The sequence below is a fragment of the Variovorax sp. GW821-FHT09D04 genome, assembly GCF_059416405.1.
The window spans coordinates 54,081-110,369 of record NZ_JBWKPA010000003.1 but is presented as its reverse complement, the minus strand read 5'-3'; the positions used below and the strand labels follow the sequence as shown (position 1 = coordinate 110,369).

Below are 56,289 nucleotides of genomic sequence, written 5' to 3'. Positions count from 1 at the left end.
GGAAGAAGCGCGGGAACGAGTAGCCGTCGATGTACGCCGTTTCGTCGATCTCGCGCGGAATGCCGCTCATGAAGCCTTCCAGAATCCACACCGCCAGCGGCACGTTGAACAGCAGGTGCGCCAGCGCCACGCCCAGGTGCGTGTCCATGAGGCCGACGGTGCTGTACAGCTGGAAGAACGGCAACAGGAACACCGCGGGCGGCGTCATGCGGTTCGTCAGCAGCCAGAAGAACACGTGCTTGTCGCCGAGGAACGAATAGCGCGAGAACGCGTAGGCCGCCGGCAGCGCCACGGTGAGCGAGATCACCGTGTTGATCGCCACGTAGATCAGGCTGTTGATGTAGCCCGAGTACCACGACTCGTCGGTGAAGATGCGCGCGTAGTTGGCCCAGGTGAGCTGCTGCGGGAAGAACGAGAAGCTCGACAGGATTTCCTCGTTCGTCTTGAAGCTCATGTTGACCATCCAGTAGATGGGCAGCAGCGCGAACAGGATGTACAGCAGCAGGAAGATGCTGCGCTTGTGGAATCGCTTTTCGTTCATTGTTCTTTCTCCACTTCTTGCGTACCCACGCGCTGCATCCAGTTGTAGAGCACGAAGCAGAACAACAGAATGATCAGGAAATAGATCAGCGAGAACGCAGCCGCCGGCCCGAGGTCGAACTGCCCCACGGCCTTCTGCGTGAGGTACTGGCTCAGGAAGGTCGTCGCGTTGCCCGGCCCGCCGCCCGTCAGCACGAAGGGCTCGGTGTAGATCATGAAGCTGTCCATGAAGCGCAGCAGCACCGCGATCATCAGCACGCCGCGCATCTTGGGCAGCTGGATGTAGCGGAACACCGCGAACTTGCTGGCGCCGTCGATGCGCGCGGCCTGGTAGTAGGCGTCAGGAATCGAGCGCAGGCCCGCATAGCAGAGCAAGGCCACCAGCGGCGTCCAGTGCCACACATCCATCACCAGCACCGTGAGCCACGCGTCGGTCGCGCTGCCCGTGTAGTTGTATTCGATGCCCATGACCTGCAGCGCGTGGCCCAGCAGGCCAATGTCGGCGCGGCCGTAGATCTGCCAGATGGTGCCCACCACGTTCCATGGAATGAGCAGCGACAACGCCACCACCACCAGCACCGCCGACGACTTCCAGCCCGTGGCCGGCATCGACAGCGCGAGTGCGATGCCCAGCGGAATCTCCACCAGCAGCACCGACAGCGAGAAGCCCAGCTGGCGCCACAGCGCCTGGTGCAGCTCGTCGTCACGCATCACGGCGGCGAACCATTCGGTGCCGACGAACACGCGCCGGTCGGGCGAAATGATGTCCTGCACCGAGTAGTTGACCACCGTCATCAGCGGCACGATGGCCGAGAAGGCCACGCAGATCAGCACCGGCAGCACGAGCCACCACGCCTTCTGGTTGATCGGCTTGTTCGTCGGGTTCATGCGACCAGTTCCTCGTCCTTGTAGTAGCAGGTGTGGGTGTCGAGCACCCGCAGCCACACCGTGTCGCCCACCGAGGGCGGCTGTTCGTCCGAATGCATGCGCACCTTGACCACGCCGCCGTCGACCTCGGCGCTGAGCATCGCGTGCGTGCCGACGTCCTGCACCTGCTTCACCACCGCCGGCACGGCGCCGGCGGCACCCGCGTTCGACAGTCGCAGGTACTCGGGCCGGATGCCGATCTTGAGCGCGCCGGGCGGCAGCTCGCGCGTGGGCACCAGCGGCGTGCCCGCCACCTCGAGCGCACCGTTGGCGCTGTGGGCCGACAAAAAGTTCATGCCCGGCGAGCCGATGAAATGGCCGACGAAGGTGTGGGCCGGCCGCTCGAACAGCGCCTCGGCGCTGCCCACCTGCACGGCCTTGCCGCGCGTCATGACCACCACCTCTTCGGCGAAGGTCAGCGCCTCGACCTGGTCGTGCGTCACGTAGATCAGCGTGAGCTTGAGCTCGCGGTGGATCTGCTTGAGCTTGCGGCGCAGCTGCCACTTCAGGTGCGGGTCGATCACGGTGAGCGGTTCGTCGAACAGCACCGCCGACACGTCGCTGCGCACCAGGCCGCGGCCCAGCGAGATCTTCTGCTTGGCATCGGCCGCGAGGCCCGCGGCGCGCTGGTTGAGCTGGCCGCTCATGTCGAGCATTTCGGCGATCTCGCCGACGCGCTTCTTGATCTGGTCTTCGGGCACCTTGCGGTTGCGCAGCGGGAACGCCAGGTTCTCGGCGACGGTCATGGTGTCGTAGATCACCGGGAACTGGAACACCTGCGCGATGTTGCGTTCCTGCGGCGTGGCGCGCGTCATGTCGCGGCCGTCGAAGCTCACGCTGCCCTGCGACGGCACGAGCAGGCCCGAGATGATGTTGAGCATGGTCGTCTTGCCGCAGCCCGAGGGGCCGAGCAAGGCGTACGCGCCGCCGTCGCGAAAGCTCATCTTCAGCGGGAGCAGCGCGTAGTCGCTGTCCTGCGTGGGGTTGGCGCGGTAGGCGTGGGCCAGGTCGAGATCGATGCGTGCCATCTCAAGCTCCTTTGCGCCAAGCCGGCGCCAGTGCCAGCTTTTCGCTGGCATCGAACACATAGGCCTGCGATGCGCTGAAGTACAGCGTGATCGAAGCGCCCAGCTCGAAGCGGTGCACACCGGTGAGCTGCGCCACCAGTTCGCCCACCGCCGTGTCGACGTGCACGAAGGTGTCGGAGCCCGAAATTTCGGCCAGCTCCACCTTGCCGGGCAAGGCGATGTCGCCCTCCCCCGCGTTCACGTTCAAGGCACTCGCGCGCAGGCCAACCGTGACCGTGCCCGACACGCTTTCCGGCAGGGCCAGCGTCAGCGCGGGCCCGCCCGCGAGCTGCACGCGGCCGGCCGCGGCCGTGCCCGCCAGCAGGTTCATCGGCGGATCGCTGAAGGCGCGCGCCACGCGCAGCGACTGCGGCGCATGGAACACCTCGGCGGTCGGGCCGTACTGCAGCAGCTCGCCGGCGTCCATCACGGCCGTGTAGCCGCCCAGCAGCAGCGCTTCGCCGGGCTCGGTGGTGGCGTAGATGACGGTCGAGTCGCCGGTGGCGAAGAGCTGCGTGAGTTCTTCGCGCAGGCCTTCGCGCAGCTTGTAGTCGAGGTTGACCAGCGGCTCGTCGAGCAGCATGAGCGGTGCGTTCTTGGCGAGCGCGCGCGCCAGCGCCACGCGCTGCTGCTGGCCGCCCGACAGCTCCTGCGGGTAGCGGTCGAGGAACATGCCGATGTGCAGCTTGTCGGCCAGCGCCTTCACCCGCGCGTCGATGTTCGACTCGCCGCGCAGCTTCAGCGGCGAGGCGATGTTGTCGGCCACCTTGAGCGAGGGGTAGTTGATGAACTGCTGGTAGACCATCGCGACATTGCGCTCGCGCACCGGCGTGCCGGTGACGTCCTTGCCGTCCACCAGCACACGCCCGGTGCTGGGCGTGTCGAGCCCGGCCATGAGGCGCATCAGGCTGGTCTTGCCGGCCTGCGTGGCGCCGAGCAGCACGGTCACCGCGCCGCTTTTCGGCGCAATGCTCTGCTCGTAGAGCCAGGTTTGCGCGCCGACCTTCTTGGTGACGCGCTCCAGAGTCAGCTGCATCAGCTCACCTCCACTTCCACGGTGTCGTTGTTGTTCTTTGCGTTGGCCTGCAGCCAGATGGCCACTTGCTCGCGCTCGGCCGGCGTGTAGTGCAGGCCGAGCTTGGTGCGGCGCCAGAGCACATCGTCCGAGCTCACGGCCCATTCGCGCGCCTGCAGGAAGCGCAGCTCGCGCTCGTGCAGGCCGGGAGCCACCTCGGCGCCCATGTCGGCCAGCGATTGCGCCTCGCCGACCAGTTCGGCCACGCGCGCGCCGTAGCCGCGCGCCAGCCGCAGCGCGACCTGGGCGTCGAGCCAGGGGTACTTCGCCTGCACGGCGGCCACGAAGCGGGCGAAGTCGTCGTCGGGGCGCTTGGGCGCGCCGATCCAGGCCGACAGGTCGCCGCCGGCCAGGAAGGCACCGTCGGTCCAGGCCGGGCGCTGGGCATTCGACTGGCCGAGCATCTTGCCGACCTCGTCGGCCGCGTCCTCGGCCAGCTTGCGGAAGGTGGTGATCTTGCCGCCCCACACCGACAGCAGCGGCGCGGCGGTGGTGTTCGACTCGAGCAGGTAGTCGCGCGTGACGGCCGAGGGGTCGCCCGAGGCGTCGTCCAGCAGCGGGCGCACGCCCGAGTAGGTCCAGACCACGTCGGCCGGCACGATGGCCTTGTCGAAGTAGCGGCTGGCCTGGGTGCACAGGTAGTCGATTTCTTCCTGCGCGATGCGCGCGGCGCCGGGGTCGTCGCCGCTGATCTCGATGTCGGTGGTGCCGATCAGCGTGAACGCGCCCTGGTACGGAATGGCGAAGATGATCCGCTTGTCGGGGTTCTGGAAGATGTAGGCGTGGTCGTGGTCGAACAGGCGCGGCACGATGATGTGGCTGCCCTTCACGAGCCGCAGGCTCTTGGTGGCCAGCGCCTCGCCGCGCGCCGACTGGGCCACGCCGCGCAGGAAGGATTCGGCCCACGGGCCGGCCGCGTTCACCACGGCGCGCGCGCGCACGGTGCGGTGCGCGCCATCGGGGCCTTCGAGCGTGGCGACCCAGCCGTCGGCGCCGCGCTGCGCATGGATGCAGCGCGTGCGCGTGAGCACTTCGGCGCCCTTCGAGCGCGCATCGATGGCGTTGAGCACCACCAGCCGCGCGTCGTCGACCCAGCCGTCGGAGTAGACGAAGCCGCGCTTGTACTGCGCCTTGAGCGGTGCGCCGGCCGGGTGCTGGCGCAGGTCGATGCCGCGCGACGGCGGCAGCACCTCGCGCTTGGCGAGGTGGTCGTACATGAACAGGCCGATGCGGATCATCCAGGCCGGGCGCATCGAGGGGTCGTGCGGCATCACGAAGCGCAGCGGCCACATGATGTGCGGCGCGCTCTTGAGCAGCACCTCGCGCTCCTGCAGCGCCTTGCGCACCAGCGAGAACTCGTAGTACTCCAGGTAGCGCAGCCCGCCGTGGATCAGCTTGGTGGAAGACGACGACGTGTGCGAGGCCAGGTCGTCCTTCTCGCACAGGACCACGCGCCAGCCCCGGCCGGCGAGGTCGCGCGCAATGCCGCAGCCATTGATGCCACCGCCGACGATCAGCACATCGCAATCGGTGGCGGGTTCGGCCGCTGGAGAGGAGAAATCGGTCACAGGCTGGAGGTCCGTAGGTTCGTGACTTTTGTCAGCAAAGGCCGAGATTGTATTTTCGCGTTTTTTCATTTGGATTCCTTTTGGCGCGATTTTCCTCCGAGTTTTCCCTTACTCGGCTTCGTTTTCTTTCGTTTTAAAGTGACGCGGCCTGTACCCTCGACCCCAGTCTTTCCGCTTTCCACGACGCCTCTGTGAACTCCAACCCGCGCCAGATCAACCTCCTCGACACCGTGCGCGCGCGCGGTTCGGTCACCGTCGAACAGCTCGCCGACATGCTGGGCGTCACGCTGCAGACCGTGCGGCGCGACGTGCAGCGGCTGGCCGACGCGGGCTTGCTCACGCGTTTCCACGGCGGCGTGCGCGTGCCCAGCTCGACCACCGAGAACATCGGCTACCAGCAGCGCGAAACGCTCAATGCCGACGGCAAAGCGCGCATTGCGCGCCGCGTGGCCGAGCTGGTGCCCAACGACTGCTCGCTCATCCTGAACATCGGCACCACCACCGAGGCCATCGCCAAGGCGCTGATGCGCCACACGGGCCTGCGCGTGATCACCAACAACCTGAACGTGGCGACCATCCTGAGCGGCAACACGGCCTGCGAGGTGATCGTGGCCGGCGGCTCGGTGCGCCCGCGCGACCGCGCCGTGGTGGGCGAAGCCACCATCGACTTCATCCGCCAGTTCAAGGTCGACATCGCACTCATCGGCGTGTCGAGCATCGAGGCCGACGGCTCGCTGCGCGACTTCGACCTGCGCGAAGTGAAGGTCGCGCAGACCATCATTGCCCAGGCGCGCGAGGTGTGGCTGGCGGCCGACGCGAGCAAGTTCAACCGGCCGGCCATGATCCAGCTGGGCACGCTCTCGCAGATCGACCGCCTGTTCACCGACGCCGCGCCGCCGTCGCCCTTCCCCGACCTGCTGCACGCCGCGCAGGTGCGCCTCGAGATCGCGCGCGACAACTGAACCCCATCAGACTCATCGAATGACCACCTACCTGCTTGCCCTGGACCAGGGCACCTCCAGCTCGCGCAGCATCGTGTTCGACCGCGAAGGCCGCATCGTCGCCATCGCCCAGAAGGAACTCACGCAGATCTACCCGCAGCCGGGCTGGGTCGAGCACGACCCGATGGAAATCTGGCGCAGCCAGCTGGCGACCGCGCGCGAGGTGCTGGCCAAGGCGAAGCTGCAGCCCGCCGACATCCACGCCATCGGCATCACCAACCAGCGCGAGACCACCGTGCTGTGGAACCGCACCACCGGCCAGCCGGTGCACCACGCCATCGTCTGGCAGGACCGCCGCGCCGAGCCGCTGTGCGCGCAGCTGCGCGAACAGGGCCTCAGCGACACCATCCGCGAGAAGACCGGGCTGGTGATCGACGCATATTTCTCGGGCACCAAGCTGCGCTGGCTGCTCGACAACGTGCCCGGCGCACGCGCCCAGGCCGAGCGCGGCGAACTGGCCTTCGGCACCGTCGACAGCTGGCTCATGTGGCAGCTCACCGGCGGCAAGGTGCACGTGACCGACGTGAGCAACGCCTCGCGCACCATGCTCTTCAACGTGCACACGAACGACTGGGACGCCGACCTGCTGAAGGCGCTGGACATCCCCGCCGCGCTGATGCCGAAGGTGCAGCCCTCGAGCTCGCACTTTGCCGACACCGACGCCGCGCTGCTGGGCCACGCGCTGCCCATCGGCGGCGTGGCCGGCGACCAGCAGAGCGCCCTCTTCGGCCAGGCCTGCTTCGAGGCCGGCATGGCCAAGAACACCTACGGCACCGGCTGCTTTTTGCTGATGCACACGGGCGGCGCGTTCCAGCCCTCGCACAACGGCCTGCTCGTGACCAGCGCCGCGCAGGTCGACGCGACCCCGCAGTACGCGATGGAAGGCAGCGTGTTCGTCGGCGGCGCCGTGGTGCAGTGGCTGCGCGACGGCCTCAAGGCCATCAAGGGCAGCGCCGAGGTGCAGTCGCTCGCCGAGAGCGTGCCCGACGCCGGCGGCGTGATGATGGTGCCGGCCTTCACCGGCCTGGGCGCGCCCTACTGGGACGCGGACGCGCGCGGCACGATCACCGGGCTCACGCGCGGCACCACGGTCGCGCACATCGCGCGCGCCGCGCTGGAAAGCATCGCGTACCAAAGCGCCGCGCTGCTGCAAGCCATGAGCCGCGACGCCGTGGCCGCGGGCGGCAAGCCCGTGGCCGAGCTGCGCGTGGATGGCGGCGCGAGCGTGAACGACCTGCTGATGCAGTTCCAGGCCGACCTGCTGGGCATTCCCGTGGTGCGACCCGAGGTGGTCGAGACCACCGCGCTGGGCGCGGCCTACCTCGCGGGGCTGTCGACCGGCGTCTACACCGACGCGCGCCAGCTCTCGAAGCTGTGGAAGGTGGAGCGCCGCTTCATGCCGACCATGGGCCGTGCGCAGGCCGAGGAATCGATGGCGCGCTGGGAGCGCGCCGTGCGCCAGGCCACCGCGACCTGAGCGCCCTCGGTTTCACCAGCCCCAGAGGGAGCGCTTCAGCACCCAGCCGGTGGTGCCGCCTTCGTGGCGCACCTTCACCCAGTCGCCGCGGCGCTCGAGGGTGCGCAGCACGTCGCCGTACACGGCCTTCTTCACGACCGGGCTGCGCGCGCCGGGTGCGCGGCGCAACTGCGCAGTCTTCGCCTTCACGACGTGGTGCGGCGTCTTGCTCGTCATCGAACGGAAGACCCAGGCCTTGTCGTTCTCGAAGTCGGTGACCCGCAGCCAGTCGCCCTTGCGGCCGATCACGCGCAGCGGATAGCCCCGGCTCACCGTCCAGTGCGCCTCGGCGCGCTGGCTGGGGGCGGTGCGCATGTTCAGGGTCTTGACCGCGACACTGACCATCTGCGGCTGCGCGGCAAAGGCGGACGGCAGCACCATCCACGAGAAGAAGAATGCGAGCAGGAGCGCGGGCAGTCGGCGGCTGAATCGGGCCATGGGGCGAGGGTTCCTTTCGAGAAGACACAAGAAGTCCGGCAAATGCCGGCCGAAGCCCCCTCTGGGACGCTGAGCGCCGATAAGTTCCGCGGGGATATCCCTGAGGCGCGCTCCAAAGACCCCGCGAGGGTCGGGACACTGGACGCGTGGGCGCAGGGTGCGGGGCAGAATTCGCCCGCCCTCGACTCCCCGCGCCGCGCTTGACACATCCCGCCATCGACGCCCCGCGTCCTCCCTCCAGCGCCCTGCTGGCCTGCGGCGTGGTCGGCGCGACGCTGCTGGCGCTGATCGCCCTGGGCCACGACGGCCGCCGCATTGCCCAGCTCGCGGTGCTCGCCGCGCCGCCCGTGCTCTGGCTGCTGTGGCCGCTGCACAGCGCGCGCCTGCGGCGCTGGCGCACGGCGCTCGTGTGGCTCTGGGTGATGGGCTTCGGCCTGGACGCCGTGGTCCGCGCCTACCTGCTCGACACCTACCAGGCCGCGCCCGACAGCGCCATGGTGCTGGGCGCCGCGGCCAACACCAACGCGCGGGAAAGCGCCGAGTACCTGCGCATGCACTGGCGCTCCGCCGTCGTCTGGTCGGCCGCACTCGTGGCGGCGGGCCTGCTGGCGGGCCTGTTCGCGCGACGCGGTGCCACGGCGCCGCATGCGCGTCGGCCTTTCTGGGTGCGCTCGCTGCTGCTGCTCATCCTGCTGGTCGCCTGCGTGGCCTACGCGAGCAAACCCTGGCGCCGGCTGCACCCGGTCGTCTTCTGGACCCAGTGGTCGCAGTCGCTGCAGGACCAGCGCGCCGCCTGGGCCGACCAGGAAAAAACCCGCGATGCGCAGATGGCCCAGGCCCGACAGATCGCACCGGTGATCACGCGCGAGGGGCCGTCCACGGTCGTGCTCGTCATCACCGACAGCATCAACCGCGACAACATGGGCCTGTACGGCTACGGCCGCCCGACCACGCCGCGCCTGCAGGCGCACAAGGCGCAGGAAGGCGATCGCATGGCCGTGCTGCGCAATGCGTGGTCGGTGGACGCGAGCACCCTGCCCGCGCTGCGCAACATGTTCCATTTCGGCCAGCCCGCGAATGGAAACGACGGAAACAACGGGAATGGCGACAGCCCGCCCCACCTGCTGGCCCTGGCGCGCGCCGCCGGCTACAAGGTCTGGTGGATCAGCAACCACGACGACCTCGCCATCGAGCAGCAGCACGCGCGCTACGCCGACGTGGTCGACATGGTGAACCGCACGCCGGGCCGCGCCAGCGCCTCGCTCGACGGCGAGATCCTCGACTGCGTGCAGGAGGCCTTCGCCGACACCAGCACCGAGCGCAAGCTCATCGTGGTCCACCTGATGGGCGCGCACCCGCACTACAGCCTGCGCTTTCCCGAGAACGCCAACCCCTTCGACGACAGCGTCGACGCGGTCGAAAACGGCCTCGTGAAGGACGGCCGCTCGGCCTGGGTGCGCCACTTCCGCCAGGAGTACGACGCGGCCCTGCTGTACCACGACTTCGTGGTGTCGGAACTGCTGCAGCAGACCCGCAGCACCGGCAAGCCGGACGACTACCGCGCCTGGATGTACCTGTCGGACCACGGCCAGGAAGTCGGCCACGGCAGCAACCGCGCAGGCCACAGCCCCGCCACCGCCTCGGGCTACCGCATCCCGGCCGTCGTCTGGCGCAACCGCGAACCGCTGCCCACCGGCGCCGCCACGCAGCAGCCCTTTCGCGCGGACTGGGCCGGCTGGAGCCTGATGGACCTGCTGGGCATCCGCTGGAGCGGGCAGAAGGCCGAACGCAATGTGCTGGGCGACAGCTACCGGTGGCAGGCGCCGGAGATTCCGGTGGTGGTGGAGTCGTTTTCGCGCTGAAGCGCCAAAGCTGCCGACGGCCTGCGATGCAGCGCGCTCAAACGGCGTTGCCGTACATCACATCGGAGCGCAACACGTACTTGGTTCCGGATTCGATGGCGGCGCCTTCATGCCACGTGTCGTGGATGAACAGCAGGGCCGCTCCGGCTTCCGGCTTGACGCGGAACTCGCGGAAGTCGGTGTCGCCCCCCGTGAAGCCGTCGTTCAGGTAGACGAGCAGCGTGAGCTGGCTCGTCAGCCCGTCTTCATGCCACGGCCCGTCCTTGTGCATCTTGAAGCGCTGGCCGGGCGAGTATTTGTAGAAGCGCAGCTCCTTCGGCAGGCCCTTGGGCACCTGCCCGGCGACCTCGGGCAACGCGACCTGCCCCAACCGAGCCCACAGCAGCTCGACCCACTCCGGCGATGGCAGCATCGCGCGTTCGTTGTTGCGAATGGTCGGCATGGCCTTCGGTCCGTCGACGGTGCGAACGCCGGCCGAGGCGAAACCTTCGCACTCGGCCAGGGAGATCAGTTGCTCGCATTCTTCGGGCTCAAGAAAGCCCTCGATGGAAAAGGCCCGTGGCGAATGGGCCGTCACCCGCATAGGCACAGGCGCAGCGATCCGTTCACTCAGTGCGCCGGCACCAGGAAGTCCTGGCTGATCCGCCCGCCCAGCTCGTTCACCCGGTCGAGGAACTGCGTGAGGTAGGCGTGCAGGCCCGTCGCCAGGATCTCGTCGACGCGCGCGTACTGCAGGTCGGCCAGCAGCTTGCCGGCGCGGCGTTGGGTTTCGGCGCTCTGCTCGTTCTGCACCTTCGCGAGGTTGTTGACCACCTCGACCAGGCTGGCGTGCAGCGAGCGCGGCATGTCTGCGCGAAGAATGAGCAGCTCGGCCACGCGCTCGGGCTTGATCACGTCGCGGTACACCTTGCGGTACACCTCGAAGGCCGAGACGCTGCGCAGGATCGCGCTCCAGTGATAGAAGTCGTACTCCTGGTCTTCCTCGGTGGCGGCGCCGAAGAACTCGCTGTTGAGCGCGTGGAACTTCACGTCGACCAGGCGTGCCGTGTTGTCGGCGCGCTCCAAAAAGGTGCCCAGGCGCGAGAAGTAGAACGCCTCATCCTGGAGCATGGTGCCCAGCGTGACGCCGCGCGACAGGTGCGAGCGGAATTTGACCCACTCGAAGAACTGGCCCGGGTCGCGCTCGAAGTCGCCGGCGCGCAGCATTCGGTTCACTTCGAGCCAGGTGGTGTTCTGCGTCTCCCAGGCCTCGGTAGTGAGCGCGCCGCGCACGGCACGCGCGTTCTCGCGCGCGGCCTTCAGGCAGGAGACGATCGACGACGGATTGCTCTCGTCCTTGACCATGAACTCCATGACTTCGTTGGGCGTGATCTGGTCGTACTTCTTGCTGTACCAGGGCAGCAATTCGCTGATCGAGAGCACGCCCTGCCAGCCGTACTTGGCAACCTCGGCCGACTGCGGCAGCAGAGAGGTCTGGTAGTTGACGTCGAGCATGCGCGCCGTGTTCTCGGCACGCTCGGTGTAGCGCGACATCCAGTAGAGGTGGTCTGCGGTGCGGGACAGCATCGTGGGTGCTCCTACTGCGATTGGCTTTGCGACTGCGTGGCCGCCTTCGGCTTGGCCGTGCGGTCCGCTTCGAGAATCCAGGTGTCCTTGGTGCCGCCGCCCTGCGACGAGTTGACCACCAGCGACCCTTCCTTGAGCGCCACGCGCGTGAGGCCGCCGGGCACCATCTGCACCTCGCTGCCCGAGAGCACGAAGGGACGCAGGTCGATGTGGCGTGGCGCGATGCCGGCGTCGACAAAGGTCGGCGAGGTCGACAGGCTCAGCGTGGGCTGGGCGATGTAGCCGTCGGGCTTGGCGATGACGGCCTTCTTGAAGTCTTCGATCTCGGCCTGCGTGGCGGCCGGTCCGATGAGCATGCCGTAGCCGCCGGCGCCGTGCACCTCCTTGACGACCAGGTCCTTCATGTTGTCGAGCGTGTACTGCAGCTCGTCTTTATTCCGGCACATGTAGGTGGGCACGTTCTTCAGGATCGGCTTCTCGCCGAGGTAGAACTCGACCATCTTCGGCACGTAGGGGTAGATCGACTTGTCGTCGGCCACGCCGGTGCCCACGGCATTGCAGATCACGACGTTGCCCTGACGGTAGGCGCGCATGAGGCCCGCGCAGCCGAGGGTGGAGGTCGGGCGGAACACCTCGGGGTCGAGGAAGTCGTCGTCGACGCGGCGGTAGATCACGTCGACCCGCACCGGACCGCGCGTGGTGCGCATGTAGACGAAGTCGTCCTTCACGAACAGGTCTTGTCCCTCGACCAGTTCCACGCCCATCTGCTGGGCCAGGAAGGCGTGCTCGAAGTAGGCGCTGTTGTACATGCCGGGCGTGAGCACCACCACCGTAGGCTCGGCCGTGGCCGGCGGCGCGCTGGCGCGCAGGGTTTCGAGCAGAAGGTCGGGGTAATGGGCGACCGGCGCGATGCGGTTCTGATTGAACAGCTCCGGGAAGAGCCGCATCATCATCTTGCGGTTCTCGAGCATGTAGCTCACGCCGCTGGGCACGCGCAGGTTGTCTTCGAGCACGTAGTACTCGCCGTTGCCCTGGGCATCGGGGGCGCGCACGATGTCGATGCCCGAGATGTTCGAGTAGACGTTGTGCGGCACGTTCACGCCCATCATCTCGGGGCGGAACTGGGCGTTGTTCAGGATCTGCTCGGCCGGGATGATGCCGGCCTTGATGATTTCCTGGTCGTGGTACACGTCGTACAGGAAGCGGTTGAGCGCCGTGACACGCTGCACCAGCCCCTTTTCCATGCTCTCCCACTCGTGGGAGGGAATGATCCGGGGCAGCAGGTCGAACGGGATCAGCCGCTCGGTGCCGGAGCCGTCCTCGTCCTTGGCGCCGTACACCGCGAAGGTGATGCCGACCCGGCGGAAAATCATTTCCGCCTCTTCACGCCGCGATCGCATCACCTCACCGGGTTGCTTCGCAAGCCATTGGTCGTAGCGCTTGTAGTGCTGTCGGATTGCAGCGCCCGCATAGGGGAGCTGCTCATACATCTCGTCGAATTTGTGCATGGAACGACCAATCTCCTTGAGCCATAGCTTAGCAAGTTCGAGGCCAGTAGAAGCCCTAGGTTTGGGCCCGATGCGAGGGCATTTCGCGTTTCGGACCTTCATGGCATGCGGTGGCGCCAGTAGCGCAGGTCGTGCGCGCGTTCACACTTCAGCTCGGCCGGCCGTGGGCTCGCCCAGTGGGCGGCGCCGCAGCGCGGGCTGTCGACCACCCGCACGCCGCGTTCGACATAGCGCGCCACCACCTCGGGCGCGGGGTGGCCGAAGCGGCTGCGGTAGCCGGCCTGCACGAGCGCAATGCGCGGGCGCACGGCATCCAGGAAAACCTCGCTCGACGAGGTCTTGCTGCCGTGGTGCGGGACCAGCAGCACATCGGCCGACAGCCCCGGCGTGCGCGACACCAGCGCGGCCTCCTGCAGCCGTTCGATATCGCCCGCCAATAGAACCGTGGCGCGGCCGTTGCCGATGCGCAGCACGCACGACACGGCATTGGGCCGCGTGAAGCCGAGGTAGTCGCTGTCGAAGGGAAACAGCACCTCGAAAGCGACACCGTCCCAGGTCCAGCGCTGCCCGGCCTCGCAGCGGCGCGCGGGGCGCAGCGCCTGCAGCGGGTGCCCGGCCTCGATGGAACTCAGCAGCGCCGCCTTCGGCTGCATGGCGAGCACGGCGGGGGCGCCGCCGGTGTGGTCGATGTCGCGGTGGCTCAGCAGCAGCAGGTCGAGCCGTTCGCCGCGTGCGCGCAGCAGCGGCACGAGCACGCGGTGGCCCGCGTCGCTGTCGAGCCCGTAGCGCGGCCCGGCGTCGTACAGCAGGCTGTGCGTGGCGGTGCGCACGAGCACCGCGTTGCCCTGCCCGATGTCGGCGGCGAGGAGGTCGAACTCGCCCACGGCGGGCCGCGTCGGCTGCCACAGCAGCACCGGCAACAGCAGCGGCAGCCCGAGCGCGCGCACCGACCACGGCAGGCGCATCGCCAACAGCACGCCGCCTGCCACGCCGCTTGCGGCCAGCCACGCTGGTGGCGCGGCCATCGACAGCGTGGCGAACGGCAGGCCGGCGAGCGCCTGCAGCAACAGCGCGAACAGCTTCAAGGCGCCAGCCGCCACGTCCCACAGCGGCGGCACCGCCACGCCGAGCATCGCCAGCGGCGTGATCACCAGCGTCACCCACGGGATCGCGAGCGCGTTGGCCACCAGCCCGACCGCCGACACCTGCTGGAACAGCAGCAGGCTCAGCGGCGTGAGCGCCAGCGTGATCGTCCATTGCTCACGAAAGAAGCGGCCCAGGCGCGTGAGCGCGCCCACCCGCCCTTCGCCCGGCACGGCCGTGGCGGAGGCGAACAGCACAGCCACCGCGACGAAGCTGAGCCAGAAGCCGGCCTGCAGCAGCGCCCACGGATCGGCGGCCACCACGACCGCCGCCGTCAGCAGCCAGACGTGCGGCCATGGCCAGCGCCGGCCGGTCAGGCGCAGCAGCGCCACGGCCGCGAGCATCCAGACCGTGCGCTGCGAAGGCACGCCCCAGCCGCTGAAGAGCGCGTAGAGCGCCGCCAGCAGCACGCCGCCCGCGAGCGCGGCCTGCTGCGCGGGCAGCCGCAGCATGAGCCGGCTGCTGCGCCGCCAGAGCGCGCCCACGACATGCGCCGCGAACCATGCGAACAAGGTGATGTGCAGGCCGGAGATCGACATCAGGTGCGCCACGCCGGTGGCGCGGAACACGTCCCAGTCGGCACGGTCGATGGCGCCCTGGTCGCCGGTGACGAGCGCGGCGATCACGCCGGCCTGCCGCCGGTCGTCCACGCGCGCGAAGACCGCATCGCGCACGGCCTCGCGCGCCCGCTCGATCGGGTGCCGCCACGTCGTGCCCAGCAGGCGCGGCGCGGGATCGCGCGCCCCGGCCCGCACATGGCCCTGGGCATGCACGCCCTGCTCCCACGCCCACAGCTCGCTGTCGAAGCCATGTGGGTTGAGGTTGCCGTGCGGCGCGCGCAGGCGCACGGTCAGTTGCCAGCGCTGGCCGGCGTGCACCTCGCCCACGGTGCGTGCGACGGACGCACGCCGCTCGGCGGGTTGCTCCCACATCCCGCCGTAGTCGCCGTACCAGGCGAGTGCGATGCGCGGCGGCACCATCGGTGGCGCCTCATCGGAGGCATCGGCCCACTGCGCCGTCTCCACATCGAAACGGAAGCGCGTTCCGATCTCGCCGGGTTGTGGCATCTGCGAGACCACGCCCGTGAGCCGCAGGTCGCGCCCTTCCAGTTGCGGGTCCAGCGCCCCGCTCGCATAGGCCGTCGCGCGCCATCCGGCGAGCCCCGCGCCGGCCATCGCGCCGCAGGCCAGCGACAGCATCAGCACGAGCAGCCGAGGCCCACGCCACCGCCACAGCAGCCATCCGCCACCGAGCCCCGCCAGCAGCAACGCGACGTAGACACCCGCCGCCCACAACAGCGGCTGACGCAGTTGCACCGCCGCGCCGAGCAGCGTACCGCCCAGCACAACGAAGGCCCCCGACCCACCCGCGACAGCCTCGGACGCACGCCGCGACTGCCCTCCCGACACCTCGGAATCCATGATGCAAACCCTCCCCCAACCCACGCTCGATGGCGCGTTAATTGCTTGGCAACTGGGCTAGTATGCGTCTCACCAGAGACATCTTTTCGATGCAACCTCGCTGCACTGCACGCCCCTACGCATGTCCATCCACGCCGCACTCCACCACGTCACCCACTACACATACGACCGCCTGGTGCAGTTGGGCCCGCAAGTCGTGCGACTGCGCCCCGCGCCCCATTGCCGCAGCAATGTGATCTCGTATTCGCTGCGGGTCGAGCCGGCCGAGCACTTCGTCAACTGGATGCAGGACCCGTTCGCCAACTACCAGGCGCGGCTCGTGTTCCCCGAGAAGACGCGCGAGTTCAAGGTCACGGTCGACCTCGTGGTCGAGATGGCGGTCTACAACCCCTTCGACTTCTTTCTCGAGCCGCAGGCCGAGAACTTCCCCTTCAAGTACACGGCCTCGCAGGCCGAAGAGCTGGCGCCCTACCTCGTGGCCGACCCGGTCACGCCGCTGCTGGAGGCCTACCTCGACAAGGTCGACCGCAAGGAACAGCGCACCATCGACTTCCTGGTCGGTATCAACCAGCAGGTGCAGAAGGACGTCAGCTACCTCATCCGCATGGAGCCCGGCGTGCAGACGCCGGAAGAAACGCTGAGCAACGGCAGCGGCTCGTGCCGCGACTCGGGCTGGCTGCTGGTGCAACTGCTGCGCCACTGCGGCCTGGCCGCGCGCTTCGTGTCGGGCTACCTGATCCAGCTCACGCCCGACGTGAAAGCCCTCGACGGCCCCAGCGGCACCACGGTCGACTTCACCGACCTGCACGCCTGGTGCGAGGTGTTCCTGCCGGGCGCCGGCTGGATCGGCCTCGATGCCACCTCGGGCCTGCTGGCCGGCGAAGGCCACATTCCACTCGCCTGCACGCCCACGCCGTCGAGCGCCGCGCCCATCGAAGGCGGCGTCGACGAATCCGAGGTCGAGTTCAGCCACGAGATGAAGGTCACGCGCATCTACGAATCGCCGCGCGTCACCAAGCCCTACACCGAAGAACAGTGGGCCGAAGTGCTCGCGCTCGGCGACGCGGTCGATGCGCGCCTCGTCGCCGGCGACGTGCGTCTGACCATGGGCGGCGAGCCCACCTACGTCGCCACCAGCGACCGCGACGCGCCCGAATGGAACACCGACGCGCTCGGCCCCACCAAGCGCGGCTACGCCACCGAGCTCGTGCACAAGCTGCGCGCCGAGTACGGCCAGGGCGGCTTCCTGCATTTCGGCCAGGGCAAGTGGTACCCGGGCGAACAACTGCCGCGCTGGGCGCTGTCGATCTTCTGGCGCGCCGACGGCCAGACGCTGTGGCACGACCCCGAGCTATTCGCCGACGAACGCTTTCCCACGCACTACACGAGCGAGGACGCGCGCCGCTTCACCACCGTGCTGGCGCACAAGCTGGGCCTCACCGAGCGCTACATCCAGCCCGGCTACGAGGACACCTACTACTACCTGTGGCGCGAACGCCGCCTGCCGGTGAACGTCGACCCCTTCGACTCCAAGCTCGACGACGAACTCGAACGCGTGCGCCTGCGCCGCGTGTTCACGCAGAAGCTCGACGCGGTGATCGGCTACATGCTGCCCATCGAACCCGGCAACGCCAACAGCGACGCGCCCGCGCTCGCCGGCCCCGGCTGGAAGACCGGCCCCTGGTTCCTGCGCGACGACCGCCTGTTCCTGATCCCGGGCGATTCGCCCATGGGCTACCGCCTGCCGCTCGACTCGCAGCCGTGGGCCAGCAAGGGCGACTACCCCTACCTCATCGAGCGCGATCCGACCGCGCCGCGCGCCGCCTTGCCCAGCGCGTCCGACTACCGCGCGCGCTATGCCACCGCCACCCCGGTGGCCGGCGCCGACCTGGGCGAGGTGCCCTACACCTTCGGCACGCCGCCCGTGATGGCCGCGTCGCTGCGCATGCAGAGCCCCGGCGATGCGGCGAAGGGCGATGCAGCTGCTTCTGCCGATGCCGCCACGCCCGCCACGCGCCAGCCGCTGCGCGGCGAATCGGCCCACTGGGTCACGCGCACCGCGCTGTGCGTCGAGGTGCGCGACCCGCGCCGCGCCAACGGCCCGGCGGCCGAGAAAAAGGGCAACGCCTCAGGCGTGCTCTACGTCTTCATGCCGCCGCTGGCACGCCTGGAGGACTACCTCGACCTCGTCGCCGCCGTCGAAGCCACCGCGCAGCAGCTCGGCGTGCGCATCGTGATGGAAGGCTATCCGCCGCCACGCGATCCGCGCCTGAAGATGCTGGCCGTGACGCCCGACCCGGGCGTGATCGAAGTCAACATCCACCCGGCCCACAACTGGAAGGAACTGGTCGACCACACCGAGTTCCTCTACAACGCCGCGTTCGAGACGCGCCTGTCGGCCGAGAAGTTCATGACCGACGGTCGCCACACCGGCACCGGCGGCGGCAACCACTTCGTGATGGGCGGCGCCACGCCGGCCGACAGCCCGTTCCTGCGCCGGCCCGAGCTGCTGGCCAGCCTGCTGCTGTACTGGCACAACCACCCATCGCTGAGCTACCTGTTCTCGGGCATGTTCATCGGCCCGACGAGCCAGGCGCCGCGCGTGGACGAGGCGCGCAACGACCAGGTCTACGAGCTCGAAATCGCGTTGAAGGAGATCGCCAAGAACCGCGAGATCTACGGCCAGAACATGCCCGCGTGGCTGGTCGACCGCACGCTGCGCAACATCCTGATCGACGTGTCGGGCAACACACACCGCAGCGAGTTCTGCATCGACAAGCTCTACTCGCCCGACTCCAGCACCGGCCGCCTTGGCCTGCTGGAACTGCGCGCCTTCGAGATGCCGCCGCATGCGCGCATGAGCATCGCGCAGCAGCTGCTGATCCGCGCGCTGGTCGCCCGCTTCTGGGACGCGCCCTACCAGGCGCCCGTCACGCGCTGGGGCACCGAGCTGCACGACCGCTTCCTGCTGCCGACTTTCGTCAAGATGGACTTCGACGACGTTATCAGCGAGATGCGCCAGGCCGGCTTTGCCTTCGATGCCGACTGGTTCGCGCCGCACTTCGAGTTCCGCTTCCCGCTCGTGGGCCAGATGCAGTCGATGGGTGTGGAGCTGTCGCTGCGCAACGCGCTCGAACCGTGGCACGTGATGGGCGAAGAAGGCTCGGCCGGCGGCACGGTGCGCTATGTCGACTCGTCGCTGGAGCGCATCGAGGTGCGCGTGACCGGCCTGAACGAAAGCCGCCACGTCGTCACCGTCAACGGCAAGGTGCTGCCGCTGCAGCCCACCGGCGTCACCGGCGAGTTCGTGGCCGGCGTGCGCTACAAGGCCTGGAACCCGCCCTCGGCGCTGCACCCCAGCATCCCGGCCCACGCACCGCTGACCTTCGACCTCGTCGACACCTGGATGAAGCGCTCGCTGGGCGGCTGCCAGTACTTCGTCGCCCACCCGGGCGGCCGCAACTACGACACCTTCCCGGTCAACGCCTACGAGGCCGAGAGCCGCCGCCACTCGCGCTTCACGCGCACCGGCCACACGCCGGGCCTGCTGCGCACGCCGCCGGCCACCATCGAGCTGCCGGGCAGCCGGGAGTTTCCGTTCACGCTGGACCTGCGGCGCTGACCGGTCCGAGGACTCAGGGGGAACCCTGTCGCACCGCCGGATCGGCCCCGGTGACGGTGATGTGACAATCTCCCCCCTGTGGAACCCCTGAACGAATCCCTGTTCGACGCCCAGGCCCCGGAGCATCCGGCGGCGCTGGCGTCTTCGCTCGCGCCGGCGGCCCTGCCTGGGCATTTCGACGAATTGCGGGGACAGGCGACGCCCGCGGCGCCCTCGCGGCCGGTGTCGGGCGCAGCCCCGGCGCCCGCTGCGGCCCCGCTGCTGTACGACGCCGCCGAGGAACGACCGACCCCGTCGCAATCGCAGTCCCAGTCGCAGTCGTCCTCACAATCACAAGCACAGGAACCCTCCCCCACCAGCGACCAGCCTCCGCTCACCCCCGCCTGGAACGCCTTCTTCGAACAGCTCGGCCCCGGCGGTATCAACGACCTGCCGCGGCGCGCGGTCAGCCTGGAGCGGCAGATCCGCGACAACGGCGTCACCTACAACGTGTACGCCGACGCCAACGGCCCGCAACGGCCGTGGTCGCTCGACCTGTTCCCGCTGATCGTCTCGCCCGAGAGCTGGGCCCAGATCGAGGCCGGCGTGCAGCAGCGCGTGCGCGTGCTCGACCGCGTGATGGCCGACGCCTACGGCCCGCAGCAGCTGCTGGCCGAAGGCCTGCTGCCGCCGGCGCTGGTCCGCGGTCACCCGGGCTACCTGCGCGCGCTGCACGGCGTGAAGCCGGCGGGCGACACCTGGCTGCACATCGCCGCCTTCGACCTCGCGCGCGGCCCCGACGGCAACTGGTGGGTGGTCTCGCAGCGCACGCAGGCGCCTTCGGGCCTGGGCTACCTGCTGGAGAACCGGCTCGCGATCACGCGGCAGTTTCCGCAGGCCTTCGAGGCGCTGCAGGTGCAGCGGCTGGCCGCCACCTACAGCGCGATGATGGAAGGCCTGCAGCGCATGTGCCCCTCGGGCTCGCCGCCGCACATCGCGCTGCTCACGCCGGGCCCGTACAACGAGACCTACTTCGAGCACGCCTACCTGGCGCGCTACCTCGGCCTGACGCTGGTCGAGGGCAGCGACCTCACGGTGCGCGACCAGCGCCTGTACCTCAAGACGCTGCAGGGCCTGCGCCCAGTGCACGGCCTCATCAAGCGGCTCGACGACCAGTTCCTCGACCCGCTGGAGCTGCGCCCCGACTCCACGCTCGGCGTGCCCGGCCTGCTGCAGGCGATCCGCGCGGGCAACCTGCTGGTGGCCAACATGCCGGGCTCGGCGTTCCTCGAATCGCCGGCGCTGCTGGGCTTTTTGCCGGGGCTGGCGCTGCGGCTCATCGGTGAAAAACTCAAGCTGCCGGCGCTGCCGACCTGGTGGTGCGGCGAGCGCGCCGCGCTCGAGGCGGTGCTGCCGCAGCTCGGCGAAAGCGCCATCAAGCCGACCTACCCCGGCTTCCAGGGCCGCTCCAGCTTCGATGCCGTGTTCGGCAGCCAGCTCGGCCGCCGCGAAATCGACGAATGGGCCGGCCGCATCGTGCGCGAGGGCGACGTCCACACGGTGCAGGGCTACCTGCCGCTGTCGCAGATGCCGACCTGGGCCAGCGACCTCGGCCCCGGCCACATCGCACCACGCGCGCTGATGCTGCGCGTGTTCGCGGTGAGCGACGGCCCGCAGTCGTGGCGCGTGCTGCCCGGCGGCCTGGCGCGCCTGGCGGGCCCCGATGCGCAGATCGCCTCGATGCAGCGCGGCGGCAGCAGTGCCGACGTCTGGGTGCAGACGCACGGCGAGGTCGACCGCACCACGCTGCTGCAGCCGCACGCCACGCCGGCCTCGCTCGCGCGGCACCGTGCGCCGGTCACCAGCCGCGCGGCCGAGAACATGTTCTGGCTCGGCCGCTACACCGAGCGCGCCGAAAACGCGGTGCGCCTGGCGCGCCTCACGCTCAACCTGCTGGGCAGCGAAGACCAGTCGTCGCGCCCGTTGCTCGAATGGCTGCACCGCATGGCGGTGCGCAATGCGCTGGTGCCGGCCGAAGCGCCGAGCGCGCCGCAGTCACGCCGCGTGTTCGAACGCGCGTTGATCGCCGAGCTGGGCGACGTCGACAACGGTGGCAGCGTCGGCTACAGCCTGCGCAGCATCCGGCAGGCCGCGGCGGCCGTGCGCGAACGGCTGTCGCAGGACAACTGGAACCAGATCGTGCGCGCCGAAAGCGACTTCCTGCGGCGCGCGGCCGAGCAGGCCGGCGAAGGCAGCTTTGCCGCCAGCGCCGCCCTGCGCGCACTCGAATCCGCCAGCACTGCGCTGGCCGCCATGACCGGCGCGCAGACCGACCGCATGACGCGCGACGACGCCTGGCGGCTGCTGTCGATCGGCCGCCACATCGAGCGGCTGGGCTTTCTCTCGAGCGCGCTCGAGGCCGGCTTTGCCAACGGCGCCGTGCACGAGGTGAGCGGCTTCGAGGCGATGGTGGCGCTGTTCGACAGCACCATCACCTTCCATGCGCGTTACCAGCAGCGCCGCGACGTCGCCACGCTGGTCGACCTGCTGGTGCTCGACGCCGAGAACCCGCGTTCGCTGGCCTGGGTCACGCAGACGCTGCGCGGTCGCATCGCAAGGCTCGCAGGCAGCGCACCAGGCAAGCTCACCGCCCTGTCGTACGAGCTGCCCGACCCCGCCACCTGGACGCTCGAACACCTGTGCGCGGCCGGCCCCGGCGCCGACTACCCCGCGCTGGTCGAACTGCTCGCCACCTGCGAGACCGCGGCGTACCACGTGTCGGACGCCATCGGCACGCGCTACTTCACGCTCACGTCGGAATCGCTGCGCTCAGTGGGCGCCTGATTCCACAGATACACACAACGATATTTCGAAGGAGGCATTTCCATGTCCGGCATCGCCCTCAACCGCCGTCTCACACTGACCGCCGCCAGCCTCCTGGTCGGCCTCGCGCTCGCCGGCTGCGGCAAGCAGGAATCCGCCGCGCCCGCGGCCGCTTCGGCACCGCCGCCCGCCGCCGCGCCGCGCGTGCTGGTCGTGGGCACCGACGCGGCCTACACGCCCTTCGAATCGCAGAACGAAAAGGGCGAAGTCGTGGGCTTCGACATCGACGTGGTGAAGGCCGTCGCGCAGAAGGCCGGCATCGAGGTGAAGTTCGTCAACACGCCGTGGGAAGGCATCTTCAACACGCTCGAACTGGGCGACCGCGACCTGCTGGTGTCGGCCATCACGATCACGCCCGAGCGTCGCCAGACGATGGACTTCTCGCAGCCCTACTTCGAGGCCCGCCAGCTCATCGCCGTGAAGAGCGACTCGACGGTCGCGAAGTTCGACGACATCAAGAAGCTCAAGGTCGGCGTGCAGAACGGCACCACCGGCGACGAGGTGGTGGGCAAGCTGCTGGGCAAGTCGAGCACCGACATCAAGCGCTTCGAGTCGACGCCGCTGGCGCTCAAGGAACTCGAAGCCGGCGGCGTGCAGGCCGTGGTGGCCGACAACGGCGTGGTGGCCCACTACCTGGCGAACAACCCGGGCGGCGGCTTCAAGACCGTGAGCGACGCCGGCTTCTCGACCGAGCAGTACGGCATCGCCGTGAAGAAGGGCAACGCCGAGCTGCTGGCGAAGATCGACAAGGGCCTGGCCGACATCAAGGCCGACGGCACCTACGCCAAGATCTACGCCTCGCACTTCGGCGCCGAGTCCAAGTAGACAGCGAGCCGCGCGATGCTGCTGCACGTCACCCACGAAACGCGCTACGCGTACGCGCCGGCGGTCGAGACGGCGCAGCACCTGGCGCACCTGCGCCCGCTGGCCACCGCCTCGCAGGAACTCGTGAGCCACCAGCTCACGATCGACCCCGCGCCCGCGCAGCGCAACGAAGTGCCCGACCTGTACGGCAACACGCGCGCCTTCTTCGCGCTCGAAAGCACGCACGACCACCTCATCGTGACGGCCGAGAGCGTCGTGAAAACGTCGGAGCCCGTGCTCTCGCCCGCCGTGGCGCGCGAGCTGCCCTGGGAGGCCGTGCGCGAGCGCTTCCGCTTTCGCAAGGACGCGCCCTTCGACCCCGCCTCGGAGTTCGTGTTTCCCTCGCCGTACGTGCCGCGTCACGACGACTTCGTCGCCTACGCGCGCGCCAGCTTCGTGCCCGAGCGTCCCACCTTCGACGTGGCGATGGACCTCACCGAGCGCATGTACCGCGACTTCGCCTACGACGCCGACAGCACCGAGATCAACACCCCCGCCGTCGAAGCCCTGGCGCAGCGCAAGGGCGTGTGCCAGGACTTCGCCCACATCCTCATCGCGTGCTTTCGCGCCATGGGCCTGCCGGCGCGCTACGTGAGCGGCTACCTGCTCACGCAGCCCCCACCGGGCCAGCCGCGCCTGGTCGGCGCCGACGCCTCGCATGCATGGGTGTCGGTGTACCTGCCCGGCGAGGGCGAAGGCCCCGAGAGCGTGGGCGACTGGGCCGACTTCGACCCCACCAACGGCCGCCAGCCCGGCGAGGACTACGTCACGCTCGCCATCGGGCGCGACTACTCCGACGTCTCGCCGATGCGCGGCGTGCTGCATGGCGGCGCGCGCCACACGCTGCATGTCGGCGTGACCGTGCAACCCGTGGGGGAAGTGGTGCAGCTGCCGGCGTCGGCGGCGCAAACACAGACACAATCACCCCCGTCATCGTCATCACCATCCTCAGATCAGGAGTCTCCATGAGCGTTTACGACAAGCTTTCCAGCCTCGGCATTTCCCTGCCCCCGGTGTCCGCCCCCGCCGCCGCCTACGTGCCCTTCGTGCAGACCGGCAACCTCGTGTTCCTGTCGGGCCACATCGCCAAGAAGGACGGCAAGGTCTGGGTCGGCCAGCTCGGCGCCAACATCGGCACCGACGAAGGCAAGCAGGCCGCACGCGCCATCGCCATCGACCTGCTCGGCACGCTGCACGCGGCCGTGGGCGACCTGAACAAGGTCAAGCGCATCGTCAAGGTGATGAGCCTCGTGAACTCGGTCGGCACCTTCACCGAACAGCACCTGGTGACCAACGGCGCCAGCGAGTTCTTCGCCGAAGTGTTCGGCCCCGAAAAGGGCGCGCATGCACGCAGCGCCTTCGGCGTGGCGCAGATCCCGATGGGTGCTTGCGTCGAGATCGAGCTGATCGCCGAGATCGGCTGATCTTCTTCAGGGCGGCTCGGCCTCTGAAGGCGTGAAGAAACCGTAGCGAGCGGCCCGAGGTCGCATCGAGGACCGGAACCGTACACCCGTACGGTGAGGACCGCAGATGCGAGATCGGGACGCGCAGTAGGTTTATTCGCGCCTTCAGTGAATGAGCCGCCCTCCGTTGCCAATCATCGAAAGCGTCACGGGGTGCGGACGCACACCCGGATCGTCGCCACTCGACACCGGAATCCCCTCGATCTCACGCCGCAGCATCAGCTTCATGGCGTCCTGCATCGAGCGGCGTGGTGAAGCGGCCAGCGCCGTGCGCGCCGCCTCCACCGTCACCATCGCCACCACGTACCCTTCCAGCGAGAAGTAGCTGAACTCGTCGCGGCCCATGTGGCTGCGCATGTCCTGCTGGTAGCGCTGCACCAGCGGCGACGTCGCCAGCCGCGGGTTGGGCATGACTTGCGAGATCACCGTGCCGCGCGCCGCCGGCCCCACGCTCTTGGCGAGCACCTCGCCGTTGACGATCGAGAGCATGTACGGCGTCGGCCTCGCAACACCACTCTCTGCCGCCAGCCCCGACAGCAGCTTCACCCCGCACGGCGTCACGCACAGCGCGAACAGCGCATCGGGCTTGGCCGCGCGCACGCTGGCGGCCAGCGCGGCGCCGTCCATCTGCGCCAGCGCCACGCCCTGCTGCCCCACGAGCTCGATGCCGGCGCCGCGCAGCGCGGTCTCGAGCGCCGCAAACGCGTCGCGCCCCAGCCCGTCGTCCTGCCAGACCGCGAACACGCGCCGCTGCCGCACCGACACCGCCTGCGCGACCAGCTGGCGCACCTCGTCGGCGTAGCTCGCGCGCAGGTGGTAGATGAGCGCGCGCTGCACGCCGTGCAGCGCCGACGCGCCAGTCATCGCGCCGATCAGCGGCGTGCCCGCATCGCGCATCGTCGGGTAGGCCGCGTCGATGTGCGAGGTGCCGGCCGACAGGCCCAGCGCATCGACCTTGTCCTGCACCACCAGCTGCCGGATGTTCTGCGTGTGGCGCTCCACCGAGTAGCCGTCGTCCAGCGCGCGCCACACCAGCTTGTGGCGTCCGAGCAGGCCCTCGCGCTGCACGCGCGCCAGGTAGGCGTCGATGCCGTCCTTCACGTTGCGCCCGGCCTCGCCGAGTGGCCCGCTCAGCGGCAGCGACTGCCCCACCACGATCTCGTCGGCGCGGCCCGGCAGGCCGAGAAGCATGAGGAGCAGAGGCGCAAGCCAGCGGTAGACCATCGTCGTGTCGTCCTTGCCGGCGTCGCCGGCCGTGGGGCAGCCTGAAGCAGGCGGACCCCGATCTTGGCGGCGCACCGTATGCGGCGGCCATCGGACATTTCCGGCCGGCGCTACGGGGAACCCTGCTGCTCGCAAACCCTCGGGCGCGGGGTGCGTGGCGCGGCCCCCGACCTATCATGCAGCGCGCCACCGCCCACCCCATGACCGATCCCGCACCCGAGCGCCAGCCGGACATTCCCTTCGACGCCATCGTCGAACAGATGGTCGCGGGCATCTACGTGATCCAGGACGACCGCTTCGTGTACTGCAACGCAACCTGGGCCGGCATCGTGGGCTACACCGTGGAAGAAGCGATCGGCATGTCGCTCGACCGCCTCGTGCCGCCCGACTTCCTGGAGGTGGTGCGCTCGCGCGTGCGCGCCCGGCTGGCGGGGCAGCCACCGAGCATGCACTTCATCACGCGCGGCCTGCACCGCGACGGCCGCGTGCGCTTCATCGAGGTCCATGGCTCGCGCATCACCTACCGGGGACAACCGGCCGTGATGGGCGTGGGCGTCGACGTGACCGACCGCCTGCGCAACGAAGAAGAACGCCAGCGCTCGCGCGAACAGCTGCAGGCCCTGGCCGCCTACACCGCCAACAAGCTCGAAGAGCAACGGCTGGCGCTGTCGCGCGATGTGCACGACGTGCTCGGCGGCATGCTGACCTCGATCAAGATGGACGTCACGCGCATCCAGCGCCGCGCCGACAACCCCGAGGTGCAGGCACTCACGCAGGACCTGATCGCGCTCACGCAGCAGACCATCGACACGGTCAAGCAGATGTCCGAAGCACTGCGCCCCAGCGCACTCGACCATCTCGACCTGTCGGTGGCGCTCGCGAACGAGCTGCAGGCTTTCACGCGCCGCTCCGGCGTGCCCCATGCGCTGGACACCGACGCACCCGCACTGCGCCTCGCCCCCAAGCACGCCACGGCGGTCTACCGCATCTTCCAGGAAGGCCTGACCAACATCTCGCGCCACTCCAAAGCACAACGCGTCGACGTGCGGCTGCGCGTGGACCGCGAGCGCCTGCAGCTCGCGCTGCACGACGACGGCTGCGGCTTCGACGTCGATGCCCCCGAGGGCAGCGCGCTGGGCCTGTTGAGCATGCGCGAGCGCGCGCGCGAGATCGGCGGCGAGCTGCACATCCGCTCGGCACCCGGTGCGGGCACGCGGCTCGCATTGAGCGTGCCGCTGCACCAGGAGAACGGCCCCGCATGATCGACATCCTGATGGTCGACGACCACACGATCTTCCGCTCGGGCCTGCAGCGGCTGCTGCTCGACGAGACCGACCTGCGCACCACCGCCGAGGCCGGCAACGGCGCCGAGGCGCTCGAGCTGGTGCGCCAGCGCCGCTTCGACGTGGTGCTGCTGGACATCAACATGGAAGGCCGCAACGGCCTGGAGGTGCTGGCCTCGATCCGCGCGCTGCAGCCCGCGCTGCCGGTGCTCATGCTGTCGATGTACGCCGAGGAACAGTACGCGCTGGTCGCCATCCAGGCCGGCGCGCGCGGCTACATCGCGAAAGACGCGGAGCCCGCCGAGCTGGTGCGCGCGATCCGCTGCGTGGCGGCCGGCGGCCAGTACCTGAGCGCGCGCGCCGCCTCGCAGGTCAGCGGCCAGCTCGAAGGCCGCGACGACCGCCCCGCGCACCAGCGGCTCACGGTGCGCGAGCACCAGATCATGCTCATGATGCTCAAGGGCCTGTCGCTCACCGCCATCGGCGACGAGATGCTCATCAGCGTGAAGACCGTGAGCACGCACCGCAGCAACATCCTCGACAAGCTGGGCGTGGCCAGCACGGCGGAGCTGGTGCTCTATGCCGTGCGCCACGGGATCATCCAGTAGATCGATCGCTTCGGAAACTCAGCGTGTGCCGTTGCGCAGCGGGTCGACGGACTCGGGCAGCGCGTTGAAGTCGATCTGCTGGAACAGGAACTCGCGCTGCTGCGGCGACAGCAGCGAATAGCGCGGCCAGAAGAACAGGTAGTCGTCGGCCGACATGCGCGGCTGGTTGTCGAAGACCATGCGCTTGCTGCACAGCAGGCACACGAAGTTGGTCCAGTTGTTCCAGGTCGTCTGGCCATCGAACATGCGGCTCGGTGCGCCGTAGCGGGCAAAGCTCGCCGCGTGGCCGATGAACTTGTCCGACAGCGCCTTGCGGCTGCCTGCGTTCGCGGAGCTCCAGGCAAAGCGCATGAAGTTCGGCTCGTCGGTCACGAAGTTGCCGAACAGCGCCGCCACGTCGATGCCGTGGAACGCGCCGAAGGTGTCCTTCCAGGGCTGCGGCGTGTCGTCCCAGTTGTAGTTGTAGCGGTAGATGTCGCCGTTCTGCAGGCGCAGCACGCGGATCACGTTGTCGATCACGTTGTCCAGCGCGTAGCTGATCACTTCGTGCGTCTGCGTGTAGATCGGCCGGAACTCGGGCTTGATCAGCTGGTTGAAGGTGACGCTGCCGGGCGCCGCGTAGTTGGTCAGGTTCCACAGCTCCTGCTGCGAGGGCTGGCCCATGCCGAACAGGAAGGCGAAGTACGAGCCCTCGTCGTGCGTGGAGCCGATCATCAGCGGCATCTTGTTGTAGTTGCCCGCGAGCAGCCCGGGCAGCCCGCTCGCGCGGATCACGGTGCCGTCGGTGAAGTGGCCCGGCACCACGGGGCTGGGCGTGAACTTCATGATCTGCGCCGCGCTCGCACCGCGCAGCAAGGCGGCGATGTCGGACTGGCTCATCGTCACGCGCTGCGCCGCGGCCTGCAGCGTGGTCGAGGCGCGGCCGGTGTCGACCAGCAGGTTGTCGATGAGCGAATCGGCCGCCAGCGTGCCCACCACCGGCGGGTACGCATTGGGCACGCCCGACATGCACAGCGCGCGGTGGAACTTGCCGTCGGCCAGCGGCGACTGCAGCAGGCCCCAGGTGTTGATGCAGCCGGCCGACTGGCCCGCCACCGTCACCTGCCCCGGGTTGGCGCCGAAGGCGCGCGCGTTGGCCTTCACCCAGTCGAGCGCGCGCACGAGGTCCAGCGTGGTGAAGTTGCCCGAATCGTCCAGCGCGTTGCCGGTCTTCATGGCCGGGTGGTTCAGCCAGCCCAGCATGCCCATGCGGTACTGCACGGTGACCACCACCATGTTGGCCTTCTGCGCCAGGTAGGCGCCGTCGTAGGCCGGCTCGCGCGCCGAGCCCTTGGTGTTGCTGCCGCCGTGGATCCAGAAGAACACCGGCAGGTTCTCGGCGCTGGAGTTCGGCCGCCACACGTTCAGGTACAGGCAGTCTTCGGTGCCCACGGGCTGGCCGAAGGTGGCCGGGTCGGGCTCGCCGAAGGGGTTGCCGACCTGCGCGCACATGCCGGCCAGCGTGGTCGCGGCGCGCGCGCCGCTCCACGGCTGCGGCGGCTGCGGGGCGCGCCAGCGCAGGTTGCCGACGGGCGGCTGCGCGAAGGGAATGCCCAGGAAGGCGTGCGTGTTGTTGGCCGCGACCTTGCCGTAGATCTGGCCGGCGTCCAGCGTGCGCGTGAGGCTCTGGTTGTAGGCGGCCAGCGCGGGCGCCGCGAGCATCGCGAGCGCCCACAGGACCGTGGTGCGAAGCAGCAGGCGAACGAGGCCTGCGAAAGAACGGGAGCGGTGCATGGTGGTTGTCTCCTCGAGGTGGATGCGGCGGGCTCTGACGGCCTCGGTCATGCATCGATTCTCGTGAGCACCCTGCCCCGCCCGCCTCGGTGTCATCGCAGGGGGGCGGCAAGAATCCTCCGATTGACATCCGGCCCGCAAAGGGCCATGCAACGCTTGGCGGCTGCTACTTGCGCTTCCAGCTCGCCACGGTGATGTACACGCCGGTTTCCTTCGCGTCGCGCAGGCGCACGCTGTAGCGGCCCGCGCCGTCGGTGCCGTTGAAGACGACCTCGCGGCCCTCCTCGTCCAGCGTCGCGCCCTTGGCGAGTTCGCGGTACGCGTCGACCAGCTTGGCGATCGGCTCGTAGCTGCGCAGCGTGACCTCGGCATCGGGCAGCCGCGCCTCGGGGCGCTGGGCGCTCTGGTAGGCCGTGCGCATCGGCAGGCCGGCCAGCCCCTTGGGCAGCACGATCTTGCCGGCGCTGGCGGTGCTGTTCACCTCGGCCGTCTGCACCAGCAGCGGATGCAGCGACGCCGGGAAGCCCGGCGGCAGCTGCTCGGCGCGCCAGCCCGGCACGCCCGGCTGGCCGGTGATGTATTCGACGCTGGCGATCTTCTGCGCGGCGGCCACGTCCGCCGGATCGTCGCTGTCGGCCATGGCCGCGAGGAACGACGGCAGCTGCTTGCTCCAGGCCACGAGCGGCGCGGCGTCGGCCTGGCTGGCACCGGCACGCTGGAAGACCGACAGCACGGTCTGCGGCAAGGGGTTGCACACCTTGGGCTCGTCGCGCTTGGCGGCCGCGCGGCAGTGGCCGTTGACCAGCCCCACCGCCTGCACGCGGCCGTCGGCGTCGATCAGCATCGCCGCGCGCTCTTCACCGTGACCGCCGCCGCTGACCGACGCAATGACCTGGCGGCCGTCGGGCCACACGGTGCGCGTGACGTCGAACTTCGAGCGCATGCCTTCGAGCAGCTGCTGCGCAATCAGCGTGTCGGGCTCGGTGTAGCTGCCGCGCGCGTAGCCGACCAGGCCGATCACGGCGCTGCGGATGCGCGTCTGCTCGCTGAGGCGCAGCGTGGGCGGCGGCAGTTCGGTCGTGACGGGGCCGGCCGTGTCCTGTGCATGGGCGGTGAGCGCGCAGGCGAACAGCAGCGACGCGAGCGCCGCCGGAATCAACTTCTTCTTCATTCTGAGATTTCCACTTCGATGTTCGTGATCGCGGGCATGTCGCGCGGGACCGTCGTGCTGACGGAGAAGCTCAGGCCGTTGCGGCTGCCGGCGATGAAGCCGTCGCTGGACTCGATGTCCTTCAGCGGCGGCGACAGCTGCTTGTAGAACGCCAGCACCTGCTGCGGCGTGTCGACGGTCTGCAGGCGCAGCACGCGCTTGGCCTTGGCGTCGCTCAGTGCGTCCTGCGCGGTGCCGTAGATCAGCGCCTTGGGGTACAGCGGCACTTGCGCGGAGAAGGCCTTGTTGGGCCGCACGATGGGCCGTGCCGTGGTGCGCGCGGCGTCCATCGTGACGTACTCGGTCGTGGCGATCTTCTCGCCCACGCCCTCACCGCCCTGCATGCGGTCGGGCACCTGCTGGCTCCATGCGACCAGCGGTTGCGCCTTGGTGCGGTCGAGGCCGGGACGCAGGAAGATCGAGAGCACGGCATGCTGGTCGTCGAGGCAACCGCTCGACGACGAGTCCTTGCCGCAGCTGCGATGCACCAGTGCGGCAGCCAGCACGTCACCGCTGCGGTCGTCGACCAGCACGGCCGCGCGCTCGCCGCCGTCGTAGGGCCGGCGGTACGACGAAAGCAGTCGTTGGCCGTCAGGCAGCGCCTGCTGCTTGCGGTCGGGGCGCGAGGCCAGGCCCGAGATCAACTGCTCGGCCAGCAGGCCTTCGGGCCAGTAGTACGAGCCCGACGCCATGCCCGCGAAGCGCGTCACGGCAAGGTCGAGTGCGGGGGCCTGGGATGTTTCCGGGGCGCGCTCGTGATGCGGCACGAGGACCAGCTGGGGTGTCGCGGTTTGTGCGACGGCGCCGAGGGAAGAGAGAAGAAGAAAAGCGAGGAAAGCGGAACGCGGTCGAAGGTGAGGCATGCAAAAAAGAAAACGAACGATGCGGCTTGCCCGATGTTGGCGGACAAGTGTGTCGTTTCATTCTAGAAGGCGTTCATTGCCAAAACGCCTCGCCTCTCATCGCCGCGACCATCGTCTCACGGCGTGACCGCGAGCTTCGAACACAGCAGCCGCATCGCCGCACCGATCGGCGCGATCACCGGCACCTCGAAGCGCGGTGCGAGCGCGAGCGCGGCCTGTCCGAGCGGACCGCCGCCGATGATCACGGCCTGCGCGCCGTCGTCGTCGATGCAGCGCTGCACGGCCTGCGCCAAGGCGTCCTCGAGCGCCTTCGCATCGGCCGCGAGCGCACGCGGATCGCCCTGCGTGAGGCGGATGCCGCTGAGCTGCGCGCCCAACCCGAGCGCGGCCGCGCGCGCTTCGATCGGCACCACGAGGTCGGGCGTGACGGTGGCGATGCCGAAGCGCCGCCCGCCCTCGCCCGCCGCGAGCATCGAGGCTTCGGCGATGCCGACCACGGGCACGCCGGCCTCGCGCCGCAACAGCGCCACGCCGGGGTCGCCGAAGGCGCTGACGATCACGCCGTCCCAGCCCTCGCCCGCCGCCGCGCGCCACACCTTCAGCACCTCGTGCGCGGCCGCGTTCAGCTCGTCTTCGTTGACGATCATCGGCGGGCCCTGCACCGCCGTGCGGCCGGTCACGCGGCAACCGGCGGGCGCTTCGGCGGACGCGATGTCGACCATCATCTCGGTGGTGGCGACGGAGGCGTTGGGGTTGATGAGCAGGATGTCGGGCATGCGGAAAAACGCTTTCTTTGGAGATCGTTCGGTGCGCGGTTCAGTTCGAGCGGGCCAGCGTCACGCCCGGTGCGCGGTCTTCGGCCTCGGCCTCGCCGGGCAGCGGCAGTGCATCGGGCGACTGGCCGTAGGTCTCGGGCACGCACTGCACGCTGGCGACGAACACCGCATACATCGCGGCGGCCAGGCCGAACACGCCGACCAGCCCGAAGCTGTCGAACAGGCGGCCCGCCACCAGCGGCATCAGCGCGCCCGCGGCCGTGCCCGTGGCCAGGATGAAGGCCGTGCCGAAGGCGCGCACGCGCGTCGGGTACAGCTCGGGCGCAAAGATCCAGATGGTGGTGTTGAGCAGCAGCACGAAGAACTGGAACACCGCGCCCGCGATGAGGATCACGACGATGCTCTTGGCCACGAAGCCGATGGTCAGCGCCGCGAGGCAGGCGCACACGGCGCCGGCCGTCAGCACGCGCTTGCGTGGAAAGTGGAAGCCCAGCAGCGAGGCCGCGATCGCGCCCAGCAGGCTGCCGCCCTGCATCACCATCGTGAACAGCAGGCTCTTGGACATGCTGTAGCCCAGCGTCACGAGGATGGTCGGCATCAGCGTGAGCACCGAGATCTGCGCGCCGTAGGTCATCCAGATCGTGATGCACAGCGGCACAGTGCGCCGCGCCAGCGCGCCGCGGAAGATCTCGGTCACGCGCACCTTCGGCCGCGCGGCCTGCGCGAGTGTGCCGTCGTCGGTGATGTAGGGGTGCGGTGCCGCCGGCTTGCCCGACAGCCGCCCCGAGGCGAGGCGCGACAGCACCGCGTTGGTTTCCTTCACACGGCCCTGCGACAGCAGGAAGCGCGGCGTCTCGGGGATGTAGCGGCGGTAGAAGGCACCCAGCAGCGCCGGCACCATGAGGCAGGCGAACAGCCAGCGCCAGGCGTTGTCGCCCGGGAACATCCAGAACACCAGCAGGCCGAAGCCCGGCGCCAGGAAGTTGCCGAGCCCGCCCGCGCCCACGTTGACCATCCCCACCGCCGTGCCGCGGAACTTGGTGGAGCAGAACTCGGCCAGCATCGTGACCGCAATGGCGATCTCGCCGCCCAGCCCGAAGCCCACCACCGCGCGGCCCAGCGCCATCACCGTGAAGTTGGGCGCCATCGCGCAGATGCCCGCGCCGAGCGTGAACAGCAGCAGGTCGATCGACAGCATCACGCGGCGGCCGTAGCGGTCGGCGATGAAGCCCGAAATGATCCGTCCGATGGCCGCGCAAGCGAAGGTGACGGTGTTCAGAAAACCGATGTCCGACGCGCTCAGCCCCCACTGCTCGCGCAGCATCGGGCCGACGATGCCGACCGCGTTCTGCTCGAAGGCATCGAACAGGCAGCCGATGAGGATCAGGAAGATGATCGTGTGGTGCGAGCGCGTGACGCCGATGGTGTCGAGCGCGCGATCGAGCTCCGCGACTCGGGGCGAGTCGGGCCCGGAGGAGAGTGCAGGTCCAGCCATGGAAAAACCCCTTGAGAAGGAATGAAGTGCTTGCTTGCGCGGTGCAGCCCGGTGTCGCGGATCGCATCGTAGGCCGCATCGCGCCTGAATGGCATATGGATTTCACCTACTTTAAATAGTTGAAATTCAAATTTCACTCAGTTGCGAGCGTTTGCAAGCTTTATGCCGGGTGGTTTTCAGGCCTGGAAGACGGGTTCTCCGGGATTGGGCTGGAAAGTGGCGCCCGAGCGCACCTGCAGCGTGCACTTGCGCACCGCGGGCGTGCGCCTCTGTCTAGGAACTCGCGGCGCCGGCCAGCGCCAGCAGTTCGTCGACCTCCCAATGGTCGTCCGCGTGCCCGCCGTATTTGACGGCGACCACGGTGCCCCGCGCGTCGATGAGCACGTCGGCTGGCAAACCCGTGATGCCGTTCTCCGCCTTCCTGTAGAAGCGGCCCGTCGCGAGCACCCAACGCAGGCCGCTCCAGAAGACGCGCGGATGCAGGAACGCCAGCCGCGAGGTTTCCACGCCGAAGCGCCGGTAGTGCGCCTTGGTGGGGTCGGCCACGCAGTCGAACGGCAGCTGCGCCTGGTACTTGCGCATCTCCTGCGCGGACGAGTGAAAGAGCACGACCTCGCGGATGCCCGCCGCCGCCAGCTCGCCCTGCCTGCGGGCGAAGGTCAGCAGATGGAAGTTGCAGACCGGGCAGCCCGCGAAGCGGCGAAACTGCAGGTGGACCCAGCGCGAACCGGCGTCCGGCAGCTGCAAGGGCTTTCCGTGGATCGTTTCCAGGGCCGTGGCGGGCACCACATCGCCGGGCGAGAACTTCATCGATGATCCTTCAGGAAGGGTTGCGAGGACGCCGGGCCGGGTGGCTGGAAAGCGTCTTCCGATTTTTAAGTACACTGTACGTTTATTACTTTACAACCCCTTCGAGAACGGAGTCAAGCGTGGGACGTCCCGCCAAATTCACCCGTGAACAGCTCCAGCAGGCCGCGCTGGCGCTGGTCGATGCGGACGGCCTCTCCGGCCTGACCATGCGCGCGCTCGCGAGCCGGCTGGAAACCGGCGCCATGACGCTCTACAACTACGTCTCGCAGCGCGAAGAGCTGGAGATGCTGGTGGTCGAGGCGGTGCTGGGCAAGGTGCGCTGGGAAACCGACGACCGCCTGCCCTGGCACGAAGCGCTGGAGGACATCGCGATCGCGTTGTGGCGCGTGATCCGCGACCATCCCCATGTGATTCCGCTGATCCTCACGAAGCGCAGCCGCTCGCCCGCAGTGTTCGAAGTGACCGAAGCCCTGCTGCGCACGCTGGCTCAAAGCGGCCGCAGCGGCGCGCGCCTGCTCGTGGGTTTTCGCGCCGTGTCCGCGCTCATCATGGGCGCCGCACAGGCGGAGCTGGCCGGGCCGCTCACGCTGCAGGCCGACGAATCGCCCGACGACACCATCGCGCGCTTCCAGGCGCTGCCGCCAGACCGGTTCCCGCACCTGATCGAGATCGCGACCGCAGCCACGGCCAGCGATGCGGAGACCGAGTTTCGGGCGAGCCTGTCCCTTCTCATCGATGGCCTGCGCGCAGACGCTCCTGCGGCGCAGGCCTGAAGCCGCTCAGGCCAGGGCCAGCGCTTCGACCTGGTCCAGCGCCCGCGAGGCCCCGCCCAGGCGCGTCGCCAGGTGTTGCGCGCGCTTCAGGTACAGGTGCGCGTCGTGCTCCCAGGTGAAGCCCATGCCGCCATGCACCTGGATGGCCGTGCGCGTGGCCTGCTGCGCGCCTTCGATGGCCGTGAACTCGGCTGCGGCGCAGGCGAAGCGCCAGTCAGGCAGGCCGCCGTCGAGCGCGGCGGCGGCGTAGCGCACGGCCAGGCGCGCGTTGTCCACGCCCATCCAGGCGTTGGCGAGCTGGTGCTTGATGGCCTGGTAGCTGCCGATGGGCTTGCCGAACTGCACGCGCTCGCGGGCGTAGGCGCTGGCAAGGTCGAGCGCGGCCTGCGCGACGCCCACGAGTTCCGCCGACAGCGCGACGCGGTGGGCGGCGCGCACGCGGGCACGCGCTTCGGGGGCGATGGGCAGCGTCTCCCACGCGAGCGATGGCGCAGGAGCCGCCGGCGCTTGTCGCAACGTGGGATCGAGCGCATCGGATGCCGCGCCCTCGGGCATCGGCCGCAGCGCCACGCGCAAAGGCGCAGCATCGTCGTGCCAGCCCTGCACCACCACGAGATCAGACGCCTGCCCCGCGTGGTCGATCCAGCCATCACCGTCCGCGATGCAATGGAAGGCACGCTCGCCCGCCATCGCCGTGCGCACCCATTCGCGCAGCGACTCGGGCGGTGTCTCGCCACACGCCCGCAGCCACAACGGCAACAGCACGGCGCTGCCGGCCAGCGGCAGGTTCAGCAGCTGCTGGCCTGCGGCCTCGGCCACGATGCAGGCCTCGCTCATGCCGAGCCCCAGGCCGTCATGCGCCTCGGGCACCAGCAGCGCCATCCAGCCCATGCCGGCCATGTCGGCCCACAGCGACTGCTGCGTGGCATCGGTCCAGGGCAAGGCGCGCCGTGCGCGCGCGAGCGGATGGTGGTCGGCGAAGAAGCGGTGGGCCGACGCGTGCAGCATCTGCTGCTCGTCGTTCAGTGCGAAATCCATGGCGATCGTCGTTTCGTCGTCTTCAATCAGTTCTTGGGCAGGCCCAGCATCTGCTCGGCCAGGATGTTGCGCTGCACTTCGGACGTGCCCGCCAGGATGGTTTCGGCGCGCGTCCACAGGAAGTCGCGCACCCAGGCCGCGGCCTGTGGGTCGGCGCCCGTGGGCTCGGGGCCGGCCAGCGCGCGCTCGCCCAGCACTTCCATGGCGGTGGCGAGCAGCTTCTGGTGCGACTCGCTCCAGTGCAGCTTGGTCGACGAGCCCTCGGGCCCCGGCGGGCCGCCGTGCATCGCGTGCGTGAGCGCGCGGTACGACTTGAGCTTGAGCACATGGCTGTCGACCGCCAGCCGCGCGAGGTCGCGCCGCAGGTGCGGGCAGTCGAGCGCGGGGCGTCCGCCCCTCTGCACGCCGGCCGCCAACCGCGTGAGCGCGCCCAGCTCCTGCGTGAAGCGCACCTGGCGCGGAATGAAGTAGGTGCCGCGCTCGAAGCTCGCGGCGGCCATCGCCAGGCGCCAGCCGCCGTTCTCCTCGCCCACGAGTGCATCGAGCGGCACCTTCACGTCCTCGAAGAAGACTTCGTTGAAGTCCGACTCGCCCGTGATCTGGCGGATGGACTCCACGCGCACGCCGGGGCTCTTCATGTCGACCAGCAGGAAGCTGATGCCCTTGTGGCGCGCGGCCGCGGCGTCGGTGCGCGCGAGCACGAAGCAGTGGTCGGCAATGTGTGCGAACGAGGTCCACACCTTGTGGCCGTTGAGCACGTAGTGGTCGCCGCGCCGCTCGGCGCGCGTGGACAGCGCCGCGAGGTCGGAGCCCGCGCCGGGCTCCGAGTAGCCCTGGCACCAGATCTCGCGGTTGCTCAGAATGCCGGGCAGGTAGCGGGCCTTCTGCGCCTCGCTCGCGAAGTGGATCAGCGTGGGCGCCAGGATGCCGTGGCCGATGATGTTCACGCCCAGCGGTGCGCCGATGCGGGCCTGCTCCTCGTGGAAGATGGCCTGCCGCGTGAGCGGCCAGGCCTTGCCGCCGTGGGCCTCGGGCCAGCCCAGGCCCGACCAGCCGGCCTGGCACACGTGGTCTTCCCAGGCGCGGCGCCAGGTCAGCTCGTTGGCGTCCGGCGCGCCGCCGGGCCATGCCGCGACGAAGCGCGGATAGTGCGTCTCGAACCAGTCGCGCAACGTGAGGCGGAAGGCTTCATCTTCCGCCGAGTAACCCACTTGCATGCTTGTCTGCTTTCTCGTTCTTGCTGATGGATCGCGCAGGTCAGTCGGCCTTGGCGCCGGAGTCTTTGATGACCTTGGCCCACTTGACGATGTCCTTGCGCAGGAACGCGGCGAACTCTTCGGGCTTGTTGCCGATGATATCCAGGCCCAGGCTGCGGAACTTGTCCTTCACCTCGGGTTCCTTGAGCACTTCCTGCAGTTCGTCGTGCAGCTTGTTCACGACCGCCGCGGGCGTCTTCGCCGGAGCGACCACGCCCAGCCACGGCATGGCTTCGTAGCCGGGCAGGCCCGACTCGGCGACGGTGGGCGTGTCGGGCAGCGACTGCGAGCGCTGCGCCGTGGTCACGGCCAAGAGGCGCACCTTGCCGTCCTTGATGAAGGGGCCCGAGGACGCGTACGCGTCGAACATCACCTGCAGCTGGCCGCCGATCATGTCGGTGAGCGCGGGCGCGCTGCCCTTGTAGGGGATGTGCTGCATCTTCACGCCGGCCACGCTGTTGAAGAGCTCGGCCTCCAGGTGCGTGGACGTGCCCGCCCCCACCGAGCCGTAGTTGGCCTTGTTGGGATTGGCCTTGAGCCAGCTCACGAGCTCGCCCACGTTCCTGGCCGGAATGCTCGGATGCACCACCAGCACGTGCACCACCGAGGCCACCTGCGAGACCGGCGCGAAGTCTTTCACCGGGTCGTAGTTGACCTTGCTGTACAGGCTGGCCGCGATGCCCAGCGACGAAGCCGCGAGCAGCAGCGTGTGGCCGTCGGGCGCGGCCTTGGCGACGTACTCCGACGCGATCATGGTGCCGGCGCCGGGCTTGTTCTCCACCAGCACGGGCTGGCCCAGGCGCTTGTGCAGCCGCTCGGCGAGCAGGCGCGACATGATGTCGGCCGCGCCGCCGGGCGAGAACGGCACGACGAGCGTGACGGGCTTGGTCGGGTAGGTCTGCGCCACGGCGGTGCTGGCCGCCAAAGCGGCGGCGGCCAGGGCCACGCAGGCCAGTGCTTTCTTGAACATGGGATGTCTCCTGTCTCTGTCGATGGTTGTGGTTGTGTCTACGAAGCCAGGACCAGCGCGTCGAGCGCGCGCACGCCCTGGCCCTTTTCCTTCACGAGCAGCGGGTTGACCTCGACCTCGTCTGCCTGTTCCTGCAGCGCCAGCACGGCGCGTGAAAATCCGGCGATGGCGCGGCACGCAGCCTCGACGTCGCCCAGCGGCCGGCCGCGGTAGCCGGTGAGCAGCGGAAAGGCCTTGAGCTCGCCCAGCATGTCGCGCGCCATGGCTTCGTCGACCGGCAGCACGCGATGGCTCACGTCCTTGTACAGCTCGGTGAGCACGCCGCCCAGGCCCACGGTGAGCGTCATGCCGAACACCGGGTCGCGCGTGGCGCCGAGGATGAGTTCGGCCTGCCCTGCTTCCATCTTCTGCAGCAGCGCGCCTTCGATCTGCGCCGTGGGCGCGTAGGCGCGCGCCGAGGCCATCACTTCGTCGAAGGCCTTGCGCACCTCTTGCGCGTTGCCCAGGCGCAGGCGCACGCCGCCGGCCTCGGTCTTGTGTGCGATGTCGGCACTGAGCACCTTCAGAACGACCGGAAAGCCCAGCCGCCCGGCCACGGCCGCGGCTTCGTCGGCGCTGCGCGCCACGGCCTCGTCGACCGGCTGCACGCCGAACTCGGCGAGGTAGCGCTTGGTGGTGTGCTCGTCGGCGCGGCCCGCCAGCGCGGCGCGCGCGGGCGCGGGCTGGCTGCGCACCTGCAGCCAGGGGTTGTGCTTGCGGCGCTCCTGCCACAGCAGGAAGGGCGACAGCGCCGACACGGCCACGCCGATGTCCTCGAACACCGGCACGCCGCCCGTGCGCAACTGATCGCGCGTCTTCGCTGCGCCGGTGTCGATCGCGACGATCAGGCGCGGATGCTTCTCGGCCACGGCGCACAGGTCGTCGGCCATGCGGTCGAGCATGTAGCCCGGCGCGTAGACCACGATGGCGTCGATGGCGTCGGACACCGCCAGCGCCTCCATCGCCGTGCGCACGAAGCCGGGGTCGTTCACCACGTTGCCCGTCACGTCGACCGGGTTGGAGACCATGCCGTAGTCGGGAATGCCGGCGCGCAGCTGGTCCTGCAGCGGCTGCGGCAGCGTGGGCACGTCGAGCCCCTGCCCGATGAACTTGTCCGCCAGGATCGCGCCCAGCGCGCCCGAGATGGTGATGATCGCCACGCGCTTGCCGGCGCTTCGGTGCCGGTAGCCCGCCAGGTGCGCGAGCTGCGCCATCTGCGCGAAGTCGTGGCTCTGGATGATGTTGAGCTGGCGAAACGCCGCCTGGTAGATCTGCTGGTCGCCCGCCAGCGCCGAGGTGTGCGAGCGCACGGCCTCGGAGCCCTTCTCGGTTTCGCCGGCCTTGTAGAGGATGAGCAGCTTGTCGCGCCGCACGAACTCGGCCGCGGCCTCCATGAAGCGCGGGCCGTCGCGCAGCTCCTCGATGTAGCCGATGCCCACTTCGGTCGCGTCGTCCTGCGCCAGGTACTCGAGGTACTGCGCGAAGTCCACGCAGGCTTCGTTGCCGGTGTTGATGAAGTGGCTGAAGTCCACGCCCAGCCGGCGCGCAATGGCGTACACCGCGGCGCAGACGTTGCCGCTTTGCGTGAGCAGGCTCACGCGGCCCGGGCCCTGCTGCATCGGCGCGGTGTTGAACACCGAGGCGAAGTTGGTGTGGGCCTGCGTGTTGAGGTTGGCAAAGCCCATGGCGTTCGGGCCCGCGACCACCATGTCGGTGGTGGCCACGAAGGCCTCCAGCTCGGCCTGCAGCGCGGCGCCCGCGTCACCGGCTTCAGCGAAGCCCGCGGCATACACGATGACCGCGCGCACGCCGCGCGCCTGGCAGCGCCGGAGCATCGGCGTCACCTCGGCCGCGGCCAGTGCCAACACCACCAGATCAGGCGCGGCGGGCAGCGCTTCGAGGTCGGGCCAGCAGCGCAGGCCGAAGACTTCTTCGTACTTCGGATTGATCGGGTAGATCGCGCCCCGGTAGCCGAATGTCGTGAGGTGCGCGAGCGGCATGCCGCCGATGCGCGCGGCATTGCCGCTGGCGCCGACCACGGCGATCGATGCCGGGTTCAGCAGGGGTTCGAGGCGGTGCAAGGTCATCTTGATTCAGGCGGAGGCGGGGTTCTTCTGGATGGCCGAAGCCAGGCCGCGGTCGCGGGCCGTGAGAAAGCCCTCGCTCAGGTGCGAGAGCTGGTGCGTGTCGAAGTGCGCGGCCAGCGCGGTGCGCAGGCCCTGCGCGTCGAGCGTGCGGTTGATCGAGCGCTTGATCAGCCGCAGCCCGAACGGCGGCGCCTTGGCGATCTGCTGCGCGAGCGCCAGTGCGGCGTCGGCCAGTTCGACATCGGGCACGACGCGGTTCACCATGCCGATCGCATGCGCCTCCTGCGCCGACAGCTTGCCGCCGGTGTAGAGCATTTCCTTGGCCTTGCGCGCGCCCATCACCCAGGGGTGGATCAGCACCTCGGTGGCCGCCGCGCCCAGCGTGTGGCCCACGGGGTCGCTGAAGAAGGCCGACTCGCCCGCGACCACCAGGTCGCACATGTTGGCGATCATGAAGCCGCCCGCCACGCAGGCGCCCTGCACCTGCGCGATGGTGGGCTTGGGAAAGTCCCAGATGCGCATCGAGTAGTCGAAGTAGCGCAGCTCTTCGTAGGCCCAGCGCTCTTCCACGGTGAAGTTCGCACGCTCGGCCTGCGCCTGCTTGAGGTCGTGGCCGGCCGAGAAGTGCGCGCCCTTGCCGCCAAGCACCACGGCGTTCACCGTGTCGTCGCGCGCGGCGTCGTCGAAGGCGGCCATGAGCTCGTCCAGCATCTGCTGGCTCTGGGCGTTGCGCTGGGCATCGCGGGCCAGCAGGATGCGGCGCACGGCGCCGTGGTGTTCGATTTCGAGGGTGTCGTACGCCATCGTGTGTCTCCGGGTCTGTGTCTGGGGCGGGGGCAGTTTAGACTTCGAAATTCCTGCATCCCAAACACTAGTTCCAATTTTTCCCACTATATGGACGAACCCAGAGAGACCGCCGGCGCCCAGAGCCTGCGGCGCGCCCTGCAGCTGCTGCGCCTGCTGGCGGAGCACCACGAGGAAGGCATCAAGCTCACCGAAGTGATCGCCGCTTCCGGGCTGGAGCGCTCCACCGTGCACCGCCTGCTCTCGTGCCTGGCCGAGGAACAGTTCGCCGAGCGCGACCCCGACGGCAAGGCCTACCGCCTGGGCATCGATGCCATGCAGCTGGGCTTTGCCTCGATGCGCCGCGTGCCGCTGGTGGACTCGTGCCGCGCGCTCATGCAAAAGCTCGCGCGCATGTCGGGCGACACCGTGTTCCTCGTGATCCGCCAGGGCGACTACTGCGTGTGCCTGCACCGCGAAGAGGGGCACTTTCCGGTGAAGGTGTTCACCACCGACGTCGGCGGGCGCCGCCTGCTCGGCCTGGGCGCGGGCGGGCTGGCGCTGATGGCCGCGCTCACCGATGCCGAGATCGACCGCATCCTCGAGCGCCACACCGCCGAGTACGCGCAGGCCGGCTTCACCCGCGAGCGCATGAAGCAGGCCGTGAAGCGCACGCGCGCGGCGGGCCATGCGGACATCGTGGACACGCTCACCGAAGGGGTGTCGGGCGTGGGGCGCACCTTCGCGGCGTCCGCCACCACGTTGGCCGCGATCAGCTTCGGCGCGATCACGCCGCGGCTGCCGCCGGCGCGCAAGAAGGAGATGGCGCAGTTGTTGAAGGCGCAGTTGCCGCGCAGCGAAGCGGCGAAGTAAACGGCGCGGGGGCCGAGTGCTCCTTCAGAGTTCGCCGTTTTCCTCGTGCCCCAGCTCGATCGCCGCCAGCCGCTTGCGCCCGGCCGAGCCGGCGGCTTCGATCACCATCGTGGCGATCAGGTCGCACACGCCCATCACGGCCGCGTGGTTGTCGAGCAGCCCCGGGCCGCGGCAGTCGCATTGCAGCGACCAGGTGGCGCCCGCAAAGTCGGGCGAGGCGCGGTCGCTGATGTAGACGATCTTCGCGCCGACGCGCTGCGCGCCCGCGAGCAGCGTGTCGAGCTGGCGGGTCTGGCGGCGCGTGCCGAACACGATCACGCAGTCGCGCTCGCCCAGCCCCGCCAGGTGCTCGGCCAGCGTCTCGCCGGGGCCCGGAATGGCGGTGACGCGCGGCACCACCTGGATGATCTGCCAGCGCAGGTACAGCGCGAACGCGTGGCTGCTGCGCGTGCCGAAGATCAGCACCTGCCCCGCGCCGATGATCGCCTTCACGATCTCGGCCATCTGCTTGTCGCTCAGGCGCTCGAAGGTGCTCGCCAGGTTGGCCTGCGACTGCTGGAAGTGCGTGGCCACGAGGTGGCCGCGCTTGGAGGCTTCGGTGGCGTTCTGGAACAGCGGCGAGCCGGTCTGCTTTTCTTCGCGCACCTGGCGCCGCGCCTCTTCGTAGTTCTCGTAGCCGATGCGCCGGATGAAGCGGCTCACCGTGGAGGGCGACACGCCCGCCAGCTCCGCCAGTTCGTTGCCCGCATAGCTGGCCAGCTCGCCGGGAAACTCCAGGACGAAATCGGCAAGCTGGCGTTCGGTCGCGGACAGCTGGTCGAGCTGGCTGCGAACGCGGCGGACGAAGGAATCGGCGGACATGGGTGGGCGGTGGGAAGCGGCGCACGATGATGCCATGCCGCCTGCGCGGCCTCGGGCAAGCGCAGGCATTGGACTAAAGTCCCATGACGCCCCCCACGCCACGCGTTACCTTGGGATCGCCACCTTCGGCGATCCCACCTCCCCCACCCTTCGCACACCGATGAGCGCCACCCCACCCACGACGCCCGCCGACCCCGTCTTTGCCGCGCGCATGGCCGCCTTGCGACGCAACTTTCCGTTCTCGCTGCTTGGCGTGATGCTCACAGCGGGGCTGGTGGTGGCGGCGCTGTGGGGCGCCGTTCCGCACGAGCAGTTGCTGGCCTGGGTCGGCGCCAACGCGGTGCTGACGGCAGCGCGCGCCTGGCAGGTCGCACGCTACCGGCATGCCGAGCACGACCCGGGCGCGCTGCGGCGCTGGCGGCGCGGCGCGATGGTCGGCGCGGTGCTCGGCGGGTTGTTGTGGGGGCTGCCGCTGGCGGGGTGGATGCTGCAGGTGTCGCTGCCGCAGCAGATGTTCATCGTGGTGGCGATGCTCACCATGGGCACGGGCGCGATCTATGCCTACTGCATCGACCTGGGGCTGCTCTACGGTTTCCAGGTGACGTACTTCGCGCCCGCGATCCTCGCGATGGCCACGCTCGACGACGTGCTGCTGCGCGTGATGTCGGCGGCCGGCGTGCTCTACCTGTTCGTCACGCTGGCCTTCGCGCAGCGCATGTACCGCACGCAGGTCGACTCGCTCGAGCTGCGTTTCGAAAACCTCTACCTGCTGCGCCAGCTGCGCCTGGAGAAAGACGCGGCCGAGCGCAGCGACCTCGCCAAGTCGCGCTTCCTTGCCGCGGCCAGCCACGACCTGCGCCAGCCGGTGCATGCGCTGAGCCTGTTCGTGGGCGTGCTGCGCGGGCAGGCGCTGCCGGCGGCGAGCCGGCATGTGGTCGACAGCATCGGCCGCGCCGCCGCGGCGATGGGGCTGCTGTTCGAAGGCCTGCTCAACATCTCGCGGCTCGACGCGGGCGTGGTGCGCGTGAAGGCGCGGCCGTTTGCGCTGGCGGGCCTGCTCGACCAGATCCAGCTGGAGTTCGCGCCGCAGGCGGCGGGCAAGGCGCTGTCGCTGCGCTTGCGCGCGGGCGATGCCGTGGTGCACTCCGACCCCGCGCTGCTCGACCGCGTGCTGCGCAACCTGGTGGAGAACGCGATCCGCTACACGGCGCGCGGCGGCGTGCTCATCGGCTGCCGCCGCGCGGGTGCCGACGCGCTGCGCATCGAGGTGTGGGACACCGGCCCCGGCATTCCGCCCACCGAGCAGGAGCAGGTGTTCTGGGAGTTCCACCAGCTCGGCAACCCCGAGCGCGACCGCACCAAGGGGCTGGGCCTGGGCCTGGCGATCGTGCGGCGCACGGCCGCGCTGCTGGGCCATCCGCTGGCGCTGCGCTCGCGCGTCGGCCGGGGCACGGTGTTCTCGGTGACGGTGCCGCTGGCGCGCCAGGCACTGCCCGCGCCCGAGGCACCGCCCGCGCCGCTGCCGGCCGACACCGGCCGCCTCGTGCTCGTGGCCGAGGACGACGGCGAAAGCCGCTTGGGCCTGCAGCTGCTGCTCGAAAGCTGGGGCCTGCGCGTGATCGCGGCCGAAGGCGGCGACGAGCTGCTGGCGCTGGCCGCGCGCCAGCCCGGCAAGCCGGCGCTCATCGTCAGCGACTACCGCCTGCGCGCGGGCGAGACCGGCATCGACGTGGTCGATCGCCTGCACGAGGAATACAACGACGACACCATTCCCGCGCTGATCGTGAGCGGCGACACCGATCCGCGCCGCCTGAGCGACGTGGCCGCGCGCGGCTGGCAGATGCTGCACAAGCCGGTGGACCCGGCGCAGCTGCAGGCGACGGTGTCGCAGCTGATCGCGCCCTAGAAGCCGCGCGCGGCCAAGCGATTCCCCTGCATCGGCTGCTGCTGCGTCGAGCAATGCACGGCGCCGCCGCCCAGCGAGATCGCGTCGATGGGCAGCAACTCGACGCGGCGGTCGGGGAACGCACGCGCGAACACCTCGCGCGCCTGTGCATCGCGCGGCACGCCGAAGGCGGTCGAGATCACCGCGCCGTTGACGAGGATGTAGTTCGAATAGAGGTCGCAGAAGCGCGCGCTGCCGTAGTTGTGCACGTCGCGCGGCACGGGCAGATCGAGGATCTCGAAGCGACGGCCGCACGCATCGGTCGCCAGTTCGAGCGCGCGGCGGTTCTCCTGCATCGCGCGAAAGTAGTCGCCCTGGTCGGGGTCGGCCGCATTGAAAAGAATGCGGGCCGGCGCCATGAACGACGCGATGCCGTCGATGTGGCCGTCGGTCTCTACCTCGGCCGCGTGGCCCGGCAGCCAGACGATCTTGTGCACGCCCAGCATGCGCCGCAGCTCGGCCTCGATCTCCGTTTTGCGCAGGCCAGGGTTTCGGTTCGGGTGCAGCAGGCAGCTCTCGGTGGTGAGCAGCGTGCCCTGCCCGTCCACGTAGAAGGCGCCGCCTTCGAGCACCATGTCCGAACGCACCAGCGGCACGCCGGCCAGCGCGGCGATGTCCGCGGCGGCGCGCTGGCAGCCGTCGTGCGGGTGGTACTTCTCGCCCCACGCGTTGAAGCGGAAGCCCACCGCGGTCTGGCTGACCTGGTGCTCATCGACGAGGAAGATCGGGCCGCAGTCGCGCAGCCAGTTGTCTTCGGCCGCGATGGGCACCACGCGCACCTGCGGGCCGCAGACCGCGCGGGCCGCGTCGGCCAGCGGCGCGTGCGCGGCCACGATGCAGCGCTGGTAGCGCGCGATGGTGCGCGCCAGCAGGCCGAACGCGCGGCAGACCGCGTCGTAGTGCGCGCCCCACAGGGCTTCGCGGTGGTCGAGCACCGGCCAGCCCAGCCAGGTGGCGGCCATCGGCTCCCATTCGGCGGGCATGCGCAGGCCGGCGCGGCGAGCGTCGAAATCGTTGGAAATCAAAGGGTCCTTCAGAAGAAATTGCAGGGACGCCCACTCTGACTTGAATTTCTTCGATGAAAAAGCGACATTTCTTGGCTGAATTCATCGACCCCATTCATATGTCCAACACCCGGCTGCCCTCTTTCAAGTTCCTCATCGGCTTCGAGGCGGCGGCGCGCCTGGGCAATTACTCGCGCGCAGCGGAAGAGCTGTTCGTCTCGCAGTCCGCCGTGAGCCACCAGATCTCGCAGCTGGAGCAGCAGGTCGGCCAGCCGCTGTTCCGGCGCAAGGGGCGCGGCGTGGAGCTGACGGTGGCAGGCAGCCTGCTGCTGGACAGCGTGGGCAAGTCGCTCGAGCACATCCGCAACGGGCTGGCCCGCATCGAGACCTACATGGACGACCGGCTCGTCACGCTGGTGTGCCCCGCGCCCGTGGCCAGCGGCTGGCTGCAGCCGCGGGTGGACCGGCTGCTGCAGGCGCATCCGGACCTGTGCCCGATCATCTCGGTCGACGAGAGCGCGCGCTTCATCGACGAGCTCGACGTGGACATCGCCATCACCCGCGCGCCGCTGCGGCAAGAGGGCGTGTTCGAGGTGCCGCTGCTCACCGACGAACTCGTGGCCGTCGGCCCGCCCACGCAGAAAGAGGAAGACAACCTCGGCCTGCTGTGCCTCGAAGAAGACCTCACGAGCGACCGCATCGGCCCCTTCATCCGCGCGCATTTCGGCGGCCTGCGCAAGGCCGCGATCTACGACGACCCGCGCCTGGTGCTCGACGCGGCCTTGCGCGGCCGGGGCATCGCGCTGGTGTCGCGCCTGCTGGCCGACGACGCCTTGCGCAGCGGGCAATTGCGGCGGTTGCCGGACAGCCCGAGCCTGCCGCTGGGCACCCTCTGGATCGCGTGCGCCGAGGGCCCCTCACGCCTGCCGCTGGTGCGGGAGGTGTTCGACAGCCTGCGGCTGTTTGCGCAGGAAGATGCTTGCGATATGAGCCAGATCGATCAATCCCTTTAAAAGACATCAATTGTGTAGATAGATAGGCGTCGACAGAATCCGGGGCTTCCTAGAACTTAGCAATAACCCTGATTCCAATGACAACGCGACGCACTCTCCTGGGCCTGGGCGGCCTCGGCCTTTTCGGTGGACTCGTGACCGCCTGTGGCGGCGGCGGTGGTGGGAGCGGCAGCGGCATGCTGCCGCCCTTCCCCGTGCCCATGCCGACCCCTTCGCCGGCACCGGCCCCGGCACCTGCGTCCGGCTGGCGCATGCCCGACGAAGGCGACGCCCACCGCGCCGTGTGGATGGCCTTCGCGGCGCGCGAGTCCATCTGGACCGCCGAGATGCGCCAGCCGGTGTTCCAAGCGCTGGCGCGCATCGCCAATGCCATCAGCGTCTACGAACCGGTCAAGATGCTGGTGAACCCCGCGGATATTTCCACGGCCCGCCAACTGTGCGGCTCCAACGTGCACCTGATCGAACACGCCATCGACGACCTCTGGATGCGCGACACCGGCTGCGTCTTCGTGCGCAACGCCCGTGGCGAGCGCGCCGCCGTGAACTTCAACTTCAACGGCTGGGGCAACCAGCAGGCCCATGCGCGCGACGCCACGGTGGCCGCGCGCATGGCCGAACTCACGGGCGTGCCGCTGCTGCGCAGCAGCCTCGTGATGGAAGGCGGCGGCATCGAGGTCGATGGGCAGGGCACGGCGATCATCACGGAGAGCTGCGTACTCAACAAGAACCGCAACCCGGGCGTCAGCAAGGCCGACGCGGAGGCCGAGCTCAAGCGCATGCTGGGGCTGGACAAGATCATCTGGCTGCCAGGCATCGCGGGCCGCGACATCACCGACGGCCACACCGACTTCTACGCGCGCTTTCTCAAGCCCGGCGTGGTCGTGGCGGCACTGGACACCGACCCGAAATCGTACGACCACGCCGTGACACACCGCCACCTGGAACTGCTGACCGGCGCCACCGACGCGCGCGGGCGCCCCCTGCAGATCGTCACGCTGAAGACGCCGAGCCAGGTGCGCCCCACCTTTGCGCGCAAGGAGTTCGCGGCCGGCTACGTCAACTTCTTCCTCACCGACAAGGCGGTGTTCCTGCCCGAGTTCGGCGACGCCGTGGCCGACAGCGCGGCCCGCGCGGCGCTGGCCGCGCACCTGCCCAGCCACCAGATCGTGCAGCTGGACATCGACGCCATCGCCGCGGGCGGCGGCGGCATCCACTGCACGACGCAACAGGAACCGGCGTGATGCCGCGCCCGCTCCCCTGATTCCGGAGACCGACATGCACCTTCCCCTGACCCGCCGCCGCCTGCTGCACGGCATGGGCCTCGCGCCCCTGGCTTCGTTGGGCCTGGTCGCCACGGCCACCGCCGCGGCGCCCGACACCTGGCACATGCCCGACGAGGGCGACGCGCACCGCGCCACCTGGATGTCCTTCGGCCCCAGCGAACGCGTCTGGGGGCGGCGCCTGCTGAAGCCGGCGCGCGAGCACCTGGCACAGATCGCCCGCACCATCGCCGCCTTCGAGCTCGTGCACCTGCTGGTGCGCGAGCAGGAGCACGACCTGGCTGCGCGGCTGTGCGGCAACCGCGTGACGCTCGAGGTGCAGCCGGTGGACGACCTGTGGATGCGCGACACCGGCCCCGTGTTCGTGCGCAACGGCGCGGGCGAATGGGCCGGCATCGATTTCAACTTCAACGGCTGGGGCAACAAGCAGTCGCATGCGCGCGATGCCGAGGTGGCCGAGTACGTGACCGACGCCGCCGAGGTGCAGCGCCTGCGCACGCGGCTCGTGCTCGAAGGCGGCGGCATCGAGGTCGACGGTGCGGGCACGGCGATCATCACCGAGAGCTGCGTGCTCAACGCCAACCGCAACCCCGGCCTGCGCAAGGAGGCCTGCGAAGCCGAGCTGAAGCGCCTGCTGGGCCTGCGCAAGATCATCTGGCTGCCGGGCATCGCGGGCCGCGACATCACCGATGGCCACACCGATTTCTATGCGCGCTTTGCCGCACCGGGCGTGGTGGTCGCGGGCCTGGACGACGACCCCGACTCCTACGACCACGCCGTGACCCGGCGCCACCTCGAGATCCTGCGCCAGGCCACCGATGCACGCGGGCAGCGCCTGCGCGTGGAAGTGCTGCGCGGCCCGGAGACGGTGCGCAGCACCTTCGAGTCGGACGAATTCGCGGCGGGTTACATCAACTTCTATGTCTGCAACGGCGCCGTCATTGCGCCGCAGTTCGGCGATGCACGCGCCGACGGCAACGCCCGTGCGCTGCTGCGCGAGCTGTTCCCCAAACGCGAGATCGTCCAGCTCGACATCGACGCCATTGCCGCGGGCGGCGGCGGCATCCACTGCACGACGCAGCAGCAGCCGCGCTGATGCGTTGGCCTTAGCGCGGGCGACCGAGCATCCCCGCGCGCCGCGCCGCGATCACGGCTTGCGTGCGGCTGGTCACGCCGAGCGCGCCGAAGATCGCCGAGATGTGCGCCTTGATCGTCTTCTCGCTGGTGGCCAGGCGCAGCGCGATCTCGGCGTTGCGCAGCCCTTCGCACAACAGCTGCAGCACCTCGGCCTGCCGCGCCGTGAGCGTGCTCAGCACGTCGGTGGGCGTCGACAGCACGGGCAGCGACGCACCGCCCGCCGGCGAGGCCTGCACCACGTTCTGCTCGCCCGCCATGACGCGGCGCAGCGCGTCCATGAGCTGCTGGCTGTCGGCCGACTTGTGCACGAAGCCCTGCGCGCCGGCGTCGAGCGCGGTGTCGATGTCCTGCGGGTCTTCGGAGGCCGACAGCACCAGGATGCGCAAGCCGCCGCGCCGCCGGTGCAGCTCGGCCAGCAACGCCGCGCCGCCGAGGTCGGGCAGGTAATAGTCGGTCATCACCGCGTCGAGCTGGGGCAAGGTGGCGAGCGCCTCGAGCGCTTCGGCGCCGTTGCGGGCCGTGGCGACGGTCATCGTCGGCTCGGCTTCGCGCAGCGCGAGGAACAGGCCTTCGCGAAACATCGCGTGGTCGTCGATCAACAGGATGGTGGCGGGCATCCTTCGATTCTGGCCGCAACCCACATCGAACCCCACGGTTCCCCGTGGGTGCCGGAGGAAACCCGCCGGGTATCGCCCTCAGCGGTCCGCGGGCGGACGGCGCGCCGCCGCCGTGCGCGAGCCCGGCCGGGGCGGCATGCGCGATGCCGCACGACGGTGACGCAGCACGCGCGACCCTCGGCGCCCTTGCAGTGCCGACGGCGGTGTCTGCCGGTGGGCCTCGAAGCGCGCTTCCTTCTGCTTCAGGTAGTGCATGAGCACGTGCGACACCATGTTCAGCCCGAGGGTGCCGAACGCCGCCGGAAAGATGTACAGCGCGATCGACAGCTCCGACGAAAAGACGAGGTCGTCCGCCAGCGAAGGCGTGGCCTGCGCCAGCCGCGCCAGCGCGCGCAGCAGGAAGATGTCCGCGCCCGCCAGCGCGATCAGCAGCAGGCCGAAGGCCAGCACGGTGGTCTTGGAGAACTCGCGCCGCACGAACAGCGTGACGAAGATCGCGGCAGGCAGCACCAGCGAGCACAACACCAGCCCCCAGAAGCGGACCTCGGTGAATATCGTCGCGTCTGAAAGCAGGTGCATGGGCAGAGCGTTGAAGGACGGGCGCAGGGTCGGCCGCTCCGAAGGCGCATTGGGCCATGGGCCGCGCGTTGCAATTTGTCCGCTGGGTGAAGCATCGGTAAAGCCCCCGAGGTGCGTCCACGGCAGGGGAAACCCGTGGGGCCCGACCCCGGGGACGCTGGCCACAATGCCGGTGCGCGCATCGGCGCTTCGGCGCCCCCCAACATCCAACGACAAGAAGGACCAGATGCCATGGCGGAATTCGACTACGTGATCGTGGGCGGCGGCTCGGGCGGCGCCACGCTGGCCTCGCGCCTGAGCGAGGACCCGTCGGTGACGGTCTGCCTCATCGAGGCCGGCGGCGACGGACGCGGCATCCTCGTGCGGGCGCCGGCCGCCGTGGTGGCGATGCTGCCGGGCCGCCCGCGCATCAACAACTACGCCTACCAGACCGTGCCGCAGCCCGGCCTGAACGGGCGGCGCGGCTACCAGCCGCGCGGGCGCTGCCTGGGCGGCTCCAGCGCGATCAACGCCATGCTCTACGTGCGCGGCCACCGCGAGGACTACGACGACTGGGCGCGCGCGGGCTGCGCCGGCTGGAGCTTCGACGAGGTGCTGCCGCACTTCCTGCGCGCCGAAGGCAACCAGCGCGGCGCCAGCGCGCTGCATGGCGCCGACGGCCCGCTGCAGGTGTCGGAGCAGCAAAGCCCGCGCGCCATCACCGAGGCCTTCGTGCGCGCTGCCACCGAATGCGGCATTGCGCGCAACGACGACTTCAACGGCCCCGAGCAGGAAGGCGCGGGGCTCTACCAGGTGACGCAATTCCACGGCGGTGCGAAGAACGGCGAGCGCTGCTCGGCCGCCGCGGCCTACCTGCACCCGGTGATGGACCAGCGCACCAACCTCTCGGTGATGACCGGCACGCAGGCCCTGCGCGTGGTGCTCGAAGACCGGCGCGCGGTGGGCGTCGAGGTGCGGCGCGGCGGCAACGTCGAAACCATTCGCGCGCGCCGCGAGGTGGCGCTGTGCGGCGGCGCCTTCAACTCGCCGCAGCTGCTGATGCTCTCGGGCATCGGTGACCCCGACGAACTCGCGCGTCACGGCATCGCCGTGCGGCATGCGCTGCGCGGCGTGGGGCAGAACCTGCAGGACCACTGCGACTTCATCATCGCCTACAAGTCCAAGCAGACCGACATGTTCGGCATCGGCCCGGTCGGCGGGCTGCACTTGCTGAAGGCCATCGGCCAGTGGCGCCGCGACGGCACGGGCCTGGTCGCCACGCCCTTTGCAGAAGGCGGCGCCTTCATCAAGTCGTCGCCCGAGCTGCGCCGGCCCGACCTGCAGCTGCACTTCGTGATCGCGATCACCGACGACCATGCGCGCAAGCTGCACGCGGGCTTCGGCTTCTCGTGCCATGTGTGCGTGCTGCGCCCCAAGGGCCGGGGCGATGTGCGCCTGAACGACGCCAGCCCCGACTCGGCGCCGCGCATCGACCCGCGCTTCCTGGCCGACCCGGAAGACATGGCGCTGCTGCTGCAGGGCGTGAAGAAGACGCGCGAGATCATGCGCGCGCCCGCGCTCGAAAAATACCGCCACCGCGAGGTCTACACCGCCGACGCCCACACCGATGCGCAACTCGAAGCGCACATCCGCGCGCGCGCCGACACCATCTACCACCCGGTGGGCACCTGCAAGATGGGCGTGGATGCGATGGCGGTGGTCGACCCGCAGCTGCGCGTGCACGGCATCGCGGGCCTGCGCGTGGTCGATGCCTCGGTGATGCCGACGCTGATCGGCGGCAACACCAACGCGCCGACGATCATGATCGCGGAGCGCGCGGCCGGCTGGATGCGCGGGCCGGCCTCCTTCGCGGAATCCGCTACGGCAGTGCCGTCGATGAGCCTCGCACCATGAGTTCGCCGGGCAGCAAGAGCTGACGCGGCGCCGCGTCGAGCCCGCGCAGGCGCTCGATGAGGCAGGTGGCGGCGGCGCGGCCGATCTCGTCGGTCGGCTGCGCCACGGTGCTCAGGCCCGGCCCGATGAGCGAGGCCCATTCGGGATCGTCGAAGCCCACGAAGCCCAGGTCGGCGCCGAAGCGCCAGTCCAGCCGCGCCATGGCCTGCGCTACGCGCAGCGTGACCACGGCATTGCCCGCGACCACCGCCGCGCGCCGGCCCCGTTTGGCCCGCTGGCGCAGCGCGCGCAAGGCCTCGTCGAGCGCGTCGTTCTCGCCCTCGACCGATTCGAAGACCTCGCCCGCCACGCGCGGCTCGTGCGCGGCCACGCAGGCCCCGAAGGCGGCCGTGCGCTCGCGCCGCGAGCTCACGCCCTTCTGCGGCTCGGTGACGTACAGCAGCTCGCGGTAGCCGCCCTCGACCAGGTGGCCGCAGGTGTCGCGCATGGCGGCGTGGTTGTCGAGCGAGACGAAGTCGGTGTGCATGCCCGTGTGACGGCGGTCGACCAGCACGGCGGGCTTGCCGTGCAGCGTGACCGCATCGACCACGTTGCTGCCGCGCCCCAGCGTGTTGAGGATGAAGCCGTCGACCTGGTAGCCCGCGAGCGCATTGATGGCCTCGCGCTCGCGTTCGCTCTCGTTGCCCAGGTTGAACAGCATCACGAGGTAGCCGGCGTCCTGGCAGGCCTTCTCGGCGCCGCGCAGCACGGCCACCGAGTACGGGTTGGTGATGTCGGCCACGATCAGGCCGATGAGCCGCGAGCGGCCGTGGCTCAGCGCCTGCGCCATCGGGCTGGGCGAGTACGCCAGCTTGGCGATGGCGGCCTCGACGCGCGCGGCGATGTCGGGACTCAGCAGGCGCTCGCGGTGGTTCAAAAAGCGCGAGACGGTGGCCTTGGAGACGCCCGCGGCTTCGGCGACGTCGGCGATGGTGGCGCGGCCTGTGGGCTTCATGTCAGGCGGCGGCGGTGTCGTAGGGTGCCGTGGGCTTCTGGCCGGCCAGCACCTGCAGCAGATTGGTCGTGGCCAGCTCGGCCATCGCGTGGCGCGTCTCGTGCGTGGCCGAACCGATGTGCGGCAGCGGCGTGACGCGCGAGTGCGTGCGCAGCGGCGAGTCGGCCGGCAGCGGCTCTTTCGCGAACACGTCGAGGCCGGCGGCGCGCAAGGTGCCGTGGTCGAGCGCGTCGAGCAGCGCGGCTTCGTTCACGGTGGCACCACGGCCGCCGTTGATGAACGACGCGCCCGGCTTCATGCGCGCGAAGAAGGCGGCGTCGATCATGCCGCGCGTGGCGTCGGTCAGCGGCAGCATCGCGAGCACGATGTCGGCGCGCGCGAGCAGGTCGTCCAGCGGCGTGTGCGTGGCGCGGCCTTGCAGCTCGGGCGCCTGCGCGGCCAGGTCGACCGGGCGGCGCGCGTGGTAGAGCACCGGCATGCCGAAGCCCAGCGCGGCGCGGCGCGCCACGGCCTGGCCGATGCGGCCGAAACCGAGGATGCCCAGCGTCTTGCCGTGCACGTCGGTGCCGAAGAATTCTTCGCCGATGTTCTTCGTCCAGCGGCCTTCGCGCACCATCGTCGACAGCTCGACCACGCGCCGCTGCGTGGCCATGAGGATCGCGAACACCGTGTCGGCCACCGTCTCGGTGAGCACGTCGGGCGTGTGGCACAGCACGATGCCGCGCTTGTGCAGTTCGGCCAGCGGGTAGTTGTCGACGCCGACCGACACGCTCGAAATCACTTCGAGCTGCGGCGCCGCATCCAGCAGCGCAGCGTCGACGTTGTAGCTCGAACCGATCAGCCCGTGTGCAGTGGCAAGCGCGGCGGCAAAGGCCTCGGGCGCCTTGCGCGGATCGGCCACGGTGACGTGGTGCGCGGCCTGCAGGCGCGCGAGCTGGTCGTCGGGCAGCGCCCGGAACACCAGCACATTCTTCTTGGTCATCACAGTCCCGCTTCTTCGAGTTGCGCCCGCGTCGGCAGGCCTTCGGTGTCGCCGAGCACCTGCACGGCGCGCGCGCCGATCCAGGCGCCGCGGCGCACCGCGTCGGGCACGCTGCGGCCTTCGAGCAGCGCGCTCACCACGCCGGCCGCAAAGCCGTCGCCCGCGCCCACGGTGTCGATCACTTCCTTCACCGGGAAGCCATCGACATGGCCGGTGCCGGCCAGGTCGCTGTCGTAGTAGGCGCCGGCCGCGCCGAGCTTGACGACGACCAGCTTCGCGCCGCGTTCGCGGTAGAACTTCGCCACGTCTTCGGGCTTGTCATGGCCGGTGAGCAGCAGGCCCTCTTCGATGCCGGGCAGCACCCAGTCGGCGCGCGAGGCGAGTTCGTTCACCCAGTGGCGCATCGTCTCGGTGGACGACCACAGCGTGGGGCGCAGGTTGGTGTCGAACGAGATGGTGCGGCCGGCCGCGCGCATCACGTCCATCGACTTGAGCGCGGCCTGCAGGCTGGTCTCGGAGATCGCGGCGAACACGCCGGTGGCGTGCAGGTGGCGCGCCGAGCGCAGCCAGGCTTCGTCGACATCGGCCGGGCCCATGTGGCTGGCGGCCGAGCCCTTGCGGTGGTATTCGATCGGCGGGTCGCTGCCGTCGGTGACGCGGCCCTTGAACTGGAAGCCGGTGCGCTGCGTCGCGTCGGTGATCACGTGCGAGCAGTCGATGCCTTCGGCGCGCATGGCGGCCAGCAGCGCGCGGCCCATGGAGTCGGTGCCCAGGCGGCTGGCCCAGCCGACCTTCAGGCCCAGGCGCGACAGGCCGATGGCCACGTTGGTCTCGGCGCCGGCGGTGCGCTTGTGGAAGGACTGGGCGTCTTCCAGCGGGCCGGGCCGGTCGGCCACGAGCAGCAGCATGGCTTCGCCGAACAGCGCGACGTCGAAGGCGGTGGGTTGCGTCATGTGTGTGTTCCTACGCCCGTGCGGCGCGGATGAAGTCGATCTGCGTGCGGGTGACGGCCAGCAGGTCGTCGCCCACCAGAGGGTATTCGATGGCGTGGGGCACGTCGGCCGGCAGTGCGCGCAGCACCGCGCGCCACGGCGCGACCGAGTCGCCCAGCGGCACCGCCACCCACTTGTGCGGCAGGCGCTGCGCGCCCTTGCAATGCACGTAGCGCACGCGGTGGCCGAGCGCCTGCGCGGCCTGCAGCGGGCACTCGCCGAGCCAGTGCCAGTTGCCCATGTCGAAGGTCATGCCCAGCGGCACGCCAGCGCGGTCGGCCACGTCGAAGAAGGTCTGCAGCGCGGCCAGCGTGCCGGCGCGCACGGTCTGGTCGTTCTCGATGAGCAGCTCGACGCGGGTTTCGGCCAGCGCCACCTTCAGGCCCCAGAGCGAGCCGTGCGACGAAGCCTGGAAATCGCCGATGGCCATCTTGAGCCGCTTCGCGCCCACGCGCGTGGCGGCGGCGATGCCGCGTTGCAGCGCAGCGCTGTCGAGCCAGCCGCCTTCGGCCCACAGGCCCTCGGGGCTGGAGTACACGGAAGCCAGGCCGTTGAGCGCAGGCAGTTCGGCCTCGGCGTCGCGCAGCATCTCGCCACGCACTTCCACCGAATCGGCACCGGCCGCGCGCGAGAGTTGCGAGCACCAGAGCTGGCCGTGCCGCCCCACCTCGGCCGCACCGAAGGACGA

The 56,289-nt window shown here is 69.6% G+C and carries 47 protein-coding genes (2 of these 47 running past the window's edge); 17 read left to right on the top strand and 30 right to left on the bottom strand.

All coding sequences use genetic code 11. The features are described from left to right. The 5 genes in view from AC07O4_RS10870 to glpD are tightly spaced (at most 1 nt apart) and all read right to left on the bottom strand, a layout consistent with a single transcriptional unit that may run on beyond the window. A protein-coding gene (locus tag AC07O4_RS10870) for a carbohydrate ABC transporter permease (protein ID WP_062476734.1) crosses the window boundary here: on the bottom strand, nucleotides 1–541 show its 5' portion. It extends 272 nt beyond the left edge of the window; only the first 541 of its 813 coding nucleotides appear in the window; the start codon lies at nucleotides 539–541; its stop codon lies beyond the left edge, outside the window. Next, complete coding sequence (locus AC07O4_RS10865; RefSeq protein WP_062476737.1) at nucleotides 538–1,428, bottom strand: carbohydrate ABC transporter permease; 891 nt, start codon at nucleotides 1,426–1,428, stop codon at nucleotides 538–540. The genes AC07O4_RS10870 and AC07O4_RS10865 overlap by 4 nt, the downstream gene beginning before the upstream one ends. Continuing rightward, nucleotides 1,425–2,495 carry an ABC transporter ATP-binding protein gene (locus AC07O4_RS10860; protein WP_062476739.1) on the bottom strand — a complete coding sequence of 357 codons (1,071 nt, stop codon included), beginning with the start codon at nucleotides 2,493–2,495 and terminating at the stop codon, nucleotides 1,425–1,427. Before AC07O4_RS10860 ends, AC07O4_RS10865 begins: the two co-directional genes overlap by 4 nt. A 1-nt stretch (nucleotide 2,496) precedes the next feature. Further along, nucleotides 2,497–3,570: an ABC transporter ATP-binding protein gene (locus AC07O4_RS10855; protein ID WP_495304522.1), complete on the bottom strand. Its 1,074-nt coding sequence runs from the start codon at nucleotides 3,568–3,570 to the stop codon at nucleotides 2,497–2,499. Continuing rightward, nucleotides 3,570–5,246, bottom strand: a complete 1,677-nt coding sequence (gene glpD, locus AC07O4_RS10850) for a glycerol-3-phosphate dehydrogenase (RefSeq protein WP_495304521.1) — start codon at nucleotides 5,244–5,246, stop codon at nucleotides 3,570–3,572. The genes AC07O4_RS10855 and glpD overlap by 1 nt, the downstream gene beginning before the upstream one ends. A gap of 122 nt (nucleotides 5,247–5,368) precedes the next feature. On the opposite strand from glpD, the gene AC07O4_RS10845 reads away from it, so the two are divergent. Together AC07O4_RS10845 and glpK are read left to right on the top strand one after the other, a co-directional pair. Further along, on the top strand, nucleotides 5,369–6,139 hold the full coding sequence (locus tag AC07O4_RS10845; protein WP_159272361.1) for a DeoR/GlpR family DNA-binding transcription regulator: 771 nt from the start codon (nucleotides 5,369–5,371) through the stop codon (nucleotides 6,137–6,139). A gap of 19 nt (nucleotides 6,140–6,158) precedes the next feature. Beyond that, nucleotides 6,159–7,655 carry a glycerol kinase GlpK gene (gene glpK / locus AC07O4_RS10840; protein WP_159272363.1) on the top strand — a complete coding sequence of 499 codons (1,497 nt, stop codon included), beginning with the start codon at nucleotides 6,159–6,161 and terminating at the stop codon, nucleotides 7,653–7,655. Nucleotides 7,656–7,667: 12 nt separating this feature from the next. Here glpK and AC07O4_RS10835 read toward each other — a convergent pair whose 3' ends face one another. Further along, nucleotides 7,668–8,132, bottom strand: coding sequence for an SH3 domain-containing protein (locus AC07O4_RS10835; protein WP_070059471.1), 465 nt, complete (start codon nucleotides 8,130–8,132; stop codon nucleotides 7,668–7,670). A gap of 200 nt (nucleotides 8,133–8,332) precedes the next feature. Between AC07O4_RS10835 and AC07O4_RS10830 the strand changes: the two genes are divergently transcribed. Further along, nucleotides 8,333–9,994 carry a sulfatase-like hydrolase/transferase gene (locus AC07O4_RS10830; RefSeq protein WP_495304520.1) on the top strand — a complete coding sequence of 554 codons (1,662 nt, stop codon included), beginning with the start codon at nucleotides 8,333–8,335 and terminating at the stop codon, nucleotides 9,992–9,994. Nucleotides 9,995–10,031: 37 nt separating this feature from the next. On the opposite strand, the gene AC07O4_RS10825 is transcribed toward AC07O4_RS10830, so the two are convergent. The 4 genes from AC07O4_RS10825 to AC07O4_RS10810 form a co-directional block, all read right to left on the bottom strand. Further along, nucleotides 10,032–10,436, bottom strand: coding sequence for a 2OG-Fe(II) oxygenase (locus tag AC07O4_RS10825; protein ID WP_495304519.1), 405 nt, complete (start codon nucleotides 10,434–10,436; stop codon nucleotides 10,032–10,034). 167 nt (nucleotides 10,437–10,603) lie between these two features. Beyond that, on the bottom strand, nucleotides 10,604–11,560 hold the full coding sequence (locus AC07O4_RS10820; protein WP_062476763.1) for an alpha-E domain-containing protein: 957 nt from the start codon (nucleotides 11,558–11,560) through the stop codon (nucleotides 10,604–10,606). 11 nt (nucleotides 11,561–11,571) lie between these two features. After that, nucleotides 11,572–13,068 carry a circularly permuted type 2 ATP-grasp protein gene (locus AC07O4_RS10815; protein WP_062476766.1) on the bottom strand — a complete coding sequence of 499 codons (1,497 nt, stop codon included), beginning with the start codon at nucleotides 13,066–13,068 and terminating at the stop codon, nucleotides 11,572–11,574. A gap of 98 nt (nucleotides 13,069–13,166) precedes the next feature. Beyond that, nucleotides 13,167–15,632, bottom strand: coding sequence for a DNA internalization-related competence protein ComEC/Rec2 (locus tag AC07O4_RS10810; protein ID WP_495304518.1), 2,466 nt, complete (start codon nucleotides 15,630–15,632; stop codon nucleotides 13,167–13,169). A gap of 121 nt (nucleotides 15,633–15,753) precedes the next feature. On the opposite strand from AC07O4_RS10810, the gene AC07O4_RS10805 reads away from it, so the two are divergent. The 5 genes from AC07O4_RS10805 (at nucleotide 15,754) to AC07O4_RS10785 (ending at nucleotide 24,404) form a co-directional block, all read left to right on the top strand. After that, the gene (locus AC07O4_RS10805; protein ID WP_495304517.1) at nucleotides 15,754–19,254 is read left to right on the top strand and encodes a transglutaminase family protein; all 3,501 of its coding nucleotides are present in this window, start codon (nucleotides 15,754–15,756) and stop codon (nucleotides 19,252–19,254) included. 78 nt (nucleotides 19,255–19,332) lie between these two features. After that, nucleotides 19,333–22,077: a circularly permuted type 2 ATP-grasp protein gene (locus AC07O4_RS10800; protein ID WP_390344943.1), complete on the top strand. Its 2,745-nt coding sequence runs from the start codon at nucleotides 19,333–19,335 to the stop codon at nucleotides 22,075–22,077. 42 nt (nucleotides 22,078–22,119) lie between these two features. Further along, nucleotides 22,120–22,941: a basic amino acid ABC transporter substrate-binding protein gene (locus AC07O4_RS10795; RefSeq protein ID WP_495304516.1), complete on the top strand. Its 822-nt coding sequence runs from the start codon at nucleotides 22,120–22,122 to the stop codon at nucleotides 22,939–22,941. Nucleotides 22,942–22,956: 15 nt separating this feature from the next. Continuing rightward, on the top strand, nucleotides 22,957–23,949 hold the full coding sequence (locus AC07O4_RS10790) for a transglutaminase family protein (RefSeq protein ID WP_495304515.1): 993 nt from the start codon (nucleotides 22,957–22,959) through the stop codon (nucleotides 23,947–23,949). Further along, nucleotides 23,946–24,404, top strand: a complete 459-nt coding sequence (locus AC07O4_RS10785; RefSeq protein ID WP_062476784.1) for a RidA family protein — start codon at nucleotides 23,946–23,948, stop codon at nucleotides 24,402–24,404. Before AC07O4_RS10790 ends, AC07O4_RS10785 begins: the two co-directional genes overlap by 4 nt. A gap of 144 nt (nucleotides 24,405–24,548) precedes the next feature. On the opposite strand, the gene AC07O4_RS10780 is transcribed toward AC07O4_RS10785, so the two are convergent. Next, a complete protein-coding gene (locus AC07O4_RS10780) occupies nucleotides 24,549–25,634 on the bottom strand; it encodes an ABC transporter substrate-binding protein (RefSeq protein WP_495304514.1) in 1,086 nt (361 codons plus the stop codon). 233 nt (nucleotides 25,635–25,867) lie between these two features. Between AC07O4_RS10780 and AC07O4_RS10775 the strand changes: the two genes are divergently transcribed. After that, nucleotides 25,868–26,929 (top strand): sensor histidine kinase, encoded by a 1,062-nt coding sequence (locus tag AC07O4_RS10775; protein ID WP_495304513.1) that lies wholly within the window; start codon nucleotides 25,868–25,870, stop codon nucleotides 26,927–26,929. After that, on the top strand, nucleotides 26,926–27,558 hold the full coding sequence (locus AC07O4_RS10770; RefSeq protein WP_062476788.1) for a response regulator: 633 nt from the start codon (nucleotides 26,926–26,928) through the stop codon (nucleotides 27,556–27,558). Before AC07O4_RS10775 ends, AC07O4_RS10770 begins: the two co-directional genes overlap by 4 nt. Before the next feature lie 18 nt (nucleotides 27,559–27,576). Here the strand turns inward: AC07O4_RS10770 and AC07O4_RS10765 are convergent, their stop codons facing one another. The 6 genes from AC07O4_RS10765 to AC07O4_RS10740 all read right to left on the bottom strand — a co-directional run bounded on the left by AC07O4_RS10765 (nucleotide 27,577) and on the right by AC07O4_RS10740 (nucleotide 34,485). Further along, on the bottom strand, nucleotides 27,577–29,331 hold the full coding sequence (locus AC07O4_RS10765; protein WP_495304512.1) for a carboxylesterase/lipase family protein: 1,755 nt from the start codon (nucleotides 29,329–29,331) through the stop codon (nucleotides 27,577–27,579). A 166-nt stretch (nucleotides 29,332–29,497) separates the two neighbouring features. Next, complete coding sequence (locus AC07O4_RS10760; RefSeq protein ID WP_495304511.1) at nucleotides 29,498–30,502, bottom strand: hypothetical protein; 1,005 nt, start codon at nucleotides 30,500–30,502, stop codon at nucleotides 29,498–29,500. After that, nucleotides 30,499–31,251 carry a hypothetical protein gene (locus AC07O4_RS10755; RefSeq protein ID WP_070059483.1) on the bottom strand — a complete coding sequence of 251 codons (753 nt, stop codon included), beginning with the start codon at nucleotides 31,249–31,251 and terminating at the stop codon, nucleotides 30,499–30,501. The genes AC07O4_RS10760 and AC07O4_RS10755 overlap by 4 nt, the downstream gene beginning before the upstream one ends. Nucleotides 31,252–31,520: 269 nt before the next feature. Then, on the bottom strand, nucleotides 31,521–32,180 hold the full coding sequence (locus AC07O4_RS10750) for an aspartate/glutamate racemase family protein (RefSeq protein ID WP_495304510.1): 660 nt from the start codon (nucleotides 32,178–32,180) through the stop codon (nucleotides 31,521–31,523). A gap of 40 nt (nucleotides 32,181–32,220) precedes the next feature. Further along, nucleotides 32,221–33,675: an MFS transporter gene (locus tag AC07O4_RS10745; RefSeq protein WP_495304509.1), complete on the bottom strand. Its 1,455-nt coding sequence runs from the start codon at nucleotides 33,673–33,675 to the stop codon at nucleotides 32,221–32,223. 273 nt (nucleotides 33,676–33,948) lie between these two features. Beyond that, the gene (locus AC07O4_RS10740) at nucleotides 33,949–34,485 is read right to left on the bottom strand and encodes a peroxiredoxin-like family protein (protein WP_495304508.1); all 537 of its coding nucleotides are present in this window, start codon (nucleotides 34,483–34,485) and stop codon (nucleotides 33,949–33,951) included. A gap of 119 nt (nucleotides 34,486–34,604) precedes the next feature. Here AC07O4_RS10740 and AC07O4_RS10735 point away from each other — a divergent pair, with 119 nt between their 5' ends. Continuing rightward, nucleotides 34,605–35,258: a TetR/AcrR family transcriptional regulator gene (locus AC07O4_RS10735; protein ID WP_447743239.1), complete on the top strand. Its 654-nt coding sequence runs from the start codon at nucleotides 34,605–34,607 to the stop codon at nucleotides 35,256–35,258. Between the two features lie 6 nt (nucleotides 35,259–35,264). Here the strand turns inward: AC07O4_RS10735 and AC07O4_RS10730 are convergent, their stop codons facing one another. From AC07O4_RS10730 to AC07O4_RS10710, 5 genes are read right to left on the bottom strand one after another with little or no spacing between them, the layout of a single operon-like run. Next, a complete protein-coding gene (locus AC07O4_RS10730; RefSeq protein WP_495304507.1) occupies nucleotides 35,265–36,296 on the bottom strand; it encodes an acyl-CoA dehydrogenase family protein in 1,032 nt (343 codons plus the stop codon). 26 nt (nucleotides 36,297–36,322) lie between these two features. Then, nucleotides 36,323–37,513, bottom strand: coding sequence for an acyl-CoA dehydrogenase family protein (locus AC07O4_RS10725; RefSeq protein WP_495304506.1), 1,191 nt, complete (start codon nucleotides 37,511–37,513; stop codon nucleotides 36,323–36,325). Nucleotides 37,514–37,553: 40 nt separating this feature from the next. After that, nucleotides 37,554–38,522, bottom strand: coding sequence for a tripartite tricarboxylate transporter substrate binding protein (locus AC07O4_RS10720; RefSeq protein ID WP_495304505.1), 969 nt, complete (start codon nucleotides 38,520–38,522; stop codon nucleotides 37,554–37,556). A gap of 38 nt (nucleotides 38,523–38,560) precedes the next feature. Beyond that, a complete protein-coding gene (locus AC07O4_RS10715; RefSeq protein WP_495304504.1) occupies nucleotides 38,561–40,648 on the bottom strand; it encodes an acetate--CoA ligase family protein in 2,088 nt (695 codons plus the stop codon). A gap of 6 nt (nucleotides 40,649–40,654) precedes the next feature. Beyond that, entirely contained in the window at nucleotides 40,655–41,452 is a 798-nt protein-coding gene (locus AC07O4_RS10710) for an enoyl-CoA hydratase (RefSeq protein WP_492736116.1), read from the bottom strand. Nucleotides 41,453–41,542: 90 nt separating this feature from the next. On the opposite strand from AC07O4_RS10710, the gene AC07O4_RS10705 reads away from it, so the two are divergent. Next, nucleotides 41,543–42,304, top strand: coding sequence for an IclR family transcriptional regulator (locus tag AC07O4_RS10705; RefSeq protein WP_139703130.1), 762 nt, complete (start codon nucleotides 41,543–41,545; stop codon nucleotides 42,302–42,304). Between the two features lie 24 nt (nucleotides 42,305–42,328). On the opposite strand, the gene AC07O4_RS10700 is transcribed toward AC07O4_RS10705, so the two are convergent. Further along, entirely contained in the window at nucleotides 42,329–43,165 is an 837-nt protein-coding gene (locus AC07O4_RS10700) for a MurR/RpiR family transcriptional regulator (protein ID WP_062480494.1), read from the bottom strand. A gap of 160 nt (nucleotides 43,166–43,325) precedes the next feature. On the opposite strand from AC07O4_RS10700, the gene AC07O4_RS10695 reads away from it, so the two are divergent. Next, on the top strand, nucleotides 43,326–45,071 hold the full coding sequence (locus tag AC07O4_RS10695; protein WP_495304503.1) for an ATP-binding response regulator: 1,746 nt from the start codon (nucleotides 43,326–43,328) through the stop codon (nucleotides 45,069–45,071). Here AC07O4_RS10695 and AC07O4_RS10690 read toward each other — a convergent pair. Beyond that, a complete protein-coding gene (locus AC07O4_RS10690; RefSeq protein ID WP_495304502.1) occupies nucleotides 45,068–46,135 on the bottom strand; it encodes an agmatine deiminase family protein in 1,068 nt (355 codons plus the stop codon). The genes AC07O4_RS10695 and AC07O4_RS10690 overlap by 4 nt on opposite strands. Before the next feature lie 98 nt (nucleotides 46,136–46,233). On the opposite strand from AC07O4_RS10690, the gene AC07O4_RS10685 reads away from it, so the two are divergent. The 3 genes from AC07O4_RS10685 (at nucleotide 46,234) to AC07O4_RS10675 (ending at nucleotide 49,503) form a co-directional block, all read left to right on the top strand. After that, complete coding sequence (locus AC07O4_RS10685; RefSeq protein WP_495304501.1) at nucleotides 46,234–47,127, top strand: LysR family transcriptional regulator; 894 nt, start codon at nucleotides 46,234–46,236, stop codon at nucleotides 47,125–47,127. 77 nt (nucleotides 47,128–47,204) lie between these two features. Next, the gene (locus tag AC07O4_RS10680; RefSeq protein WP_495304500.1) at nucleotides 47,205–48,368 is read left to right on the top strand and encodes an agmatine deiminase family protein; all 1,164 of its coding nucleotides are present in this window, start codon (nucleotides 47,205–47,207) and stop codon (nucleotides 48,366–48,368) included. A gap of 34 nt (nucleotides 48,369–48,402) precedes the next feature. Beyond that, nucleotides 48,403–49,503, top strand: a complete 1,101-nt coding sequence (locus AC07O4_RS10675; RefSeq protein WP_495304499.1) for an agmatine deiminase family protein — start codon at nucleotides 48,403–48,405, stop codon at nucleotides 49,501–49,503. A 10-nt stretch (nucleotides 49,504–49,513) separates the two neighbouring features. Here the strand turns inward: AC07O4_RS10675 and AC07O4_RS10670 are convergent, their stop codons facing one another. Beyond that, nucleotides 49,514–50,161, bottom strand: a complete 648-nt coding sequence (locus AC07O4_RS10670) for a response regulator (protein ID WP_492695376.1) — start codon at nucleotides 50,159–50,161, stop codon at nucleotides 49,514–49,516. A gap of 78 nt (nucleotides 50,162–50,239) precedes the next feature. After that, nucleotides 50,240–50,740 (bottom strand): hypothetical protein, encoded by a 501-nt coding sequence (locus AC07O4_RS10665; protein WP_495304498.1) that lies wholly within the window; start codon nucleotides 50,738–50,740, stop codon nucleotides 50,240–50,242. A 231-nt stretch (nucleotides 50,741–50,971) separates the two neighbouring features. Between AC07O4_RS10665 and AC07O4_RS10660 the strand changes: the two genes are divergently transcribed. Further along, nucleotides 50,972–52,633, top strand: coding sequence for a GMC family oxidoreductase (locus AC07O4_RS10660; RefSeq protein WP_495304497.1), 1,662 nt, complete (start codon nucleotides 50,972–50,974; stop codon nucleotides 52,631–52,633). Here the strand turns inward: AC07O4_RS10660 and AC07O4_RS10655 are convergent. The 4 genes in view from AC07O4_RS10655 to AC07O4_RS10640 are tightly spaced (at most 10 nt apart) and all read right to left on the bottom strand, a layout consistent with a single transcriptional unit that may run on beyond the window. Next, nucleotides 52,599–53,627 carry a LacI family DNA-binding transcriptional regulator gene (locus AC07O4_RS10655; RefSeq protein WP_062474737.1) on the bottom strand — a complete coding sequence of 343 codons (1,029 nt, stop codon included), beginning with the start codon at nucleotides 53,625–53,627 and terminating at the stop codon, nucleotides 52,599–52,601. The two genes, AC07O4_RS10660 and AC07O4_RS10655, sit on opposite strands and share 35 nt — an antisense overlap. A gap of 1 nt (nucleotide 53,628) precedes the next feature. Next, the gene (locus AC07O4_RS10650; RefSeq protein ID WP_495304496.1) at nucleotides 53,629–54,609 is read right to left on the bottom strand and encodes a 2-hydroxyacid dehydrogenase; all 981 of its coding nucleotides are present in this window, start codon (nucleotides 54,607–54,609) and stop codon (nucleotides 53,629–53,631) included. After that, nucleotides 54,609–55,562, bottom strand: coding sequence for a sugar kinase (locus AC07O4_RS10645; protein WP_495299402.1), 954 nt, complete (start codon nucleotides 55,560–55,562; stop codon nucleotides 54,609–54,611). The genes AC07O4_RS10650 and AC07O4_RS10645 overlap by 1 nt, the downstream gene beginning before the upstream one ends. Before the next feature lie 10 nt (nucleotides 55,563–55,572). Then, on the bottom strand, nucleotides 55,573–56,289 hold the 3' portion of the coding sequence (locus AC07O4_RS10640; RefSeq protein ID WP_495304495.1) for a sugar phosphate isomerase/epimerase family protein. Its footprint extends 27 nt past the window's final position; the window shows 717 of its 744 coding nt (coding positions 28–744); its start codon lies beyond the right edge, outside the window; the stop codon is at nucleotides 55,573–55,575.

What these genes read in the sequence shown, in the direction of transcription:
- AC07O4_RS10865 (WP_062476737.1), bottom strand. Translation starts at nt 1,428, where the DNA reads ATGAACCCGACGAACAAGCCGATCAACCAGAAGGCGTGGTGGCTCGTG.
- AC07O4_RS10860 (WP_062476739.1), bottom strand. Translation starts at nt 2,495, where the DNA reads ATGGCACGCATCGATCTCGACCTGGCCCACGCCTACCGCGCCAACCCC.
- AC07O4_RS10855 (WP_495304522.1), bottom strand. Translation starts at nt 3,570, where the DNA reads ATGCAGCTGACTCTGGAGCGCGTCACCAAGAAGGTCGGCGCGCAAACC.
- glpD (WP_495304521.1), bottom strand. Translation starts at nt 5,246, where the DNA reads ATGAAAAAACGCGAAAATACAATCTCGGCCTTTGCTGACAAAAGTCAC.
- glpK (WP_159272363.1), top strand. Translation starts at nt 6,159, where the DNA reads ATGACCACCTACCTGCTTGCCCTGGACCAGGGCACCTCCAGCTCGCGC.
- AC07O4_RS10835 (WP_070059471.1), bottom strand. Translation starts at nt 8,132, where the DNA reads ATGGCCCGATTCAGCCGCCGACTGCCCGCGCTCCTGCTCGCATTCTTC.
- AC07O4_RS10825 (WP_495304519.1), bottom strand. Translation starts at nt 10,436, where the DNA reads ATGCCGACCATTCGCAACAACGAACGCGCGATGCTGCCATCGCCGGAG.
- AC07O4_RS10820 (WP_062476763.1), bottom strand. Translation starts at nt 11,560, where the DNA reads ATGCTGTCCCGCACCGCAGACCACCTCTACTGGATGTCGCGCTACACC.
- AC07O4_RS10815 (WP_062476766.1), bottom strand. Translation starts at nt 13,068, where the DNA reads ATGCACAAATTCGACGAGATGTATGAGCAGCTCCCCTATGCGGGCGCT.
- AC07O4_RS10810 (WP_495304518.1), bottom strand. Translation starts at nt 15,632, where the DNA reads ATGGATTCCGAGGTGTCGGGAGGGCAGTCGCGGCGTGCGTCCGAGGCT.
- AC07O4_RS10805 (WP_495304517.1), top strand. Translation starts at nt 15,754, where the DNA reads ATGTCCATCCACGCCGCACTCCACCACGTCACCCACTACACATACGAC.
- AC07O4_RS10795 (WP_495304516.1), top strand. Translation starts at nt 22,120, where the DNA reads ATGTCCGGCATCGCCCTCAACCGCCGTCTCACACTGACCGCCGCCAGC.
- AC07O4_RS10790 (WP_495304515.1), top strand. Translation starts at nt 22,957, where the DNA reads ATGCTGCTGCACGTCACCCACGAAACGCGCTACGCGTACGCGCCGGCG.
- AC07O4_RS10785 (WP_062476784.1), top strand. Translation starts at nt 23,946, where the DNA reads ATGAGCGTTTACGACAAGCTTTCCAGCCTCGGCATTTCCCTGCCCCCG.
- AC07O4_RS10780 (WP_495304514.1), bottom strand. Translation starts at nt 25,634, where the DNA reads ATGCTTCTCGGCCTGCCGGGCCGCGCCGACGAGATCGTGGTGGGGCAG.
- AC07O4_RS10775 (WP_495304513.1), top strand. Translation starts at nt 25,868, where the DNA reads ATGACCGATCCCGCACCCGAGCGCCAGCCGGACATTCCCTTCGACGCC.
- AC07O4_RS10770 (WP_062476788.1), top strand. Translation starts at nt 26,926, where the DNA reads ATGATCGACATCCTGATGGTCGACGACCACACGATCTTCCGCTCGGGC.
- AC07O4_RS10765 (WP_495304512.1), bottom strand. Translation starts at nt 29,331, where the DNA reads ATGCACCGCTCCCGTTCTTTCGCAGGCCTCGTTCGCCTGCTGCTTCGC.
- AC07O4_RS10760 (WP_495304511.1), bottom strand. Translation starts at nt 30,502, where the DNA reads ATGAAGAAGAAGTTGATTCCGGCGGCGCTCGCGTCGCTGCTGTTCGCC.
- AC07O4_RS10750 (WP_495304510.1), bottom strand. Translation starts at nt 32,180, where the DNA reads ATGCCCGACATCCTGCTCATCAACCCCAACGCCTCCGTCGCCACCACC.
- AC07O4_RS10745 (WP_495304509.1), bottom strand. Translation starts at nt 33,675, where the DNA reads ATGGCTGGACCTGCACTCTCCTCCGGGCCCGACTCGCCCCGAGTCGCG.
- AC07O4_RS10740 (WP_495304508.1), bottom strand. Translation starts at nt 34,485, where the DNA reads ATGAAGTTCTCGCCCGGCGATGTGGTGCCCGCCACGGCCCTGGAAACG.
- AC07O4_RS10730 (WP_495304507.1), bottom strand. Translation starts at nt 36,296, where the DNA reads ATGGATTTCGCACTGAACGACGAGCAGCAGATGCTGCACGCGTCGGCC.
- AC07O4_RS10725 (WP_495304506.1), bottom strand. Translation starts at nt 37,513, where the DNA reads ATGCAAGTGGGTTACTCGGCGGAAGATGAAGCCTTCCGCCTCACGTTG.
- AC07O4_RS10720 (WP_495304505.1), bottom strand. Translation starts at nt 38,522, where the DNA reads ATGTTCAAGAAAGCACTGGCCTGCGTGGCCCTGGCCGCCGCCGCTTTG.
- AC07O4_RS10715 (WP_495304504.1), bottom strand. Translation starts at nt 40,648, where the DNA reads ATGACCTTGCACCGCCTCGAACCCCTGCTGAACCCGGCATCGATCGCC.
- AC07O4_RS10710 (WP_492736116.1), bottom strand. Translation starts at nt 41,452, where the DNA reads ATGGCGTACGACACCCTCGAAATCGAACACCACGGCGCCGTGCGCCGC.
- AC07O4_RS10705 (WP_139703130.1), top strand. Translation starts at nt 41,543, where the DNA reads ATGGACGAACCCAGAGAGACCGCCGGCGCCCAGAGCCTGCGGCGCGCC.
- AC07O4_RS10700 (WP_062480494.1), bottom strand. Translation starts at nt 43,165, where the DNA reads ATGTCCGCCGATTCCTTCGTCCGCCGCGTTCGCAGCCAGCTCGACCAG.
- AC07O4_RS10695 (WP_495304503.1), top strand. Translation starts at nt 43,326, where the DNA reads ATGAGCGCCACCCCACCCACGACGCCCGCCGACCCCGTCTTTGCCGCG.
- AC07O4_RS10685 (WP_495304501.1), top strand. Translation starts at nt 46,234, where the DNA reads ATGTCCAACACCCGGCTGCCCTCTTTCAAGTTCCTCATCGGCTTCGAG.
- AC07O4_RS10680 (WP_495304500.1), top strand. Translation starts at nt 47,205, where the DNA reads ATGACAACGCGACGCACTCTCCTGGGCCTGGGCGGCCTCGGCCTTTTC.
- AC07O4_RS10675 (WP_495304499.1), top strand. Translation starts at nt 48,403, where the DNA reads ATGCACCTTCCCCTGACCCGCCGCCGCCTGCTGCACGGCATGGGCCTC.
- AC07O4_RS10670 (WP_492695376.1), bottom strand. Translation starts at nt 50,161, where the DNA reads ATGCCCGCCACCATCCTGTTGATCGACGACCACGCGATGTTTCGCGAA.
- AC07O4_RS10665 (WP_495304498.1), bottom strand. Translation starts at nt 50,740, where the DNA reads ATGCACCTGCTTTCAGACGCGACGATATTCACCGAGGTCCGCTTCTGG.
- AC07O4_RS10660 (WP_495304497.1), top strand. Translation starts at nt 50,972, where the DNA reads ATGGCGGAATTCGACTACGTGATCGTGGGCGGCGGCTCGGGCGGCGCC.
- AC07O4_RS10655 (WP_062474737.1), bottom strand. Translation starts at nt 53,627, where the DNA reads ATGAAGCCCACAGGCCGCGCCACCATCGCCGACGTCGCCGAAGCCGCG.
- AC07O4_RS10650 (WP_495304496.1), bottom strand. Translation starts at nt 54,609, where the DNA reads ATGACCAAGAAGAATGTGCTGGTGTTCCGGGCGCTGCCCGACGACCAG.
- AC07O4_RS10645 (WP_495299402.1), bottom strand. Translation starts at nt 55,562, where the DNA reads ATGACGCAACCCACCGCCTTCGACGTCGCGCTGTTCGGCGAAGCCATG.